Below are 55025 nucleotides of genomic sequence, written 5' to 3'. Positions count from 1 at the left end.
TTCCGCGCCGAGATGCAGGCCCGCATCGCCAATTTCCGCAAGCACCAGGAGCGCTTCGAGCGCGAACGTGAGGAATATTGTGTGGCAACCCTGACCAAATTGCGTGCCGCCATCCTCGACGCCTCCAGTCCACCGGCCGAAAAATAGGGCCCGGCCAGGGGTCTACAGCCAGGCCCCTACAACCACGACCAGACCAGCCAGAGATTGGCCGCGCAGGCGCCGAGCAGCGCCAGCGTGAGCGGCAGGAGCATGTGCCCGCAGGATGTGTTCAGGTCGCTCGTCATGGCGGAAAACATCCGCTGATTCCGGCCGACGAGTCCCAGGGATTCTTTTTTCCGGGATTCAGGACTCGTTAAGGGACTCAAGGGCCGTCCGCGACGATCACGGGCGCGTGATCGGGCGGTGGCCGGAACCCCTCCCCCGTAAGCTCGTTAACGGGCATTCCTGGAGTCGGGATGCATGCCCTACGCCCTCTTCTGCAATGACGCCCAAATCAGCAAGGCCTATCCGAGCGAGGCCGACGTCTGGAAGCTCGCTGAGCGGAGTGGTCTCGTCGTGGACGTGACGGCGGACGACGAGCGGCCGGGACCGCGCCGGGTGCTCGACAATGATTACAAGATCGAGCCGTGCCAGGCGGCTCAAGGCGAGGACCCCGCCAAGAACAAGGCGGAGGCCGATCGGCAGTCCAGAATGGAGCTCGAGCTGAATTCCTGAGTTCCGGCACGGAGCCGGAGCGAAAGCTCAGGGGGTGGCCGCCACAAGCGAGGCTTGCTCGCCCGGCATAGTCACGCAGGCCTTGCGGCGGTGCAGCCCGCGGATGGCGCCGGTGACCTTCATGACCTTGCCCGACGGACATGAAGCGTCCTTGACGAAGGCAACTTCGTACGGTGCCAACATCAGAGGCTCGGATCTGAGGATTGTCTGTGCAGAGCACGGCAGGCAGCCGAAGAACGAGAGCACCACTGCCGACACCAAGATACGCATGTCCGTCGTCCCACCTGCCCGGTAATTGTCATATAACGCGTTCCGGAGCGCGAGTTCCGTAAACCGCAAAAATTATTTTTGCTTTACGCCAGCCCCATGACGCGCGGGAGAAGGCGCGCCAGCATCGTTTGCAAGCAAATGACGCGCCAAATGGTTCACGGAATGCAAAGAAAGCAGGCGCCGGAGGCGGCAGGCCGGCAAACGAAAGGCCGGCGGAGCCGGCCTTTGTCAGGTCTTGGATCTTCAGGTCTTCGATCTTCAGATCTTGGGTCGGCGCTGACCGTCAGTACCGCGAGGCGGCCGGGCCGCCCCAGCCGAAGCGATAGTTCACCCCGGCCTTGACGGTATGCTCGTCCTCCCGGCCACGAACGCCGACGATGTCAGCCGGGCCGGAGGTGAAGGTCGTGCTGCCGAAATTGTAATATTGATACTCGGCCTTGGCCGACCAGTTCGGCGCGAACATGTATTCGAGGCCGGCGCCGACCGTATAGCCGTCCTTGTTGTTGCCGGTGGTGGTGAAGGCCTGCGGCACCCCGGCGATGTTCACGCCAAGGCCGTTATTCCGCCAGGCATAACCGCCCTTGGCGTAAAGCAGCGTCGGTCCCCAGGTGTAACCGATGCGACCGGTCACCGACCCGATCTGGTCGGTGTTGGATGTCACCTGCGTGCCCAGCGGGAAGATGGCGCCATTGTTGTTGGTCGGCAGCCAGGAATACTGGGCCTCGATACCCACCACCCAGTTGGGCGCGAACTGGTAGTCGAAGCCGCCCTGCACGCCGCCCAGGAAACGCGCGTCGCTCGACTGGAAGCTGTTGTCGCCGGCAAACGCGCCGCCGAGATGGCCACCGATATAGAAACCGGTCCAGTTATAGATCACCTGCGGCGGCGTGACCGGAGCCTTGGTATAGGCGCGCGGCTGCATGTCGGCCGCTACGGCCGGCGCAACCAGCGCCAGCAGAGCTGCTGCACCCAGCAAGATCGACTTCATGATCATCCCCGTTCTTTCATTACGACACTCGGGAAACAACGTGGCGTGAATTGGGTTGCTTCGCGGCAATGCCGGAACGTTGATCGTTCGTGACTGTGACGGCGTGGCAACAACACGAATTTGTTCCGTCAATTCGGCTGCGCAAGGCCGCCGCCACGATTTGTCGCAAGACGAAACCACCCCGTTCAAAGCTCGCCGAAATGTGATCCAGCGGCTCCGGCTCCTTCTGTCTAACACCGGGCGAATAAACGCTGCCTTTGCGCTACCGCGTCATCTTTTCCAGTTCCGGAAACGGTGCGTAAACCGCACCGGCGCAGAGATCGCTGGTCTGGTCGACCACGCGGTCCGCCCGGCCGTTGACGAAGATCACGGCCCGCTCGCGCATGCCCTTGTAGCTCCCATCCGTCTCGCGCGGGGTGAAGTGCAGGCAGCTCACATAGAACTGCCGACCGCCGACCTCGCGCTGCACCGGCTCGGCCATGGCGGCATTGCGCACGCCGACCGGATTGTTGAGGTAGGCCCGCATCAACGCCACCGTGTCGTTCCGGAAATTGTCGGGAAACGGCTGCGGCCCGCCGGCCTGGGTCCCGCCCAAGAAAGTCGGACGGTCACTGTCGCTGCCGAAACATGCCGCAAGCGCCAGCGGCAACGCCAGGATCACCGCACATCTCGCCAATCGCCCCACAGGCCCCGCTCTCCGCTCGAACAGATCAGGAGACGTTCTAGCCCCAAGCCGGGATGAAGGGAATTCGCTTGCAGCGGCGCAAACAGCGCACCGGCCAGCCGCCGACATCTCGGGCTTCCGCCCGAGGCGTGGCAACGGGCCAGGCCTGACGTCCGCGCGCGGCGGCGGGCAATGCCAGGATGCCGCCGCGCGCGATCAGTCGTCAGTTGCGCTTGTCAGACGTCGCGGGCTTGGTCACATCCGGCTGCGCCTTCTGCGACTCCTTGGCCGTGACCTGCTTGTCGTGATGGCGATGCTTGCTCACGCTCTTGTGCTGGTCGGTGGTGACCGCGGCATTGGCGTCCATTGCCTTCTTGCCATCCACCTTGGCGTCCGTCTTGACATCGGAAGCCTTCGCGTCCGTCGTCTTCACGTCCGTCTTGGCGTCGGCCTTGACGCCGGCTTCCGGTTTTGCGGCAGTGGTCGCCGCCTTGGTCTGGCTCTGGTCGGCCTTGATCACCGGCGCGGCTGTGGTGGTCTTGCCGGCCTCGGCGGCGAACGCCGGGGCTGCGATCACGGAGGTTGCGAGCAAGGCTGCAGAAATGGTCTTCAACATGGTGGTCTCCTCTTGGAAGGATCATCAGGCGGCGCCCTCTCGCCCCCATCGATCGTGGGAAGGAACATAAGCGGGGTGCACTGAACCCAATCTGAAGCCCCTTGCAGGCTTCCGTTCATCTCGATGACACGTTTGTCATCCACGGCCGGGCGAATAGATCGTGCGACGCGGGAATGTTTTTGCCCGAGAGGTGTTCCGGTCTTCGGGCAATCGTGTAGGATCGCCACGTTCCATACCGGAGAACTTAGATGCGCAAACTCTCAATGCTCGTTGTGCCGGGACTCGTCGCTATGACACTGGCGGCCGCGCCGGTGCTGTCCAGCGCGTATGCCGCCGCCGGCGACGACCCTTCGTCGCCGCCGAAATCGGACACCTCGACCAAGAAGGGCAAGAAGAAGAGCTCTTCCGTCAGCGACCCCAAATTCCTCGCGGCCTACCGCACCGCCTACGCCGCGATCTACGACAAGCACGATTACAGGGGCGCGATCGACCAGCTGAAGTCGCTCAAGCGCAACGACGTCGCGGACGTCGCCAACCTGATCGGCTACTCCTATCGCAAGCTCGGCGACTACCAGTCGTCGAAGGCCTATTATGAGCTGGCGCTGAAGGACGATCCGAACCACGTCCGCACCTGGCAATATTACGGCCTCTGGCAGCTCGAGCAGGGCAACCGCGAGCAGGCGCAATACCACCTCGACAAGATCGCCTCGCTCGCCGGCACCGGCAGCTCGGAATATCGCTCGCTGGCCGAAGCGCTCGACAAGCCGACCGGCGCGACGCTCGTCTACTGAAGGCATAGACTGGAGACATCGCATCTCCGAACGACGCAAACGGGCACAACCTTTCAGGTTGTGCCCGTTCTGCTTTCTCGGCTAGCCTTTCGCACCGACCTCCCTCGCAAACCGGTAGCGCAATGGACACGTGGCTGCGATCCGCGATCGACTACATCGGCTCCTGGATCGAATACCAGCTGACGACGATCCAGCAGCCGGGCGTCATCGTGGCTTTCGCCCATCGCGGCGAGGTCGTCGCCGAGCATGCGTTCGGCCTCGCCAATCTCGACACCGGCGAGAAGCTCACCCCGCGCCATCGCTTCCGCATCGCCTCGCACTCCAAGAGCTTCACCTCGGCCGGCATCATGAAGCTGCGCGAGCGGGGCAAGCTCCGGCTCGACGACCATGTCGGCCGATATGTCGGCGGCCTCGATCCGCGCGTCGCCGAGACCACGATCGCGCAAGTGCTATCGCACAGCGCGGGGCTGACGCGCGACGGCGCCGATTCCGGCCAGTTCATCGACAGCCGCCCCTATCTCGATGCCAAGGAGCTGCTTGCAGAATTGAAGCTGCCGACCGCGATCGACCCCGGCACACGCTTCAAATATTCTAATCACGGCTTTGGCCTGCTCGGCCTCGTGATCGAGGCTGTTGCGAAGGAGCCCTACTCCGTCTGGATCAAGCGCGAGATCATTGCGCCGGCCGGCCTGCGCGAGACCGAACCGGACGCACCGCTTCCCAAGGGCGCAGCCTTCGCGCGCGGCCACACGCGAAGAGTGCCGTTTGGCGAGCGCTGCGTGATCCCCGGCGACAATCCCGCACATGCAATGGCATCTGCCGCAGGCTTCGTCGCCACCTCCGCCGACACCGCACGCTTCTTCGCGCAGCTGGCGCCCAACGCGAAGAAGAGCGTGCTGTCGATCGCGAGCCGCCGTGAGATGACGCGAAATCATTGGCGCATCCCGCAGAGCGTCGAGGCCTATTACGGCTTGGGAGTCAATGCCGGCAAGACCGACGGCTGGGACTGGTTCGGCCATGGCGGCGGTTTCCAGGGCTATATCTCGCGGACCTGCTCCATTCCCGCTTGCGAGCTTGCAATCAGCATCCTCAGCAACTCGATCGACGGCGCGGCGCCGTTCTGGATGGACGGCGCGATGCAGATCCTGCGCGTCTTCCAGACCCGCGGCGCCCCCGACCGGCGCGTGCGCGACTGGACCGGGCGCTGGTGGACGATCTGGGGCGCGACCGATCTCGTCCCCGCCGGCAACCGCGTGCTCGTCGCCAACCCGCAGTTCAACAACCCGTTTATGGATGCCGCCGAAATCGAAGTGACCGGCCGCGACACCGGCAAGCTCGCCTGGGCTGCCGGCTATTCCAGCCACGGCGAGCCGGTGCGCCGGGTCCGTGACAAGCGCGGCAAGATCAGCGACATCTGGATTGCCGGCGCGAACGTGAAGCCAAAAAAAGTCGTCGCACGCGAGATCGCGCGCCGGTATCCGCCGCGCAAGCGCCGGCCTACTCCCGAATGAGCGCCTCGACCTCGCTTCGGAACGCCTGCCGCGATCCGTCGCGCGAATAGAACATGTGGCCGCCGGGATAGACCACGAACTTCACGCGCTGCGTCACGAAGGCCGGCAACTGGTCGAGCACCCGCCTCGTTGCGAAATAGGGCGTGGCGAGATCGAACAGGCCGTGCGTGACCAGCACGTTCAGCTTCGCATCGGTGGCGAGGATCTGGCGCAGCTCGGAGACCGATTGCGGCGGGTTGATGCCGCGGCCGAAATCCCATTGCCCTTCGACAGCACCGTTCAGGACTTCATATGAGCCGCCGGGCCGCCAGTTGAGCTTGCGCGAGAGCACGTCGACCGCGGCGCTCGTCAGCGGTGCCTGGAGCGCATCGCCGGAGGGATCGCCGAAGCGCGAGCTGCTCGAGTCCGGATAGGGATCGAAGCCGCGCACCGAGGCATCGTAGCGTCCGGTCACCTTGCCGTTCTTGCGGTCGAATTCGCGGCGGAATTCACCGACGTCGAAGCGGCCGGCGAGGCGGCGGCTCACCGCCTGGTCGATGCCGGTGAGTTCGGCGACCTTGTCGGCCAGACGCGTGGTTGCCTCCTTGTCCGCCTCGCCTTTGACGAGGTCGGTCAGGAATTCGCCGCGCGCGTAAGCTTCGACGTCGGCGAGGTCGGCGCGCTTGACCGGACGTTTGGCTTCGCGCGCCACTGCCACGTAGCTCGGCAGCGTCGCGACATATTGCAGGAGGCTCGTGCCGGTGAACTCGCGGAAATCCAAGAGCGGCGAGACCAGGATCAAGCCCCTGACGCCGACGCCGTGCTGGAGCTGCAACTGGCGCAAGACCTTGGGGCCGCGAATGCCGCCATAGCTTTCGCCGGCGACGTATTTCGGCGAAGTCAGCCGCTCGTGCTTTTCGAGCCAGCGTCGGATCACAAGCGCGATCGAGTTGGCGTCGCCGTCGACGGAGTAGAACGATTTGCGGGCATCCTCGCCGCTCGCCACGAAGCGGCTGTAGCCGGTGCTGACGGGGTCGATGAAGACGAGATCGGTGAAATCAAGCCAGGTCTCCGCGTTCGGCTTCACCTCGGGCGAGGCCGACGGCGACAAGGCCTCGCCATCGAGCGGCAAGCGCCACGGCCCGGCCGCGCCGAACTGAAGCCAGGCCGAGGACGCACCGGGCCCGCCGTTGAACAGGAACGTCACCGGACGCGTGGCGCGCTCGGCACCGTCGAGCTGGTAGGACGTATAGGCGATGTCGGCCAACGGCTCGCCTTTGCCATCGAACACGCGGATCGACCCGGCGGTGGCCGTGAAGTTGAGGGTCCGGCCGGGCAGATCGAGCGTCTGCTTCGTGGTCGAATCCGGCGGCAGACGGTGCGGCTCGGCCGCGGACGACGACGTCTGCGGCGCGCCTTGCGCGGCACCGCCGCGCCCACCCTTCTGTCCGGCCGGCGCGGCCGCCTCGGAGCGCGGCTGCGGCGCATCATCTGCGTGTGCAAGGCCGGCGAACGCGAAAGCCGACACCGCCAACACCAGGCCCGCGCGGCGGAGCGCCGGCAAAGTCGTGACCATGATCATCCTCCGTGTCCGGCCGTGACCGCCGGGGAGTCAGAAAGGTAGCGCCAAATTACGACGGTTTGGGGAAACATTGGCGGTGCGGGCCCTGAAGCGGCCGGCCGGGTTCAAATTGCCCGGTTCTGTGCTTAAGTCCGGTTGGACCGTCCCCATTAGCTTTGGTGGGCGGTCATCCTCGACAATACGGGCCTACCTCGTATAGACGAGCCCGGCGGAACCTTCCTCGACCCAGCGGCCCTGCCGAGAAGCCATGACCAAGCCTGCGCGATACGACCGGATCGCCTTCGTCGCCAGCCCGAGCAACGAGGCGCAAGCCGCCTTTGGCCAGCTGACCAGGGACTATGGCAATTGCGATCCCGATGAGGCCGACGTGGTCGTCGCACTCGGCGGCGATGGGCTGATGCTGCAGACGCTGCACCACCATATGCGTACGGGAAAGCCGATCTACGGCATGCACCGCGGCACGGTCGGCTTCCTGATGAACGAGTACTCGACGCATGATCTGCGCCAACGGCTCGAGACGGCGCATGAATCCGAGATCAATCCGCTCTTGATGCGCGCGACCGACGTCAACGACCGCGTTCACCTGCACCACGCCATCAACGAGGTCTACTTATTCCGCCAGACCTCCCAGGCGGCGCGCTTGCGGATACTTATCGACGAGCGCGAACGCATGCCGGAGCTGATCGCCGATGGCATTATCGTCGCGACGCCGGCAGGCTCAACGGCCTATAACCTCTCCGCCCAGGGACCCATCCTCCCAATCAACGCCGCCCTGCTGGCGCTGACGCCAATCAGCGCCTTCCGGCCGCGGCGCTGGCGCGGCGCCCTCCTGCCCAATACCGCCTATGTCGTGATCGAGGTGCTGGAAGACGACAAGCGCCCCGTCGCAGCGGTCGCCGACCACGAGGAGGTGCGCAGGGTCCGGCGCGTCGAAGTGCTTTCGGACAAGAGCATCTCGATGCGGATGCTGTTCGACCCTGGCCACAGCCTGGAAGAGCGCATCCTGCGGGAGCAGTTCGGCTACTGAGTGTCCTGCCGCCCCAACCCTGGCCGCAACCCTTCGTTAACTCCCGGCACGATATGGTTAACGAAGGTTGACCCGCTTTTGGCCCGGGCGTCATGTTCCGTATCGACTTCAACAAGCTGCGCTTCCTCGTCTGCGACGACAATCCGCACATGCGCCGCATCCTGCGGACGCTGCTGCATTCGTTCGGCGCGCGCGAGGTCTATGAGGCCGAGGACGGCGCCACGGCGCTCGAAATGTACAGCCATTACGTGCCCGACATCGTCATCACCGACTGGGCCATGCCGATCTTCGACGGGCTCGAGCTCGCGCAGATGATCCGGCAGCCGGAATCCAAGGGCAATCCCTACGCACCGATCATCATGCTGACCGGACATTCGGAGAAACGTCGCGTCACGGTCGCGCGCGATGCCGGCGTCACCGAATTTCTGGCCAAGCCGATCTCGGCCAAGGGGCTCTATCAGCGTATCCTCAACGTCGTCGCCAATCCCCGCCCCTTCATCAAGACCAAGACCTATTTCGGCCCCGACCGGCGCCGCAACACCAACTCCGCCTATATGGGCCCGGAGCGCCGCGTCGGCGAAAAGCACGAGGTGCTGCAGCAGCCCTCGCTGCTCGACAAGGCCCGCTCCACCATCTAGCGCAACCGCTTCAGACGAGGCAGGCATCATGGCGAAGAACAGCGCAAAGGACATCGAGGTCAAGGCCTTCGCCACGCACCAGGTCATCACGCAGCCCAATCCGCTGCGCAAGGTCCTGCGCCGCGTCGAAGAAAAAGACCTCGACGACCCGGTCGCCCGCGCCGAGCAGGCGCTCGCGAGCCTCTCCGGCGAGTTCAAGGACTGGATGGCGATCGAGGCCCAGCGACTGTCCGCCGCCTGGACGGCCGTGCAGAACGACGGCTTCACGAAGAAACTGCGCGACGAGCTGTTTCACGCCGCGCATGACATCAAGGGGGATGCGGCGACATTCGGCTTTCCTTCAGCCGCAGGCATCGCCGAAAGCCTGTGCCGCGTCATCGAGCACGCGCCTGACCTGGAAAAGGTGCCGGCCGAGCTGTTCACGCACCACATCAACGCCATTCTCGCCATCGTGCACGAGAACACCAGGCTGGACAGGATCAGCGTCTCGGCCGAGCTCAGCCGCCGCCTGCGCAAGGTCGCCGATGATTATCTTGCCTACGTCAACCGCGACCGCCCCGAGCATCTCGAGGTGATCCTGGCGCCGAGCATCGCGCCGGCGGAATAAGGCCGAACTCTCTCCTCTCGTCATTGCGAGCGCAGCGAAGCAATCCAGACTGTCCCCGCGGAGGGATTCTCGATTGCTTCGCTGCGCTCGCAATGACGGAGCCTGTCTCTCTTCCGGCCCGCCTTGTCGCGAGCTTCGAACTACGCCGCAATCAGATCGTCATAGAGCGGATCGACCACATCATCCGCGACAATCTCGTCGCAGAACAGCCGTGCCTCTTCGCGCGCGGATTCAGTGGCGAAGCGGCGCAGCAGGACCATCAGCGGCTCGGTGGCGCCGCGATCGGACTCGCAATGGGTGAGCACGCGCTCGACCATGCGCCGGCGCAGCCGCGCCGCGCCGTCGTCGCTATCGACGAAGCCCTGCTCGTGGCAGGCATCGAGCGCGACCTGGAACGCCGCAAACGTCGCCTCCGGAAGCCCGGCGCGACGGAGCAGCGCGTGCACGCTGTTGCCGCCGCGCTCGTGCAGCAGCGCCGAGACGCGCGCCAGCGGCAGATCGGCGAGCTCGGCGAGTGCCGCATCGAACAAGCCCAGATTGCCGGACAGTAGTGCGCGCAGGATCAGGCCCGCGGTCAGCTGGCCGGTGACGCGCAAATGCCGGACCAGGCCCTGCATGTCATCGCCGCGCGAGCGCGCCGCGATGTTCATGGTGGAGCGATCGCGCGCCTCGATGGTGATGCGGTCCGCGCGCTCGGCGCTCAGCCAGTTCCGCGCCACGACGAATTGCGCCAGCGTCTCGGAGAGCTTTGCCACCAGCGCAGCACGCGTTGCGGCCGGCAGATCCTCCAGCACCAGCATCGCCTCGCGGATCGCGGCGAGATGACCGTGACGCTCGACGATCCGGTCCCAGGAGAACGGGGCGAGCTCGGCATGGGGATTCTCGATCAGCTCCAGCGCGGCAGCCGCGCAGCCGACTTCGGCGATCGCGGCGCACACCGACACCGGCAATGCGATGCGGCGGGCGACTGCGCATTGCACCTCCTCGCCGCCGGTCGCGACGATGTCGACGAGATCGGCGTCGATCAAGAGCGGGGAATGTTCGAGCACCGGCAGTGCGACTGTCGGCTGATCGGCCGACAGCGCCCGCACAATTGAGGCCGGCGCGTCGAGGCTGCGGGCAAAGGCTTCGGCCATCGCCTGCCGGACCAGCGGCGAGGCATCGTCGAGCAGCATCAGAAGCGCGCCTTCGGCGGCGATGCGATCGTCTGCAGAAAGGTCCGAGATCAGCCAGGCCCGGGCCAGCGCCCGTGTTGCCTCGGCCCGCTCGCCTGCGGGCGCCGTCCTGATCCAATGAATGAACTGCCGAACAATCATGCTGCTTCCGGCTTACACAACAAACGAAAAACGATGACGCTCGTCACCTGCAACACAAAATAAACCACGACGCTTAACAAAGCGTTCACCATAACTGGCTGGTTTTGTTGATGATTTGTTAAGGGAACAAAGCCGCCACGTGCGGCACACGCGACGAGCTCTCGCTGATCCTCCGTCATTGCGAGCGCAGCGAAGCAATCCAGGACTGTATCCGCGGAGAGATTCTGGATTGCTTCGCTGCGCTCGCAATGACGGTGTTGACGCAGCTGCGCACACAGTCTCGATCTTGTGCACGGACGTAACGCGGCGTCCGGAGCAAGAGCGAAGCTAGCTCGAGAACGTGCCGCTGCGATCACTGAAGAGATCGAGCGGTTGCGGCGGCCGCACGTCCGGCGTCGCCGCTGCGACCGAGGTGAGCGAGGCATTGTTGCCCCATAGTTTCTGCACCGTGGTCGAGACCGGCTGCGTGGCATCGCCGGGTTGATAGATCGAACGAAACACCGGCGTGCCCGTCGGATTGTCCGCGACATGTGTCGACGACGTCGCGCTGACGGGCGTCACTGTGCGGGCATTCGGGAAGGTCTGGAGATAGGCGGCGTTGTCCACGACAGGCGCAGTGGGCACCACTGCATTGGCACTCGCGACCTGCGTGGTCGAAGGCGTGGCGCCATACATCGCCATCGCGCTGCGGGTTACCTTTGAATTGGCCGCGCTGGCATAGCGGCTGTCCAGGACCGAATAGACCTCGGAGACGCTGCGGGCGCGGCCGTCCTTGGCGTAGAAGATCGGGCGGTTGGCGGCCGCCGCGTTGGGAAACAGCCGCGCGCCGACGGCTTGCGGATTGTCCTCGGCATTGGCGATCAATTTCGCCGCGCCGCGGACGCCCATGAAATGGGCCATGTAGAGTTCGCTGTCGCTCGGCCTGCGCCCGAGCAGGCCCGTGAGCTTGAAGCTGTTCGACTGCGTCAGCGCCGCGGCCATGGCGGAAGCGGCTTCGGGATCGTCGCGCAGCTTCATGATCGACCGCTTCTTGACGGGATCGTCGACGGTGTAGGTCCCCGATGACGTCCTGGTGATGGCGTCGGCGTAGCTGCCATAGCCGAGCTGGGCACCCGCTTCCTTCACCGTGCCGAGCCAGGTCTGGTCGATGAACTGGTAGAGCCCCTGCGCGGACGAGGTGGTGGCGGTGGCCGTCGGATTGAAGTCCGATTCCATCTTGGCCGTGGTCAGCATGTACTGGAAGCTGACGCCTGTGACGTTCGAGGCCTGCTTGATCGCACCGGCGACACGCGCGCGCGACGGATCAAGGCCGGCCGTCTGCGTGGCACTGAAACTGTCGATCGACATGGTGGAGGGCCCGCCCCGCGCGGCGCTGAGCGACGCCGGCAATTCGGCGCCCATCGTCTCACCGTGGGGCAGGTATGGTTAAGGCGGGGTTAACTGACGCTCCGCGTCATTCCGGGGCATGCGACAGCGCGAACCCGGAATGACAGGCTGCTACTTCCTGTAAACGTCGTTCGGATCGAACAGCCGGTCCGCCTCAGTGAAGACCAATCTCGCTCCCCCGCCCTCGGCCTCGACCTTGCGGTAGAAGCACGACCGCCGGCCGGTATGGCAGGCCGCGCCGATCTGCTCGATGCGGATCCAGACCGCATCCTGATCGCAATCGGTGCGCATCTCGACCACGCGCTGGATCTGACCCGACGTCTCACCTTTTCGCCACAACGCATTGCGCGAGCGGCTGAAATACCAGGCTTCGCCGGTCGCAATGGTCTTGCGCAGCGCCTCGTCGTTCATGTGCGCGACCATCAGCACGTCGCCGGTGGCGACGTCGGTGGCGACGACCGTCACGAGGCCAGCGGCATCAAATCTGGGCAGGAAGGCGAGGCCCTCCTCGATCTCATGGGAATGAGCGGACACAGCAACTCTCGCCGGTTTGTCGCGAGGTCAGCGCGTCGTGCCTCGCACCAGGGACAGGAAACGGGCCTGCTCCGCCGGATTGTCGCGGAACATGCCGGTGAAGCGGCTGGTGAAAGTAGAGGCGCCATGCTTGGCGACGCCGCGCACCGACATGCAGGTATGCTCGGCCTCGATCAGCACGGCAACGCCGCGAGGCTTGAGGACCTCGTCGATCGCGGCGGCGATCTGCGCGGTCAGGTGCTCCTGGGTCTGGAGCCGGCGGGCGAAGATGTCGGTCAAGCGGGCCAGCTTGGACAGGCCGACGACGCGCTCCACCGGCGTATAGGCGATGTGCGCCTTGCCGTAGAACGGCATCATGTGGTGCTCGCATTGCGAGGTGAACTCGATGTCGCGCACCAGGACGAAATCGTCATAGCCCGCCGTCTCGCCGAAGGTGCGGTCGAGCACCTCGGCCGGGCACTGGTGGTAGCCCTGATAGAGCTCGTCGAAAGCCTCGACGACGCGGCGCGGCGTGTCGAGCAGGCCCTCGCGCTCGGTGTTCTCGCCGATATAGGCGAGCAGCGTCTTCACCGCCGCTTCCGCCTCGGCGCGCGCGGGACGCGGCTGGTCGGCGCGGACGGCGGCCGCGAGGAATTCGGCAGGATCAAGCTCGGCCGGGCGGTTCTCGGGCTGCCGGTCGGAGGGCTTACCCGGGCGGATGGATTTGATTGCAGCGTCCATATCTTCTCCGTTCGACGGCCTAACGGCCGGAGTGTCACCGGCAGACGGGGCGGCCAAGCCGCCGGACGCCTGAACAGAACAGTTTCGGTGCAAAAGTCCCAAGGTCACAAAGCCGGCAGCGCAGATCTGGATCACCGCCACCGCTCCGCTGGACTGTTTTTCCACCAGTTCCGCCCCTATATAGGACCGTGGGCGGCGCCCGCCAAGGCCGATCCGGCTTGGAAGCGGGTGTGGACGCGTTGGACTCCATCACATGCTGAACGACATTTACAACAAGCGGATCATCGAGCTGGCCGGGAATATTCCGCGGCTCGGACGGTTGGCGGACCCCGATGCCTCCGCCACCGCCCATTCCAAGCTGTGCGGCTCGACCGTGAAGGTCGATCTTAAGATGAACGGGGATACCGTCACCGACTTCGCCCATGACGTGAAGGCCTGCGCTTTGGGCCAGGCCTCTTCATCCATCATGGCAAGTCACGTGGTCGGCTCGACTGCGAGCGAACTCCGTGAGTTACGCGAAACCGTTCGCAAGATGCTGAAGGACAATGGTGCGCCTCCTCAAGGAAAATGGGAGGAGATCAAGTTCCTCGAGCCGGTCCGCGACTACAAGGCGCGCCATGCCTCGACGCTTCTCACCTTCGATGCCGTGGTTGATGCCATCGGCCAGATCGAGGCCAGAACCAAGCAGCCGGCCGCAGCGCAAGGCTGACCCCCTCTCCGTCATTCCGGGCGAACTTGCGCACCCCAGGTACGCACTTGCTCACCAAGGTTCGCGCTGACGCGCGCCCCGGGATGACTACCGAGATTTAAGAGCTTACTTCGGCGCCGCCGCAGCAGCCGGTGTGGCAACACTACCGGTCGGCACCAGGGCTTCCGCCGTCTTGGTCGACTTGGAAGCCTGCTCCGGTTCCGCGCCGAACCTCGCCTGCGTCTTCGGTGCAAGCTCCGCCATTGCCGGCGCCGAGATATCCACGTGCGGGAGCACGTCAGCCACGAGATCGGTCGTAACCAGATTGGTGAGCTTGAGCTCGCCGGCATCGAGCTCGTGCAGGTCCTCCCAAGGCGGGACGCTGAGCGCAAGCGACAACAGATCCCCGGCGCCACCCATATCGAAGGTGTATTTGGCGAGGCGCCCGATGTCGCGCTCCACGATCATCAGGTCCTGCGCGCTATAGCTCGCCGCCTTGGCATCATCGGCGCGGTCGCCCATCCAGATCTGGTGAACCCGAACATGAGCGGCTTCCGGCACGTAACGCTTCTTGCCGGCCAGCAGCAGGAAGGCGCACATGGATTCGCAATACGCTTCCGGCGCGACGGCCGGCCGTGTCGACGGCCCGCCGCGGAGGCTCACGCCGACCGTGGTCAAAAGCCCGAGATTGCGGAAGCGCCGGCCGAGCGTGATCGCGTCATTGACGGAGCCGCCGCTGGAATCGAGCACTACGGTGGCGCCGCCGAGCTGGCGGCCGCGCGAAAACTCTTCGAATTCTTTGGGCGTATCGGCGGTGATGATGCCGACCGCGCTGATCCAGCCGCGGCAGTTCGGCTCGCAGGCGACCCAGCTGAACTTCATCGGCAGCTTGCGCTCTTCGAGGGCAGCGCCGGCGCGGGCCGACGATCCGAATGTTGCGACAGCGCCAGCCAGCGCGACTCCGCAGACGGCGGTTCCCACCAGCAACCAGCCGCGAAGTTTAAGGGAGTTCAGAAGTCTCAATCTGGTTCCTTCCCCAAGCCCCAAAGCCCCAAGGTCCCCAAACAATCCCCGGTGGCGCTACCTGAGTCCATCATACAGGCGTATGTTTCTACACACGACCGTCATAAAAATGGTATCCGGGCGAATACAGATCGTCCACAGATACTTGCTGCACTGCTCCCAAAAAACACGCAAAATATGGCGTGGAAACAACAACTTATGGTTCCCTGCACCGGAACCGGGCAAAGCTTCGCTCAACATCGCAGCACAACGCACATGAAGCATTCAGCTTGCGAGCATTGTTCCAGTTCCGTCGATGGTGTGCTCCGGCTGCCGCGCAGATTCGGCCGTGCACTGATCTGGCTGTATCGCCACACGCTGTCACCTCTGGTCGGTTACAATTGCCGGCACCTGCCGACCTGCTCCGTCTATGGCGATGAGGCAATCGAACGGTTCGGGCTGTGGGCCGGCGGCTGGATGACGCTCGCGCGCCTGCTCCGTTGCCATCCCTTCGGCACGTCCGGCATCGACAACGTGCCTCTCACGGCGCCCAAAGGCGCACGCTGGTATCTCCCCTGGCGCTATGGCCGCTGGCGCGGAGTTAACGCGTCCTGACCTGCGGTGCTCTGAACAGCGCCGCCCTGACCGGAACCTTAGACTTTCCGCCCGCGTTGTCTTGATGCTCCCCACGGGAGGAAACAACAATGCGCTGGAAAATCAGCCCGCATTTTCACGCTAAGCCCCGTCCGAATCTCGATCACAGGGCGCACGATCCAAGAACCATCGACCTGCTCGCCATCATCGCTTTGCTTGCGCTCGTCCTCGGCTCAGGCTGGTATCTTGAGAGGAGCCTTGCGACACAGCCGAGCACGACGACGTTCATCGTGCCGAGCCAGAGCGTGCATTGGTAGTCACCGGAACCAGTAGAACCGTCCCTGTGATGGAGGGATCGACTCCGGCGGTCGTAGCCGCTTCGGGCGCGGCGGCTTTGGCGCCGGCTCGGCGGCCGAAGTGGTCTCTGCAGCCGGTGCGGTCTCGCTGCCCGGCACCTTCACCGCCAGCAGCAAATTCGATTCACGCATGCGCCAGCGATAGCCGACGCCGAAATCGATCGGCTGGGCGCGCGTGAACAGCTCGGCGTAGCGCTCCTGGTAGCGGCCGGGGAATTCGTCGATGGGACCAAGATAGCGGCCGAACGGGAAGAACCGCCATTGCCGTGCATTGTAGTTCGCAAGCGGAATGCCGGAATCGTCCTGGATGATGGTGGCGCTGTTGGCGAGCAACCAGTCGCGTGCGACGGTGAAATTGCCGGAGTGCAACAGGTAGGACGCACTCTTGAGCAGGCTGTTGCCGGGCCCGAGCGTCTCGCAGAATTTCAGGAAGCCCGTGGCACGTGCGCCGGAATTTGAGAGGTCGGTCGCGAAATAATACAGCGTACGCGCTTCCCCGTCGCTGCCGGCAAAGCTGATGCGGACGCCGCGCGTCGCGTTCCGTCCGGGATTGTCGCCGCCGACATGTAGCCCGCCCTTGTCGTCGAGCGCGACCATCTCGACGTTGCGGATGGTCTTGCCGGAGCGGGCGAGGAAGACATAGAGGATCGGCAGGGTGCCGTTGACCTGGTTGGCGCTCAGGTCGACCTTCATCTGCTTGGTGATGAAGAACGAGAAGCTCAGGATCGAGCCAAGCGAGCGTTCGACGTTATAGAGCGCAGCGCCGACCGAACCGCGCGGCAGCCGCGTCAAATCGGGGACCGCGCCGACCGGCTCCAGCGCGCCGAGCACGTAGGTGCTGGCTTTGGGATAGAAGGTGTTGGCGTAGAGGAAATCGGGGCCGCTGAACAAATAGAACATGGTCGGTCGGGGCGCGGCCAGATTGAGGTCGGCCCAGCTGCGGATCTTCGAGAGCTGACGCTGCTCGAGCTGAGCGAAGGCGCCGTCGAAGAATTTGGCGTGACGCTGCCAGGCCGGGTCCCTGGTGAGCGGCACCAGCGGCGAGTCCGCCGAAGGCTGCATGCCCGCAAGGAAGCGCGCCGTGTCATCGAAGGTGACGTCTGCGGCACGCGCGGACGAGACGGCCGCAGCCAGGAGGACGAAAGCAACGGCCGCAATTCTCAGGGGGCGGAGCATGTCTATTCGCGATGCGGTGATGCGGCAGCGACGACGGGCCGCCTGCGGAAAACAGCGTAAATCAAAAGGCCGGAGAGCATGACGAGCATTCCCGACAGCGACTGAAGCGGCCGCTCCGTCAGAAGGTAGTACATCATGAACGCGGTCACGAGCAGAAACACGAGCGGCGTGAACGGGTATCCCCAGGTGCGATAGGGCCGCGGCAGATCGGGATCGGTGATCCGCAGCTTGATGACGCCGGCGACCGTGAAGAACGAGCAGAACAACAGCGCGAACTGGATGAAATCGAGCACCGCCTCGAAGCTGCGCGTGAACAACAGAAGATTGGCGATGGCCAGTTGGAACAGGATGGCATAGGCCGGCGCGCCGCTCACGGACCGCTTGGAGAAAACGCGCAAGGCGGGAATGTCCTCCCCCATCGTCATCATCACGCGCGGGCCGATCCACATCATCGCGCTGATCGAAGAGATCAGACCGAAGCAAATCATGGCGCCGACGATCCGACCGCCGAGGGTGCCGAAGATCGCCGTGCCGGCGACACTGGCGACGTCGAGCTGGCCGGCGAGCGCGCTGACCGGCGCCGAATGGAGAAATACCGCGTTCAGCGCGACATACAGCACGAGCACGATCAGCGTGCCCGCGAGCAGCGCGCGCGGCAGGTTCCGTTGCGGCGTCTTCATCTCGCCGATGATGTAGGTGGCGGCATTCCAGCCCGAGAACGAATACATCACGAAGACGAGCCCGATGGCGAACGGCGCGCTGACGATGTGAGCGATATCGCCGGGCTGCGGCGTGAAGCTGATCGGCTGCGGCACGGCGATGACGAAGCCGGCGACCAGGAAGCCGACGATCAGCACGACCTTGAGGACGGTCGAGATCAACTGGAACGTGGATGAGTGCCTGACGCCGGTCAGTTGCACCAGCGAAACCAGCCACACCACGCCGATGGCGAGCGGAATCGCCGGCAGATCGGGTACGACCGACTTGGCATATTCCCCGAACGCCATCGCGGCGAGCGCGACCGGCGCCGCGAAGCCGACCGTGGCCGACACCCAGCCGGCGAGGAAGCCGAAGGCCGGGTGATAGGCACGGCCGAGGAAATTGTACTCGCCGCTCGAGCGCGGAAACATCGCGCCCAACTCGCTGTACGCGAACACACCGCACAGCGCGACGACGCCGCCGACCGTCCAGAGCAGCAGGATCGAGAAGCCGGACGGGATGTCCTTGACCTGGAAGCCGAGGCTGGTGAAGACGCCGACCCCGATCATGTCGGCGACGACGATGGCGGTGGCGACCGGAACGGAGACCCCGGCCCCCCTCCCGGTCAGCCGGTCCGTCCAGGGCGGGGTACCCGCATCTGATGCCGTCATCGGGGTCCTTAACCTCAGGCGCTTCGCCTAATGGCCGATCGTGCACTTTGGCCCAGTCAATTCAAGCAGGGTTAACAAGGGTTAAATGAGGCAACGGAGGTAGGTACCTGACCACCGCCTAGGCGCTTCTTTGGACGATGTCTCTGGATGCACCCGGGATTGTCCGTTCCGCTCCCCCACAATCAGGACACGATTGCATGGTCCTTTCGAGCGTTCCGGATGTGGGGAAGTTTCTCCGGACGCTTAACGTCGCCTAAACGCCAGTCGGCTCAATTGTTTCAAGTTTGCCGATGGACGTGTGACTTGGACGTGTGACCTGGGACGTAAGACTTGGGTCGTGACTTTGGGGTCATGGGTGGATGGCCGGGGCCGCTCCTAAACTGAGAGCTGATGATCGTGCCGATCGGACAATGTCCGGTCGGCATGATCGTGCGCTCCGGGCCGGTCTAATCTCAGTCATGGTGCCGTTGTCGCTGACGCTGGTTCAATGCGGCAAGGCGCCGGATCCGGCGGCGCTGGCGGCGAACTCCCAGGCGAATGTCCAGGTGGTCGCCAAGACCAATTCGCAGAGCTCGAACGCGCGCGTGGCAAGCGGCGACGGGTTCGAGGATCGCTTCCCTGCCCCGCAGTTTAAGGAGCGCTTTCCCTCGGCGAGTGAGAGCTTCCTGCAGCGGCAGATGTCGGACTTCTCGCCCAAGCGCGCCGTGCAGTCTCAGCCGGAGCAGGCGTCCTACAAGGTGGCCTCGCTCGAGCCGCAAGTGCCGTACAAGCGCCCCGCCCGCGAGGATCTGACGACACTCGTCAGCATGAAGTCGTCGGCCTTTCCCTACTTCGGCAACAACCCCGCCTCCGACGCGCCCTTCCTCAACATCTCCAAGGGCGACCGCCGCGGCCACCGCAGCTATTCCGGCCGCGTCTACTGGCAGGACGAGACCTACAGCGACAGCCGCGTGCTGGTGCACGTGCCCGAGCATTTCGACCTGCGCAAGCCGGGCGTGATCGTGGTGTTCTTCCACGGCAATGGCGCAACGCTCGAGCGCGACGTCCGCGACCGGCAGATGGTGCCGAAACAGGTCACCGATTCCGGCGCCAATGCGATCCTGCTCGCGCCGCAGATGGCGGTCGACGCCGCCGATTCCAGCGCCGGAAAATTCTGGCAGCCGGGCGGCTTCAAGCGCTTCATGGCGGAATCGGCCGACCATCTTGCGCGCCTCACCGGCGATCCCAACAGCGCGCGCGCCTTCGCCAACATGCCGATCGTGATCGTCGGCTATAGCGGCGGCTTCCTGCCGACGGCGTGGAGCCTCGAGGTCGGCGGCATCAGCGACCGCGTGCGCGGCGTGGTGCTGCTCGATGCGGTCTATGGCGAGATGGACAAATTCGCGTCCTGGATCGAGAACCACCGTTCCGGCTTCTTCGTCAGCGCCTACACCCGCCACACCGCGCGGCGCGACCGCGAGCTGATGAGCATGCTCCGCCAGAAGGGCATCAGCGTCGCCGAGGACATGGACGGGCCGCTACGACCCGGCAGCGTGGTGTTCGTGGAGACCGGCGAGGGCATCACCCATCGCGACTACGTCACGCGCGCTTGGACGCGCGATCCGCTCAAGGACGTGCTGGTGAAGATGGCGGCGACGCCGTCGCTCGCGCTGACGCGCGTCGCCTCCACAAATCCCTAACCGGGATATCAGTTCCCAATATCAGTTCCTGGGCAGCTTCGGAATGCTCTCGGCAAAGCCGTTGAAGCAGGCCAGCCGCTCGTCCTCTTCCTTGACGAAGCGGCAGTCGGCATAGCCCTTGGCCTTGGCCGGCTTCGGCTTCGGCGCCGGCGGGATCACGGCGTCGTAGCAGTTGAGGCGATCCTTGGTGCCGTCGTCGATTTCGAGGCAGGTCTGGAGGCGGACCGCGATCGATTGCGGCTTGCCCTTTGGAGCGGCGACAGCCTCCTTGGCGCCTTTCGGCTTGACCTGCACCAGCGGCTTGTCCCCCACCATGGGTGGCTTCTCGGTCTGCGCAAATGCGGAGGCTGAATAGAGCACCGCGGCAACCGCCAGAATCATCCTCATCTCAGTCAACTCTCTTTGATCCCCACGCCGGCCTTCTACCGCTCCCGCGCGAGGTTTGCCAAGCGCCTTGCGCGCACGACCTGCTGCGTTCAGGCGGTGGCGGCAGCCGCCCGCCTGGGCCGGGTCACGACCACCAGGATCAGTGCCAGCACGACGAAACCGACCGCGACGAAGCCGAGCGTGTGCAGGAGCTCGCGGGCGAACAGCAAGCCGCCGACCGCGGAGCCGACCGCCTGGCCGATATAGAGGACGGATGTGTTGAGGGCGACGGTGGCCGACGCCAGCGGCGGCGCAGCCGCGACCAGCCGCACCTGCTGCATCGAATTGGTCGAGGCGAAGCCAAGGCCCCAGATCGTCACCGCGCCCGCCATCATGACGAGCGAGCCGGCGCCGAGGGCCCACCCGCTCATCCCGGCAAGCAGCAGGCAGGTGAACAGCAACGAGGTGCGATAGGGCCCCGCAGTGTCGACGATGCGGGTGGCGACGACGACGCCGAGGAAGCCGCAGATCCCGTACAGCGCGAAGACCAAGCCGATCGCATCGGGGCCGGCGCCAGTGAGCTTGTTGAGCAGCGGGCCCATATAGGTGAACACGACGAACTGCCCCGACATTTGCAGCATCGTGATCGCGAGCAGCAGCAGGATCGTCCTGCTTCGGCCGACGGCGGCCCATGTCTTCAGATCGACCGGTGCGCCCTGCAGGCCCGCCGGCAGACGCAGCAGCAACAGCAGCAAGCTGACGCAGCTGAGCGCGCCGACCCCGCCATAGGCCGCGCGCCAGCCGTAGCGGCTGGCGATAAAGGTGATGAGCGGCAGGCCGACGGCGGCTGCGAGCGACCAGCCGAGGAAGAGGTACGCAATGGTGCTGCCGCGCCGTTCCGCCGGCACGATCAGCGCAGCCGTGCCGGCCGCCTGCGGCGTATAGAGCGAGCCGACTGCGAGCATGGCGAGCCGAATGATCAGCAGGCTGGTGTAATCGGGCGCAAGCGCGGAGGCGAGATTGCCGAGTGCGAGCACCGCCAGCGTCGTGGCGAGCAGGATCCGCCGTTCGATGCGGCTGGTCAGCCACGCCGTCAGCGGCGAGCCGACGCACAGCGTCACCGCGCCGAAGGTGATCAGGAGCCCGGCCGCGTGGATGCTGATCCCGAGCCCCGCCGACAATTCCGGCAGCATGCCCGCCGGTGCCAAGACCGAGCAGCCGGTCACGAGATTGCCGAGCATCAGGGCGGTTGGCGCGAAACGGCCGGCGGCTGGGGCGCTTTTCATGCAAACGCATGTAGCGGCGGCCTGCGACCGGTTAAAGGGTACAACGTCAAATAGTTGCGGGCTCCGCCCCCGGATTTGCGCGCCACTTTCTTGGAAATGCCGGATTGCGCAGGCCGAATCGCCTGATATATCGCTCGTTCCCGCTTACCTGCGCTCGTTCGCAGGAGTGAGCCCCAGGAGAAAAGCAATGTCCGACCAGCCCAAATCCGAGTCCGGCTTCCAGTACAGCCTCTCCAATTTGAAGCCCGTGACCCCCGCCGCCAAAGTCACCCTCACCTTCCCCGACGGCGCCAAGCGCCAGTTCGACAAGGGCATCACCGGCCTCGATATCGCCAAGGGCATCTCGCCGTCGCTGGCCAAGCGCACGGTCGCCATGGCGCTCGACGGCGCGCTTGCCGATCTCAACGATCCGATCGAGGCCGACGCTAGAATCGAATTCGTCAATCGCGACGACCCGCGCGCGCTCGAATTGATCCGGCACGACTGCGCACACGTGCTGGCCGAAGCGGTGCAGACGCTGTGGCCGGGAACCCAGGTCACGATCGGCCCTGTGATCGAGAACGGCTTCTATTACGACTTCTTCCGCAACGAGCCGTTCACGCCGGAAGACTTTGCCGCGATCGAGAAGAAGATGCGCGAGATCATCGCGCGCGACAAGCCTTTCACCAAGGAAGTCTGGGACCGCGAAAAGACCAAGCAGGTGTTCCGCGACAAGGGCGAGGCCTTCAAGGTCGAGCTGGTCGACGCGATTCCCGGCACCGAGCCGATCAAGATCTACTACCAGGGCGACTGGTTCGACCTCTGCCGCGGCCCGCACATGACCTCGACCGGCAAGGTCGGAGGCGCCTTCAAGCTGATGAAGGTGGCCGGCGCTTATTGGCGCGGCGATTCCAACAACCCGATGCTGACGCGCATTTACGGCACAGCCTTCGCCAAGCAGGAGGACCTCGACGCTTACCTGAAGCAGATCGAGGAAGCCGAGAAGCGCGACCATCGCAAGCTCGGGCGCGAGCTCGACCTCTTCCACTTCCAGGAGGAAGGTCCGGGCGTCGTGTTCTGGCATCCGAAGGGCTGGACCATCTTCCAGCAGCTGATCGCCTATATGCGCCGTCGCCTGACCGGCGATTACAGCGAAGTCAACGCGCCGCAGATCCTCGACAAGGTGTTGTGGGAGACCTCGGGCCATTGGGGCTGGTATCGCGAGAACATGTTCGCGGCGCAATCGGCCGGCGACGAGGCCGAGGACAAGCGCTGGTTTGCGCTCAAGCCGATGAACTGCCCCGGTCACGTCCAGATCTTCAAGCACGGCCTGAAGAGCTATCGGGACCTGCCCTTGCGCCTCGCCGAGTTCGGCGTGGTGCATCGCTACGAGCCCTCCGGCGCCATGCACGGCCTGATGCGCGTGCGCGGCTTCACCCAGGACGACGCGCACATCTTCTGCACCGAGGATCAGCTCGCCGAGGAGTGCCTGAAGATCAACGATCTGATCCTGTCGACCTATGCCGATTTCGGCTTCACCGGCGACCTCACGGTGAAGCTCTCGACCCGGCCGGAGAAACGCGTCGGCACCGATGCGATGTGGGATCACGCCGAGCGCGTAATGGCGACGGTGCTGCGCGAGATCCAGTCGCAGAACAATCACATCAAGACCGAGATCAATCCGGGCGAAGGCGCGTTCTATGGGCCGAAGTTCGAATACGTTCTGCGCGATGCCATCGGCCGCGACTGGCAGTGCGGCACCACGCAGGTCGACTTCAACCTGCCGGAGCGGTTCGGCGCCTTCTACATCGACCATGACGGCGGCAAGAAACCGCCGGTGATGGTGCACCGCGCGATCTGCGGCTCGATGGAGCGCTATATCGGCATCCTGATCGAGCACTATGCCGGCAACTTCCCGCTCTGGCTCTCGCCGGTGCAGGCGGTTGTCACCACCATCACCTCGGAAGGCGACGAATACGCCAAGGTGGTGCTGGAGCAGGCGCGGCGCGCCGGGCTTCGGGCCGAGATCGACCTGCGCAACGAAAAGATCAACTACAAGGTCCGTGAGCACTCGCTGGCCAAGATCCCGGCCCTGCTCGTGGTCGGCAAGAAAGAGGCTGAGACGCATTCGGTCTCGGTCCGCCGGCTCGGCAGCGACGGCCAGAAGGTGATGACCACGGCCGAGGCGATCGCCGCCCTGGTCGACGAGGCGACGCCGCCGGATGTGAAGCGAATGCGCGGCGCCGCTTGATCCTGAAATCGATCTAAATTCGCTTCCGGTTGCGGGCGTGCATGCTTATCTCGGCATGGCACGCCCGCCGACCATTTGAAGAGGATATCGCAGTGCCCGATGCCATCGAACTCCTGAAGACCCGCCGCTCGGTCAAGCCGCGCGAGATGACGGGGCCCGGCCCGTCGGCGGCCGAGCTCGAGACCATCCTCACCATCGGGGCGCGCGTGCCCGATCACGGCAAGCTCGCGCCCTGGCGCTTCATCATCTTCGAGGGCGAGGCCCGGCTACGTGCCGGCGAGGTGATCGCGCGGGTCTTCGCCAGGAAGAATCCGGGGGCGCCGGCGGCCGACGTCGAGACCGAGCGCAAGCGCCTAATGGACGCACCGCTGGTGATCGGCATCGTCAGCTTCACCAAGCCGCATCCGAAGGTGCCGGCGTTCGAGCAGGAATTGTCGGCGGGCGCCAGCGCCATGAACATCGTCACCGCCGCCACCGCACTCGGCTACGGCGCCTGCTGGCTGACCGGCTGGTTCTCTTTCGACCGCGACGTGCTCGACGGCCTCGGCCTCAAGCCGGATGAGAAGCTCGCCGGCTTCATTCATATCGGCACGCCGACCAAGCCGAACGAGGACCGTCCGCGCCCGTCACTTTCGGACATCGTGACGCGATTTTAATCGATGTTGTGTTGACGCATCGAGCCTCTTGCGGCTTTGATCCCGCCGAGGGAGGAAGGTGCGGATGAGACGCCGTGAATTTCTGGTCGGGGCCGCGATGCTCGCCGGCACGATGGCGCGAAGCCGGGCCGCGGACATCCCCGCCCCCTCGCCCGACGGGCTCGACCGCATCACCGCGTACTTCGACAATGAGGTGGCAAGCGGCCGGCTGCCGGGCGCGGTGATCCTCGTTCAGCAGCACGGCAAGCCGGTCTACCTGAAGTGCTTCGGCGTGCGCGACACCAGGAGCGGCGTCGCGATGACGCCGGACACGATCTTTGCCATCCACTCCATGACCAAGCCGATCACGTGCCTTGGCGCGATGATGCTGATCGACGACGGCAAGCTTGCGCTGACCGACCCCGTATCGAAATACGTCCCGCTGTTCGCCGGGACCAAGGTGGGCCGCGAGGTGACCCTGCCCGGCGGCACGGTCGAGCTGGACCTCGACCCACCGGACCGCCCCGTCAACATCGAGGATCTGCTGCGGCATACTTCGGGCATCAGCTACGATTACATCGGCAGCGAATGGGTCGAGCACGCCTACAAGATGGCCAACATTTTCGCGGGCCATTTCGACAACAGGGAATTCGCCGATCGCATCGCCAAGCTGCCGCTGGCGCGGCAGCCCGGAACGCTGTGGCGCTACGGCCATTCCACCGACGTGCTCGGCAGCGTCATCGAGATCATCTCGGGCCAGACGCTGTACGACTTCCTGAAAGCCCGCATCTTCGATCCGCTCGGCATGAACAGCACCAAATTTACGCTCGCGACCGAGGACGAGCTGGCGCGGATGGCGCGGCCGCTGCCGAGCGACTCAATCCTGCTCGCCGGCGAGCGCGACCGCCTGGACCATCCAGAATGGCAGTCGGGCGGCGGCGGCCTCCTCTCGACCATCACCGACTATCAGCGCTTCTCGCAGATGCTGCTCAACGGCGGCGAGCTCGAGGGCAGGCGCTATCTCAGCCCCGCCGCGTTCAAGGCCATGACGACCGATCAGATCGGGCCGGGCTCCGGCGTCGGACGCGACTATTTCTATTTTCCAGGCGACGGCTTCGGCTACGGCTACGGCCTTGCGGTGCGCACCGATCCCGGCAATGCAAAACCGCCGCCGCCGGGCTCGCTCGGCGAATTGAAATGGGACTCGGGGAGCGGCACCTATTTCGGCGTCGATCCCAAGCTCGACATGGTCTACGTCATGATGCAGCAGACCCAGAACGAGCGCGGCCGCATCACCCCCGCGTTCAAGGCGCTGGTCTACGATTGCTATCCGCCCGCGTTACGCCGCCCGTGAGGTGCGCTGGCCGAAATCGGCGAGGAGCTTTCCGAGCTCGGCCGCCGGCCGCGCGGCGCTGAACAGAAATCCCTGCACCTCGTTGCAGCCTTCGGCGCGCAGCCAGTCGAGCTGATCCTCGGTCTCCACGCCCTCCGCGGTCGTGGTGATGTTGAGGCTGCGCCCCAAACCCGAGATCGCGCGCACGATCGCACCGCAGTCGGGCCGCTCAGCCAGATCCTTGACGAAGGAGCGGTCGATCTTGATCTTGTCGAACGGAAAGCTGCGGAGATAGCTCAGGCTGGAATAGCCGGTGCCGAAATCGTCCATGGAAATGCCGACGCCGAGCTCGCGCAACTGGTGCAAGGTGGCGACATTGGCGTCGGTCTCGGCCAGGAAAATCGACTCAGTGATCTCGAGCTCGAGCCGCTTCGGCGACAGGCCGGACTGCGCTAGGGCCGAGATCACGACCTGGACCAGGTTGCGGCTGCGGAATTGTGCCGGCGACAGGTTGACGGCGACCTTGACGTCGACGGGCCATTTTACCGCCTCGGTGCAGGCTTCGCGCAGCACCCATTCGCCGAGCTGGGTGATCAGGCCGATGTCTTCGGCGACGGGGATGAACTCCGCAGGCGAGATCATGCCCTTGTCCGGATGACGCCAGCGCAGCAGCGACTCGAAGCCGGAGATGCGGTCAGAGGCGATCGACACCAGCGGCTGATAGTGCAGCTCGAACTCGCCGTTGGCGAACGCCCGGCGCAGATCCAGCTCCATGTCGCGGCGCCTCTGCGCCTGGAGGTCCATCTCACGCTCGAAGAAGTGGTGCACGCCGCCGCCGTCGGCCTTGGCCCGGTACAGCGCCATGTCGGCATTGCGCATCAACTCTTCCGGCGTGGTGCCATCGCCCGGCGACAGCGCGATGCCAACGCTGGCGCCGATCACCATCTCCTGTCCGTCGACGTCGTAAGGCGCCTTGAGCATGTCGATCAGCAGGGAGGCACAGGCGCTGGCCTCGTTCGGCGAGACGTCGGCAGCCAAGATGACGGCGAACTCATCGCCGCCGAGCCGCGCGGCGAGATTGGTGCCGCGGACCGCTATGGTCAGGCGCTCGGCGACCTGCTTCAACAGGCGATCGCCCACCGGATGACCGAAGGAATCGTTGATGTTCTTGAACAGGTCAAGATCGATGTAGAGCACGCCGACCCGTTTTCCCGCGGCCTGGTCCAGCGCCTGCTTCAGGCGCTCCTGGAAGTGCTCGCGGTTCGGCAGGTCGGTGAGCCCGTCATGATGGGCCATATAGGCGATGCGCGCTTCGGCCTTGCGTCGTTCGGTGATGTCGACCACCGCCACCAGATAGCCGTCGCGCTCGTCGAAGGCGACGCGACGGCCGAAGGTGAGCACCTCGATCTCGCTGCCGTCGGCGCGCAGGTGTCGCCAATTGCGCGAGGAGTGGTAGGCGTCGCCGAGGCGCTCCAGCGCCGCGGCGTGGCTGTCCCACTCGTCCTCCGGCCATATCTCGTGCAGCTTCATGCGCAGGAAGGTCGCGCGGCTGTAGCCGTAATGCTGGACCGCGGCGTCGTTGACGCTGAGGAACTCCTTGGTCTCTGCGTCGAACACCCACATCGGCATTGGATTGTTGTCGAACAGGAGGCGGAACGAGGCATCGCGCCGCTTCAGGACGGTGACATCGGAGATGGTCAGCGAGACCACGTCGGCAAAGGCCGTGGCGCTGAGCCTGAGGTAGCGTCCCTCGCTCTCCAGCTCGAGCTGCTCGCAGCGGCTGCCCGAAACGGCCTTGAGCAGGAATTCCATCACCTCGGGGAAAGCCAGCAGCGTGCCGCCTTCGCCGATCCGCCGCCACAACAGGCTTGCGCCTGCAACCTTCAGCAGCTCACCCGCGCTCTTGTTGTGGTGCACGACCTGAAGGTCGAACGGCTTGCCGGCGGCATCGCGCAGCGTCGCCAGGAAGACCACCGCGTCGTCGGTCGCGGAAAAGATGGCGTCGAGGAGATTGTATTGCGCGCCGCGCTCGTTGACATAGGCGCCGATCAGCGTCGCGCCCCAGCGCGAGGACGTCGGCAGCGCCAGCACGTCGTAGGTCCTGACCATGCCGTCGCGCACGCAATGCGCGCTCGCCCGGTGCGGCCGTCCGGCCGCCAGCGCGCTCGCCGCCGCTTCCGACAGCGCCGTGGCGCAATCGGGCGACAGCTCGGCTAGGGGAATGTCCCAGCGCTCCTCGCCGAGCCATTTCTGCACGTAGCGTCCGCTGCGCGACAGTTCGAGCACGCCATCGTTCTTCAAGAGCGCGATGTGGTCGGCGAGCCGTCCGAGACTGCCGAGCATGACGTCCTCGTAACGCGGCAACCGCTCACCCGGCTTCAACGCCGCACGCCATTTGCGCTGAAGCACCGGGATGTCGTCGAACATTTCGGCGGCCGGTTTGCCCGGCATCTTCTTCGCGGCAGTCATTGCAGTCCCCAACGCACTTTCCCGCCGCATCCAATGCAGGCGCGCTTAACGACGTGTAAAAAGCGCGCAGGCGTGGGTTCCATTCGGTGATTATGACAGTTTTAAGTCAGGTGTTGGTTAGTGGGCGTTAGAGACTGTGACGGTTGCGCGAAGGCGATGCTCTCGTGTCCCGGACGCGACGCGTAAGCGGTGCGGCGCAGAGCCGGGGCACGAGAGCGGAGCTTTGGCGCGCACCTGCCTCAACACCTTCATTGCGAGCGCAGCGAAGCAATCCAGAATCCCTCCGCGGATACATTTCTGGATTGCTTCGCTGCGCTCGCAATGACGGAGTGTGTGGTGGGCAGCGCCGTTCTTCAATTCGCATTTCGCTCGCGGACACGCTTCCGCATCCTCGCGGCTCATTTCGCCCGAGCTTTGCCTGTCGTCCGACCCTCAATTGAAAGAGGGCGCAGGGAAGACCGGGTGCCGGCCGGGCACCCACGGTCCACTGTGCGAAAGGTGGCAACGAAGAATTTGCACAGCGGCATACAGGTGAAGCCAAACATCCGGCCTTCCCTGCGCAGTGGCTTTACGGCTTATGTCGTGCTCTCCCCGGGGAGCGATGCACTATTGCCCCCGTCGCCTTGCGGATGGCTGACGCGTGGGCCCGGTTGGGCCGCTCACATCATCACAAGACTTGGCGCACAGACCCCGGGCGCCAGGACCACACGATTTTGCCGTACGCCGATGACACCGGTCGTATGCGCGAGGTCTTTGCTCACGGCTCTCCGCCCTGCAAAGCCTTTCGCGCCAACGCCATCAGCGTCCACCGCCCCTCGGCCCGCGTTCGTGACGATCGCGATACGCCCCTCTTCCTTGGGCCGGGTTGCGCGAGACATACGCGATTTCCGAATTTCGGTAAAGCGGAATATTTTGGGCCGTGTGCGTTGACCTAGCGCTCGCGTGTTTTGCCCGTCGGGCAACGCAAGGGATGGTGGCCTACCCCGCTAATCCTCGCTGGAGGCCGCCGAGCGGTTGCGCAAATAGGCCTGGGACAGCAGGAAGAACAACGCGCGTTCGCCCTGATATTTGGCGGACGGGCGCGTGCGCGCGAAGCCGTCGGCAAATATCTTGCCGGACTGGTCGCACACCTGCCACCGCCAGCCGAACCGCTTGCGCCTGGTGAGGATCACTTCGAACATGTCGACAAGCCTGGTCCCCTGCTCCATGCCGGTCCTGCAAGGCATGAGCCTGCTCCGGCTTCCCCCGTTGGACGGACGCCAGACATATAGCGCAGCAGGATGGAAAGAGAATAAAATTGATTATCGGAAATACGTACCGTCCACGATCGTAAGCAAGACGCGCTGCTGCTGGAATAAGCCGATGCCGCCGGTGTTTGCTGGCCCCTGCACGTAATGATGACGCTACCAGTGTTCACAACAGAACACAGAGAGGGGTCCGAGGTTACCTGGCAGAAACCCACTGACGGTGACGGTAACAGAAGATGCACATCCGTGCGCGCGATGAGAATCGTCGTGCCGGAGCCTCTCGCCGCCGGCTGCCCTTAGCGCGCGATGACCTCGACTTCGCCGTCGACGCCGTTGACGACGTTGAATCCGCGCTCGTAGACCTTGCCCTCGTTCTTGGCGATGGCGCGGTACTCGCCTTCGGACAGCACGACGCGCGGGAACGCGCCGATCGATTCCTTGATGACGTCGCCGCCGGGGGTCAGCACCGACCAGGCGGTGTTGGCGAGCGCCTCGCCGCCCCTGTCGCTGACCAGCTTGAGCGTGATGACGGCGGCGCGGTGGGTGATGGTGACGTCGGTGAGCTTGCCGGCCTGGACGCGGATGTCCGAGCGCACCACCGAATTGGCATCGCCGTAGTTGGAGACGATGTAATAGGTGCCCTCCGGGATCAGCACGACGTCGCCGGCGGCGACGTTCGGCACCAGGGAAGCGCGCTCGCCGGATTCGAACTGGCTGCCCTTGTAGATCGCGAATGAGATCTGGTTCTGCGGAATGCGGCTGGTGCCGACGCGGCCCTCGATGCGCAGGCCGCCGGCCGGCAGCACGAAGGATTCGCGATTGGTCTCGGACTTCAGGCTGACGGTGCGCACCGCGCTGACGAGGCCGAAGGCGACGTGGACGACATAATTGCCGGGCGGCAGCACGATGTTCGGCGTCCCGCTGCGGTCCTCGCGGATCAGCTTGAAGGTGCCGTTCTCGTCGGGCCGGTCGGCAAACACGCGCCAGACCAGGCCGCTGGTGATCGGGGCCGAGTCCTTGCCGTACTTCGCCGTCAGCGACAGCACGCCCTGTCCGGGCACGGCCGCATTCAGCGGGGCGGCGGGCGGCACGGTCGAGACAGCGGGCGGTGGCATGCTCGGGGTCGCCGGCTGCATCAGGGTCGGCGGCAGGCTTGGCGGTCCCGCGCCCAGCCCGGAGGGCGGCGCCAGGCTGACAGCGTTGCCTGGGTCGGGCACCGAGGCCGGCGGTACCGGCGGCGGACGATCCGAGAAAAGCTGCGCCTGGGCGGCATTTCGGCCGGAAGTAAAGAGGCATGCGGCAAGGACGAGCGCCGGCAGCAGCCTGCTGCTGCGCCGCCATCCGCTGATGCCGTCACCCCCGCGTGTCATGGTCCCTGCTTTTCACCGAAAACGCGGCAAATTCAAGCCTCTGAAACCCCAGGGAATACGGCCCTGGACCTTCGGTGGAACCGGCTTGACGGTTGCGTGATTAGCCCCGTGGCAACCGGCCCTCGCCATATTCCTGCCCCGTGCCCTTTCCAAAGCGGCATAAACCATGCTTCGCGCCTGATATGGCGGAGCGCAAGTGCGATGCCTAGTCTGACGATGCGGGCTGGCCCGGCGTAGGAGAGTTTCGGTGCTGGACAGATTGAAAGGCCGGGGCGCGAACGGCTCGAACGGCGAGAAAGTGGGCGAAAAAGTCGGCGAAAAAGTTGGCCTGGGCAGCATCCGCCGGCCGGTGATCGGCCTTGCCCTCGGCGGCGGCGCGGCGCGCGGCTTTGCCCATATCGGAATCCTGAGGACCCTGATTGCCAATGGAATCGTGCCCGATGTCGTGGTCGGCACGTCAATCGGCGCCGTGGTCGGCGGCCTCCACGCGGCCGGCCGGCTCGATACGTTCGAGGAATGGGGGCGCAGCCTGCAAGGGATGCGCAACATTCTCGGCTATCTCGATATCCGTCTCAACGGCTCCGGCCTGCTCGGTGGCGAGAAGCTCGCGACCCGGCTCGAGGAGGCGATCGGGCAGATCCTGATCGAGGACCTGCCCATCAAGTTCGCGAGCGTCGCGACCGAGGTTCGCACCGGCCACGAGATCTGGCTGACGCGCGGCCGCGTGGTCGATGCCATGCGCGCCTCATACGCCCTGCCCGGCATCTTCGCGCCCGTGCTGATCGGCGACCGCTGGCTGGTCGACGGCGCGCTGGTGAACCCGGTGCCGGTCTCGGCCGCCCGCGCGCTCGGCGCCGAAATCGTCATCGCCGCAAATCTTTCCAGCGACATCTTCACCCATTCCACCACGATCTATTCGCACGGCGCAGTGCCCGCCCCGGTCGTACCGGTGGCCGAGGAGCCGACGGCGAAGCGGCGCTTCCCGCGCCTGTTCTCGCCCGAGAAGACGATGAAGCGCGAGTTCTTCGGCGGTAACGGCCGGCCCGGCATCTCCTCGGTGATGGTGGACGCCTTCAACATCATGCAGGACCGCATCACCCGCGCCCGTCTCGCCGGCGATCCGCCCGACATGCTGATCACGCCGCGGGTCGGTCAGTTCGGCTGGTTCGACTTCCACCGCTCCGAAGACCTGATCGCACATGGCACGCGCGCTGCGGAGCGTGCACTGGAGTCCATCCAGGAGGCGATCCACGTGCTGGCGCCGGCGCCCGCGGGCATCGCGCCGAAAGCGGACGAGCCGAAAGCGGGAGACTTGGCCTGATCAGGCAGTCTTGATGTAGTCGCGCAGGGCTTCCTGCTCGCTCTCGTATTCCTGGACGCGGCGCTTGACGATGTCGCCGATCGAGATCAGGCCGACCACCTTGCCGTTGTCGATCACGGGCAGATGACGGAACTTGCCGGTCGTCATCATCTCCATGAGCTCGGCGACGGTGTCGGTCTCCTTGCAGGTCACGACCTTGCGGGTCATCACCTCCGAGACCGGCGCCTCCAGCACGCCGGCGCCGCGCTCGCCGAGCACGCGCACAATGTCGCGCTCCGACAGGATGCCCTCGAGCCGGCTCTGGCTCATCACCAGCACCGCGCCGATCTTCTTCTCGCCGAGCAGCTTGATCGCGTCCGCCAGCTTGGCGTCGGGCTCGACGCTCATGATCTGGTGGCCCTTGGTGTTCAGAATGGAACGTACCGTCATCGTCGCCTCCCTGAATCCGAGCCGTCCGCCTTTGGCGGTTCGGACTTGTTCGCGAGTCTTCAACTAACAGTTACAGCGCCGGTTTCACGCTCGTGCGCTTTGCGAAGCATCGCCGCTAAGGACGTGTCGCTTCGGAACATTCTTCGCGGGAATGATGGATGAATTCGGGCCGCGTCGCAAGCGCCGCTTCAGATACGGTCTGAAACGTCCCGTGATGACGCATCCGCAGCATCGCTTCGCACGCGCGGCACGGGATCGAACAGCGCGAACAACAGCAGGCCGGCGAAGAAGCCGCCGATATGCGCCTGCCAGGCCACGCTCGTGGTTTCCGCATCGACCCCGATCGCGCCCACGCCGAATATGATGTTGATGCCGAACCAGACGGCGAGGAAGCCGACCACCCGCCCGTCGCGGAGCGCGCGGGACAGCGGCAGCGCCGGAACTTTCGCGGCGGTATCGGCATCCGATCGGCTGAACGACAGGAAGCTGCCGCGGACGAAGGCAAAGCGGATTGCGGCCGCCATCGCGCCCGACACCGAGGCCGAGGCGCCGATCATCGGCGCCACCGCATGCTCATGGGTGATGAGATGGGCGAGCGCGCCGGCCGCCGCCGTCACGGCCAGGAAGACGAAGAACCTGACGGTGCCGAAACGCCGCGCCAACGCGCTGCCGAACGGCAAGAGCCACAGCACGTTGAAGCCGAGATGGGTGAGATTGGCGTGCAGCAGCGAATAGGTGACGAAGGTCCAGACCTTCGCCCCCGCCCCGCCCGGGATCTGCAGATTGAGCAGCGAGGAATCGTAGCGCTTCGGGATGAAGCCGAAGACGTCGATGGTCCAGTTCTCGAGCTCGGGCGGTAGCAGCACGTGCAGATGGATCACCGCCAGCAGCAGGATATAGGCGGTCAGCGCCGGAGGCAGCGTCAGGATCGGCTCGCGCGGAGCCTCCACGACGGCCGGCGGGCCCGGCTCAGGACCTTGCGGCGACGAATCTTGCGGGGAATCCAAGGCAGCTTCGCTTTCGGGCGACATCGGGGCGACAGACTTGGAGATAGGCGCCTTTGCCGTCCCTGCGCAAGTGCACAAAAGGAAAAGGCAGGGCCGAAGCCCTGCCTGTCCGTGTCGGTCTTCCGGTGGCCGGAGAGATAAGGCGTATCCCCACCCCTCCCCGTGGCCCGTGACCAAACTGTTTGACGCCCTGTACAGGCCCCGCCGAGAACCTGGAGAAAAGCGGCGAGGCTTGCGACCGCGGTCACCATAGCAGGCGCGCGGCCGGCACGAAGCTCATAGTTAATTTAACGTTAACGGCGTAAAGGCCGGCCCAAGAAGCCTGAAAACGCGCCGGCGGCATGGACGCTGCAAATCCCCTCCTGCACAACAACAGAAGGGATCGCGGGTGCACTGAAGCGGGACAAGTCTGTCCCTTCGAGGTTGCACCCCGGGGCGAGCGTTCAGTCATGAAACATCCGTCGAGCCGCGCATTCTTCGCGTATTGGGACAAGAAGCGCGGCACTGCACGGGCTCCTGACCGGGCCGACATCGACCCGGCCGCGGTCCGCGGCCTGCTCGGCGACATCTTCGTGCTGTCCTGCGAGCCGAACCTCGGCTTCCCGTTCCGCGTCGCCGGCACGCGCGTCTGCGCGCTCGCAGGAACCGACCTCAAGGACCGCAGCTTTGCGGCGCTGTTCACAGAAGCAAGCCGCAGCGAGATCGAGGAGATCACGACGATCGTCGCCGACGAGACGCTGGGCGCGATCGCCGGCGTCACCGCCGCGCGCGAGGACGGCAGCAAGGCGCATCTGGAGCTCCTGCTGCTGCCCTTCAACGCCCGCCCGCATACGCCGGTCAGCGTCACCGGCGTGCTCGCGCCGTTCGACGACGAATGCGGCACGTTGTCCGCCTTCACCCTCACTTCCTGGCGCTACCTGCACCAGCCGGAGAAACTCCTGCCGCGCGCCATCCGCAAATTGCAGATCGCGCGCGGGCTGATGGTGTATGAGGGGCTGCGATAGAGCCCCTGCAGACGTGCGGCGATCCTGCGATGGATCGTCGCGCAGCGTGACCGTTTTTGCCGGATTTGCGTCATTCCTGACGTCGATGCGACCGGATAGCTTCCGCGCCGCGTGAGACGAGCGGCTGACATCATGATGAGCTGGCGCAATCTGGCGTGGACTGCCCTCGGCGGCATGACATTGCTGGCAGGGATCGGCGCGACCTGGCTGCTCCTGCTGCCAGCCGCACCAGCCTCGGGAACCGCGCCTGCGATTTCCAGAGACGAAACCGAATCGACCCTGGCGGCGCTGAAACCGCCGAAACGCAAGCGACCCTTGATCGCCATCGTCGGCATCAACGACATGAGCGAGACCACCGATTACCTGATGCCCTACGGCATTCTCGCCCGCGCCGACATTGCCGACGTCCTCACCTTGTCGACGCAGCCAGGGCCCGTCACGCTCTATCCCGCCCTCAAGGTGCAGCCGCATGCGACAATCGCCGAGTTCGATGCCGCGCACCCCGATGGCGCCGACTACGTCATCGTGCCGGCGATGAGCCGCGACGACGACGCAACGGTCTTGCACTGGATCAGGAGCCAAGCCGGCAAGGGCGCGATTGTGATCGGCGTGTGCGTCGGTGCCACGGTTGTTGCCAACACCGGGCTGCTCGACGGCAAGCGGGCCACGACGCATTGGTATTCCGTGGGCGATCTGAAGAAGCATTCGACGATCCGCTACGCGGCGGACCGCAGGCTGGTCGTCGACCAGGGCGTCGCGACGACCACTGGCATCACCGCATCCATGCCGATGGCCCTCACCTTGATCGAGGCGATCGCCGGCCGCGCCAAGGCCGAGGCGGTCGCCGGCGACATCGGCCTTGCGCGATGGGACGCACGCCACCGCAGCGACGCGTTCAGCTTCACACGCCCCTTTGCGCTGACGGCGATCGCAAACACGCTCGCATTCTGGAAGCGCGAGCAACTCGGCATCGCGTTGACGCCCGATGTCGACGAGGTTTCGCTCGCCCTGATCGCCGATGCGTGGTCGCGCACCTACCGCTCGCGCGCCCTCACCTTCGCCGCCACGGCAGAGGCGCGGACCAGCCGCAGCGGTCTTCGCATCCTGCCGGACCGCATTGCCGGGAGCTGGCCAGCGGAGCAGGCCGTGCCGGATTCCGGCGCCTCGCCGCCGGCGCGGGCGCTGGACGAAACGCTGCGCGCGATCGAGACGCGCTATGGAGCACGCACGGCCGACTTCGTGGCGATGCAGCTGGAATATCCGCGATAACGACCGCCAGGATCTTTCCCGCTGCGCGCATCGCCGCGGCGGAATAGATTGGAAGGACACCACGGAACGACGGATCGACATGAGCAAGCCGCATTGGCGTCCCGCGCGCGCCTCCGACCTTCCTGCGATAAGCGCGATTGCGGCACGCATCCATCCGGCGTTGCCCGAACGCGAAGAGGTGCTGGCGGAGAAGATCAGGCTTTGCCCGGAGGGCTGCGGCGTGCTCGATACGGACCAGGGCATCATCGGCTACGGACTGGCACATCCCTGGATGCGGTACCGAATTCCGCCGCTCGACGGCTTTCTGCAAGCATTGCCCGCTCGCGCCGACTGTCTCTACATCCACGACGTCGCCGTATTGCCGGAGTTCCGCGGCGGCGGCGTGCGCGCTTATGTCGGTGATATCGAGAAGCTGGCGCGTGCATCACGCATCAGAACGCTCGCGCTGGTCTCGGTCTACGGCACGCCGCCGCTATGGGAATGCGTCGGCTTTCGGACCGTGACGGCGGACGCCGAGTTGCACGCAAAGCTCGCATGCTACGGCGACGGCGCGACCTACATGCTGCGCGACCTCGCCGCGACGTAATGCCCGTCGCTAGCAGAAGCTCAACCGCGACGCTTCTTCTTTGCCTTCTTTCCCGATGCACCCTTCGCCGGCCATGGTGTGACCGACGGCTCTGCGTGGCCGGGCCTGTTCTTGTGCTTCTTCTTTCCGAAGGAAGGCGCATCGCCGAGTTTCGGCGCGCGCTCGCCGTGAGGCTTGCTGCGCGGCTTGAATCCGGCTGCCTCGCGCGGGCGATCCTCGCGCCGTTCATGATGAGCGCCGGCCTCGCGCTGCGGCGCGCGGGGGCGCTCCTGAGGAGCTTCTTGCCGGTGAGGCGCATCCGTCATCGGCTCGATCCGGATGCTGTCTTCCTTGTCGGGACGCTTGATCTTTGCCGCAAAGGATTCGGCGACCCGCCGAGAGATCTCGAACTCGGTGGTGGTGTCCATGATCCTGATGGCACCGATGTCGCGCTTGTCGATGCCGCCGCGGCGACAGATCATCGGCAGCAGCCAGCGCGCTTCGGCGTTCTTGCGGCGCCCGATGGCGGCGCGGAACCAGACGCTGCCCTCCGCCATGGCGTGCTTCGAGGATTTCCCAGCCTTCGATCGCGGCTTGGCGCGGTCATCGCCCTCTCCGGATCTATCACGCCCGCGCTCCGGCTTGCCGCTTCGCTCGCCGGGGTCGATGATGTCCTCTGGCGACGGCAGCCGCGCGCGATAAAGCCGCGCCAGCGCGGCGGCGATGTCCTCCGCCGAGCGCTCCGCCAAGAGCGCCTGCGCCAGGGCCAGATCGTCGGGAGTGGTCTCCTCCGTGAATAGCACGTCCTTCATGCGTGCGTGATCGAGCTTGCGGATGTCTTCCGCCTGCGGCGCCGTGCCCCAGACCGCGTCGACCCCTGCGAGATCGAGCAGCAGCTCGGCGCGCCGCCGCCGCGCGGGCGGCACCAGCAGGACGCTCGTCCCCTTCCGGCCCGCGCGCCCGGTGCGGCCCGAGCGATGCTGCAGGACCTCGGCGTCGTTGGGCAAATCGGCATGAATGACGAGGTCGAGGCTCGGCAGGTCGATGCCGCGGGCGGCAACGTCGGTCGCAACGCAGACGCGGGCGCGCCCGTCGCGTAGCGACTGCAGCGCCAGGGTGCGTTCGTTCTGCGTCAATTCACCCGACAGCGCGACCACCGAAAAGCCGCGCTCCAGGAGCGCGGCTTGCAAATGCCTGACAGCATCGCGCGTGCTGCAGAACACCAGCGCGCTCGGCGCCTCGTAGAAGCGCAGCACGTTGACGACGGCATGCTCGACGTCGGCGGGCGCGATGCGGATCGCGCGGTATTCGATATCGGCGTGGCCGCCCTCGTCGCCGGCGACCTCGATCCGGAAGGCGTCGCGCTGATATTGCCGCGCCAGCGCGACGATGCCGCGGGGAAACGTCGCCGAGAACAGCAAGGTGCGGCGCGTCTGCGGCGTGGTCTCGAGGATGAATTCCATGTCCTCGCGAAAGCCGAGATTGAGCATCTCGTCGGCTTCGTCGAGCACAACCGCGGCGAGCTCGGAAATGTCGAGACGGCCGCGCCGCAGATGATCGCACAGACGCCCGGGGGTGCCGACGACGATATGCGCGCCGGCGGCGAGCTCGCGCTGCTCGCGCCGCGGATCCATGCCGCCAACGCAAGAGACGACACGCCCGCCGGCATGCCCATAGAGCCAGGCCAGCTCGCGCTGAACCTGGAGCGCGAGTTCGCGGGTCGGCGCCACGATCAAGGCGAGCGGCGCGGCCGCTGGTGCGAACTGCTCGGCGTCATCGAGGATGTTCTTTGCGATGGCCAAGCCGTAAGCGACGGTCTTGCCGGAACCGGTCTGGGCCGAGACCAGGAGGTCGCGGCTGGTGGCTTCGTGGGCGAGCACCGCGAGCTGGACGGGCGTCAGTGAATCATAGTTCCGCTCGGCCAAAGCGCGGGCGAGCGGCGGGGTCAGGGCCGGAAGAGACACGAGATGGGAAACCTTGTTTGATTCAGGCGCGCAAACGGTGAACCGGCGCCCCGAGCTGCGTGCGCGGCAAACGGCCCGACCGCACGCTGATTTGATCTGGGCGCTCTTTACGCCAAGCGCCCGGAAATCACCATAGCCGTGATGCATGGCTTGACGGCGAGCCGCGCCTGAAGCTTGCAGCGGATTTTTGCGGCCAGCTCGATTAACCTTGGCGCGGCGGGATCGGCCTATAGCCGAGCCACGCTCACGTCTGGCGATATGGGGAATAAAGATGCGATTGGCGGTCATTTCCGACATCCACGGCAATCTCGCCGCGCTGGAGGCGGTGCTGGCGGATATCAAGACGCGGGGCGTCGATCGGATAGTCAACCTCGGCGACTGCGTCACCAGCCCGTTGTGGCCGAGGGAAACGTTCGAATTCCTCCAATCGCTGGCGTTGCCGACCGTGCGCGGAAATCATGATCGCTGGATCGAGGAGTTTCCGGACGACAAGCTCTCGCCGGCAGGTCTGTTTGCGCGCAACGCATTGACTGCGGAGCAGCGCCGCGCGCTTCACCACCTGCCCTCCCAGCTGCGGCTGGACGACGGCATCCTGGCCTGCCATGGCACGCCCGAGAGCGATACGGCGTGCCTGCTGGAGGACGCACTCGACGACGGCCGCTTCGTGCCGGCACGCCGCGACGTGCTGGAAGCACGCCTTGCGAGCGAGGCAGCGGCGCGCGTGGTGCTGTGTGGCCATAGCCACCGCCCGGCCGTCGTTCACGGGCCGCGCGAATGTCTGGTCCTCAATCCCGGCAGCGTCGGATGCCCTGTTTTCGCTGACATTCCCTTTGCCGCGAAACTGGAACACCGCTCGCCTCACGCCCGCTACGCGATCCTCACCAAGGGCAAAAGGGGCTGGCAGGTCGATCTGCTGGCCCTCGAATACGACTGGGAGGCCGCATCAGTGCGCGCGCTCGCCAACAACCGTCCGGACTGGGCGCACGCCATGTTGTCGGGATACGTCAAATAGAATTTCTCAGATCTCGGCGTACACCTCCAGCAGATTCCCGTCGGGATCGCGGAAGAACAGCGTGCGATGGCCGAAGGGCTGGTTGGTCGGCGGTGACAGCAGCGCCACGCCTTGCCGCACGAGTTCATCGGCGCACGCGTCGACCTCTGCAGCAGAGACCTTGAAGGCCAGCTGCAGCGAGGCGCTGCCCGCTGGCGTCGGTGCATCGCTGGCGGTGCGGCTCGGCCTTGCCAGCGCCAACGTGTTGCTGCCGATGCTGTACTCGATCCAATTCGGCGACAGCTCGCGCGAGAGTGGAAAGGCGAGGACGTCCTCGTAGAAGCGCCGCATCGCCGCCATGTCGCGCACGAAGACGACGGTGTAGTCGATCGCGCGGATGGCGTTGAAGGGGGATTGTCGGGCTGGTTCGGGTGTCTTTTCGTCGGTCATTTCGTCGCTCGTTCCAGGCTCCGACTTTTAGCCCGCATGGAGCAAAGCGGAATGCGGGACGGACGTCCCCGGATTACGCTCGGCTCCACCCGGGCTACGGATTTTGTCTATCGCAGCAGGCCGCCATCATAGCGCAGCTCATAAAGCGGTGTACCATCCTGCCGGGCAATCGTCTCCACACCGTGGAAGCGATCGATACCGCCTTCGATCTCGTTGCGGTCCGCCATGCCGTCCTGCTCGAACAGGCGAGGTCCCCGGTAAGGCTCTTCGACGCCGACGCGCAGCAACGCCTGGCGCAGGAATTTGTAGATGGCGAGGAAGATCTCCCGCTCCGTGATCTCCGCACGAACGCCGCCGCTGTAGCTCATCGACCAGATGACGCGTTCATCCCGCGACACGGTCTCCTGCCCGACGAAGAAGCCCATCCCGAAATAGATATCGCGATAGGCATAAGGCGGCGCGTGATGCTCGAGCTGCTTGGAGCCGGTAAGCAGCGGCGCAGCAACGGTCGCATCGTCATCGAGACCCGCATAGGTGCGGCGTTTGGCTTCGACCAGGAACGCCGCGAGATCGTGAGGCGCGGACGGCATCGTCTACTCCACCAGCTCCGGCCACGGCACGATCGTCGACTTCACCGTCTTCATCGCCATTGCGTCCTGCACGGCCTGCGCGACGCCCGCTTCCGTGAACGGGTAGATCGTCTGCATTTTCAGCCACGGGTATTTGTCACGGGTGCGGTAGAGCATGTCGACGCCGAGCGGGAGGTCATTGCCGGTGAAGCCCCAGGATCCCAGCACGTTGAGGTCCTTGGTGCAGATGCGGTGCCAGGAGGTGTCGATCGAGCCGGCGTCGGTGAACTGGCCCATCTCGACATAGGTGCCGCCGTCGCGCAGCATCTCGATGCCTTCGGGGCCGGCTGAGGGGTGGCCCGAGCAGTCCATCACGAGATCGGCGCCGAAGCCGCCGACGATCTCGCGCACACGCGCGATGCGATCCTGTGGTGACTTCAGCTCCTCGATGTTGACGGTCGCCTCCGCGCCGAACTCGCGCGCCAGCTTGAGCCGCGGCTCCTCCGGCGCGCCGACGCAGATGACGCGCCCCGCCCCCATCTCCCTGGCGGCCGCGACCGCCAAGATGCCGATCGGGCCGGAGCCCTGGATCACCACGGTGTCGCCCCAGCTGAATCCGCCGGCGCGCGTCGCGCGATTGAAGGCACGGATGCAGGAGGTCAGGGGTTCCGACAGCGCACCCAGGCGCAGCGACATGTCGTCCGGCAGCTTGTAGATCTTGGTGCCCGGCAGCATCTCGAGATCGACATAGACATATTCGGCCCAGCCGCCCCACAAATGCGGCGCCTTGTCGAAGCCGAGATAGCGGCCGTAATAGACCGGCGTCAGGCATTTGTTCGCGGTTTGCGGATAGTGGATGCAATAGTAGCAGCGGCCGCAGGGCATTAGCGGCGGGATCATTACTTTCGAACCGACGCTGAGCGGCTTGCTCATGAAATCTTCGGTGAGCTCGTCGCCGCATTCGACGATGACGCCGCCGAGCTCGTGTCCCAGCGTGAACGGCCAGGGCAGCGGCTTCGGCCAGTGCCCCTTGAGGATATGGAGATCGGTGCCGCAAACCCCGCAGGCGCCGACCTGGATCAGTGCGGCCTTGCGGCCGATCTTCGGCCATGGCACGGTGCGGATGACGGGCTCCGAGCCGGGACCTGCGTGGGTACAGACGCGGATCTGTTGCATGGCTGTTTCCTCGCTGCCCGCTTGTTATGATTTGTGTGCGGGCTGAGGCGAAGCGTATGTGAGATGCGCGCTCGTGCCAAGGTGCGGCCTTGTAGCCCGTATGGAGCGTAGCGGAATACGGGGAAGCGGGCCCGGATTTCGCTACGCTCCATCCGGGCTACCGGGCTAGAGACCGCAGACGCATATCTGCCGCATGCTTTCCGCCGTTAACGTGCTGCGATCGAAATCACCGAAGCGCTCGATGAGGCGGAGGCCGCCCGAGGTCACGAGCAACGGCATCTCCTGCGGGAAGATGTTGCGCATCGGCAAGGCGGCTTGCCAAAATCCTTCTCCGTCTTGCTCGACCAGCACCAATCCACGTGCCTGATCTGGGTGAGCGGGTCGTATCTCGCAGTCTCCTCGACAGTGATGGCGCCAAGGCGATCGTGGACCACCGTGCCGATCAACTCGCGCTTGTTGGGATCAGCGTTGAGCATGGCGATATTGGGCAGGAAGGCGTCGAACACCAGCCGACCCTGCGGCGACAGATGTCTGCCGACCGATCCGAAGAAGTCTCTGAAGTCGTCGAGACTATGCAGATGCAGGATCGAGTTCACGGCGACGACGATGGTGTCGAAAGTCCGCCCGCCGAGATCGAAATCGCGCATGTCCAACTCGACGAAGCCGGGCTCAACCGCGTTCGCCCTGGCGTAATCTCGCGCCCGCTCCAGCATCGCGCAAGACAGATCGCCTCCAATGACATCAAGGCCCGCCCGCGCCAATGGAACGGTGAGGCGACCGCTCCCACAGGCAAGATCGAGCACGCGGCCACCGCGTTCGCGCGCGATGTCGACATAGAAGCCTTCGAGGATCGGATCTGGCGGCGCCATCAGGTCATAGAGATCCGGCCGATCGTAGAGACTGTTCTGTTCCATGGAGACGATCGTAGCGAATAATTCCGTGCCCTGCATGCGGCGACTGCTGCGGCTCGACGAGCGCAGGCCGGAAGCCGCAAGGCTCGCACCTCAGATAACGCAGGCCTCGTGGCAGGAGTGCATGGCTGCTGTTCCAGCACGCCCAATTGTCTTGAGCGCCGACTGGCGAACGTGTAAGGCGCCAGGAGTCTCACCTCAGGTCCTCCAGTGAACCCCCTCCCCCAAAATCCCGTGGCCGCGTCCGGATCGTTCGCGGCGATGAGGTCCGTGCCCTACCGTCTCCAGTTCGCCTCTTACGTGCTGGCGATGATGGCGGACAACATCGAGCATGTGATCAGCTATTGGGTGGTGTTCCAGAAATTCCATTCGCCCACGCTGGGCGGGTTTGCCGTGCTGTCGCACTGGCTGCCGTTCCTGCTGTTCTCCGTCGCGGTCGGCGGCCTCGCCGATCGGTTCGATCCGCGCCGCATCATCCAGTGCGGCATGCTGCTGTTCATCGTCGCCTCCGCCGGTTGGGGCTACTTCTTCCTCACCGATACGATCCAGATGTGGCACGCGATGCTGCTTCTGGTGATCCATGGCTGCGCCGGCGTGCTCTGGCAGACCCCGAACCAGCTGTTGCTCTATGACCTGGTCGGCCCGGCCGACCTGCCGAGCGCGGTGCGACTGAACGCGATGGCGCGCTATCTCGGCATCCTGGTCGGACCTGCGGTCGGCGGCATCATTATGCTGACGCTCGGTCCCTCGCACGGCATCATCTTCAACACGCTGTTCTATCTGCCGATGCTGCTCTGGCTGTTCTGGGCCCCGATCAGGGACAAGAGCGTGGCGGTGCGCCGCTTTGCGGTGCGCGGCCTTGCCGACATCATGCTCACCATCCGCGCGATCGGCACCCAGCCCGTGCTGTCGGCGATGACGTGGCTCGCCGGCCTCACCTCCTTCATGATCGGCAACGCCTATCACGCCCAGATGCCGGGCTATGCCGGCGATCTCGGCCATGGCGATCCCGGCGTCTCCTACAGCGTGCTGCTCGCCGCGGACGCGGCCGGCGCAGTGCTTGCCGCAATCGCGCTGGAATCCTGGGGACGGCTGAAGGGCACCCCGCGCACCGCGATCACGCTGGCGATGCTGTGGAGCGTGGCACTGCTCGGCTTCGCGCTCGTGCCGGTCTATCCGGTCGCGATCGCGCTATTGTTCTTCGCGGGCTTCTTCGAGCTGTCGTTCAACACCATGGCGCAGGCGCTGGTGCAGATCAACGCGCCGCACGACATCCGCGGCCGCGTCGTCGGCCTCTACAACATGGCCGGGCTCGGGATGCGGGCCTTCAGCGGCATCACGATCGGGGTAGCAGGTGCGGCGATCGGCATCCACTGGTCGCTCGGCCTGTCGGCCGCCGTGCTGCTGGCGCTGCTGTGCCTGCTTTATGGGCGCGCCGCAAGGAAGCCGGCCTGAGCCAAGCCTGAAGGTGTGGCTTTTCGAGCGCATCGTGTCTGTCCGCAACCGGCGCGCCCGATCCTAACGCGGCATTAACCCTGTGCACCTTAGGGTCGCAAGGACTCCGCCCGGGCGGGGGGTCGGGTGTTGGAAATGGCGTTGGCGAACAAAAAATTTCTTCCGGCCGCCGAGGAGCGCAGGCGCTTCCAGCGGGTGAAGGTGCACCTGCTCGGCCGCTACATGCTGCCGGACCGCCGGGAATTCCCCTGCCAGGTGATCAACATGTCGCCGGGCGGCCTCGCTTTGCTCGCCCCCGGCATCGGCAATGTCGGCGACCGCGTGGTCGCCTATCTCGACCATATCGGCCGGGTCGAGGGCAAGATCACGCGGATCATCGACAACGGCTTCGCCATGACCATCGGCGCGACGCCGCGCAAGCGCGACAAGCTCGCCGCGCAGCTGACCTGGCTCGCCAACCGCGACATCCTCAATCTGCCGGAGGACCGACGCCACGACCGCATCGTGCCGCGCAACCCGATCGCGGTGCTGACGCTCGAGGACGGCACCAAGATGACCTGCCGCATCATCGACCTCTCGCTGTCGGGCGCGGCGATCGCTGCCGAGAACCGGCCGCCGCTGAAATCGACGGTTCTGCTCGGCCGGGTCCAGGGCCGCGTGGTCCGAAACCTCGAGGACGGCTTCGCGCTGGAGTTCATGCACGAGCAGCCGGCGGAGACACTCGAAGAGAGCGTTACCGCGCGGTAAAGCGCAAGGACGCGAAAACCTCCATATTTCCAGGCTCGAAGGCGGCTTCCGCGATGCGGACGCCGCCTTTTTCATGTCCCGCGGCGAATGGCCAGCGGTTAACGGAGGGGCTGCAGATGAGCGCAAACAACGCTCCTCCCAGCGCTTCCGCGTTAATAGATAAAATTTGAATCAATTGCAGTCATATCCAATTTTACGCGAATTCTATTCAAGTATAGATCGAATTCGCCGCGCCTTTTACTTGCATTCGTCTCGACTTGACTTGGTCGACTTAGCGGCAACTCAAAAGCTCCGTGCGAAATGTGGTCCCAACAAGAAACGGGGGCCGCAATGTTTGACTTCAGGGGACGGGGGAAGGGACTGGCGCTGGCCGCCATGCTCTTCGGGATCAGCGCGGCAGCGCAGGCCGGCGAAGGCCGTCTGCTCTACGCGAGCCTCGGCGACACCACGCGTGCGCCGATCGGCTGGGTCGAGTTCTGCGCGGACAATGCTGCCCAGTGCCAGGGCGCACCGCTGCAGCCCCGCGACATCGTGATGTCGCAGGCCGCATGGCGCGACCTCGTCAAGGTCAATCGCTGGGTCAACGAGACCGTCAAGCCTCTGACCGACCAGGAGCACTGGGGCGTGATCGAGAAGTGGTCGCTGCCGTCAGACGGTTACGGCGACTGTGAAGACTACGTGCTGTTGAAGCGCAAGATGCTGATGGACGCCGGCTGGCCGCGCCAGGCCCTGCTCATCACCGTGGTGCGCGACAAGAAGGGCGAAGGCCACGCGGTGCTGACGGTGAAGACCGACAAGGGCGAGTTCATTCTCGACAATCAGAACGAGAACGTCCTCGCCTGGACGGAGACCGGCTACCGCTTCGTCAAGCGCCAGTCGCAGAGCGATCCCAACGTCTGGGTCTCGCTGGGCGATACCAAGCCGGCGGTCTCCACCGCCAGCGCGAAAGATTAGTAGGAACGAGACAACAGGTTACGCGACCCGGTCACATCCCCACCCCTCCCCGTCCCAGACCGGTTCGCGCGCGGCCAGCCATCCCCCAATGGCTGGCCGCAACTTTTTGGGAAAGCGCGATCAGCTCTGCTGGCCTTGGCGCGACCAGGGTACGCGTGCGGCGGCAAAATCCCGCCAGCTATCCTGCAAGCCCTGCTGCACGCCGATCGATGCACGCGCCTGCCAGCCGGCGATCGCGGCCGCCGCAATGGCGCTGTCGCGATCGTCAGCGCCGAGCCCGTCGAGCAACGAGGCCGTCACCGCCATGTCGTTGAAGACGCCGAGCTCCTCCTGCAAGCCGGCGAGCCGGCGCGCGAATTTTCGCGCGGACTTGCGATCCTCGTACAGCGGCAGCAGGAACTCGCTGAGATAGCGCAGCCGCTTGGTGGCGAGCCGCACGCGGTGCAGCTCGTCGACCGTCAGCGACTTGAAGTGGCGGCCGCGCTTGAGCACCTTCGCGTGCTGTTCCGACAGGACGCGCTGCGCGAAATTGACGGCGGGCTCGGCGAGCCGGCCGAGATCCTCGGGCGCGACGCCGTTGCGCCAGCCGCGCGCCTCAATCCAGCCGCCGAGGCCGATCAGGAAGAGCGCGCAGCGGCGATCATCGAGCGCGTGGCGGGCGCTGCGATAGGCTTCCGCCTGACGCTGAGCCGCGGCCCGCCCAAGCGCATCGAAGCCCGCGACCGAAGGACAGGCTCTTGCGATCGCCGGCAAGGTGTCGAGCTGGAACACGTCCCAGTCGCGCGCGGCGGACAGGCCTTGCGCCAGCCATTTGGCCTCCGAACGCAGCGCCTCCAGATTGCTGAGCGCGCCGACCGAACGCATCAGGTCGAGCGCGGATCGCAGCCGGCGCAGCGAGACGCGCAGCTGATGCACGCCTTCCGGATTGCGGCCGTCCTCGGCCGCCGGCAGCGATTGCAGCAGGTGAAGGAAGCAGGTGCGCAAGATGGTCGCGAAGGCTTCGTCGAGCGTCACGGAGGGATCGAGGCGAAGCTTGCGCGGCCGGCGTGCCGACGGCGGCAGGTCCGCGGCAAGGTCGAAGCCGCGCGCAGACTTGCTGCGGATGGACGGCTTCACCGTTCCGTGCTCCGCAAGGCGCAGAGCGATCTCGTAGATCGCGCTCGTGCTGCCGCTCTTCAGCTCCAGCTCGATCTCGCTGACAGGAACCGACCGGTCGCCGGCCGTCAGCTCGCCCTGGTCGCAGGCGACCTCGACCGTGCCGGATGGCAGGTCTATGATGCGCGTGTGACGATGCACATCGGCCGTGAACACCGCTTCGAGCGGCTGCGCTTTGAGTCGCTCGCGAATCTGCTCGGGAATGAACGGCATCGCCAAAGCGAGATCGGGCGCAAGCGAAGGCACGCTTGCTTCCCATTCGCCGCGACGCAACGGATCGTCCGCAACCTCGGTCTTCACGGTCTGCACGAAACGCGTGCCGCTCTGGCGGACGCGCAAGCTCAGGCCGGCACGACGAAGCGCCCGCTCGGGCGTGTCGTAGTAGACGGACTTGAGACGTTTGCGCGTGCCCTTGTTGCGTGCGTTCGCCGCGATCACGGGCGCTGCGCCGAAATGCGCCATGCGATCGGCACCGACGAGCAGCTTGAGCTCGATTTCGCCAACGGGAGATGCGGGCTGGGTTGGGCTCGGCGCGGGCGTCACGTCCTGCGATGGCGTCTGCTCAATGGCAGTGCGCTCCTCGACCGTCGCGGGTTCCACGCTGACGTCCTCGCGTTGCCCCGGGAAGCCGGTGAGGAGCTGCGTTCTCTTGGTGTTCACAGCAGGATTGGCTTCCGGCGCGCCCGGAGTCTTGCGAGCCGGCGCAGCATCTGACTTTAGCATTTGCGGTAACATGACAGTTCGATGACAAGGCGACAGGATATAGCCTGTACAGCCTGCGAGGACTAGTCACATCAGATCGCCGTGCGATCATGATTCACACGTAACGCGTCACATAAAAGCTGCAGCCGTCAGCGCATACCCCTTCAAAGCCTGACCACAACACGCCGAGGGATGCCGGTCATTCTGCCGCTTCAAGATTGGCCGGCTTATCAGCCTCGCCGAGCGGGGAAACCGCCGGGCCGTTGAGCGCGGTGCCATCGGGTGCAAACTGCGATCCGTGACATGGGCAGTCCCAGCACTGTTCGAGTGAGTTCCAGTGCACGACGCAGCCCAAATGGGTGCAGCTCGCCGAATGCAAATGCAAATGTCCGCTTCGGTCCCGGCACGCCGCGATCTTCTTCAGGCCGCTTCGGAAGAGGCGCCCCTCGCCGGGCCGCAGTTGTTCAGCGCTCGCGATTTCACTTGCGGTGAGATACTCCGCGAAATTCTTGATAGGGGTGATGTTCTCGCTGATGAACTCGCCGATGTTCCTTTGAATCTTCCGCGACGGAGCGTAGACGTCCTCCCAGGCACTTGCGCCGCTGGTGATGAGATCCGCGATCAGCATGCCGGCCACGAGCCCGTTGGTGATCCCCTGCCCGGAGTCGCCGCTGACAACGAATACATGCTCCTCGCCGGGGCTGCGGCCGATGAAGCCGGCGAAATCGACCGGCTCCAACACCTGACCCGACCACCGATGGGTGACCTCGCGCAAATCCGGCAATCGCTCGCGCGCCCAGCGCTCAAGCGCGTCAAGGCGCTGTGCGCCATCATTCGCCTCACCCGACTTGTGATCTTCGCCGCCGATGATCACGATGTCCTCGTCGGCAGATAACGGGTGGAGGCGGACATAATGATAAGGATCGAGCGTGTCCCAATAGAGCGCATCCTCCACGGCGCCGGCCGCAATCTTCGCGGCGAGTGCATAAGTGCGGTAAGGCGCCTGCTTGGTGTGGATCGCCACCTGAACATTGACGGGCGAGTTGGTCGCAACCACCACGTCGGCGGCGTGAACCTCGTAGCCTGAGGCGGTGGTGACGACCATGCTACCCTGGCGTTGCTGGATGCTCTCGACGCAGGTGTCAGCATAGAGCTGGGCGCCCCGGCGCTGCAGTGCGCTCGCCAGACCGGCGAGATATTTAGTCGGATGCAGGCGCGCCTGGCGCGGAAAGCGCAGCGAACGCGTCTGACCCCTGTCATGGAATGGTGTCGGATTAATGCAATTTTCGACAGGAATCTGCAGCTTGCGACAGCAATCCAATTCACTATCCAGCTCGGATGCGGACGTTCCGGATGCCAGTACCCAGTAGCCATCGACGCGCTTAAAACCGCAATCGATGTGCTCGGCGCCTTGGATGGCCTCGACGCGATCGATCGCGGCAGCGACGCTCTGATAGTAACGCCGCGCACAGTCAGGGCCGCGGACTCGCGCGAGCGCATCGTAACCATCATCAAGTGCGGTCGCCAGATGCGCCGTGGTGCGCGCCGTCATCCCGCTGCCGATGCGGCCGCGATCGATGACTGCAACCGAACGTCCATGGCAAGCAAGTTCATATGCGACCGAAAGCCCGGCTATTCCGGAGCCGACCACGGCAACGTCCACGCCGACCGTGCGCGACAGCACCGGAGCTTCGGCGACAGATACGTCCATCCAGAGGGACCACGTGTGCTCATCCCGTACATTCATGGCGCTACTCCTCGGAAGAACAAACGATGCAGCAGAATGACGGTTCCTATGTGCGCTATCGAACGAAACGCCGATGAGATGGCCGCATTCATTAGGAACCTTCATCGTGCTCGCGCTTGAACCGGCATGAAAAGTCCATCACCGGGGATGCGCAGGGCGCTGCGCCAGGCGCGATTGTACGGGCACCTGCTCGTCCGCAACGACAGGCTGTATCACCCGGGCGGCAATCATCCGATCTGCTCGATACAGCTTGCACGAGAAATGGTCAGGTCAGGATGGATGACCAAGCACGACGGCGAATACGAGATCACGGCAGAGGGGCAGCTTGCCGCCGAAAGCGAAATCGGTCGCTGAGGTCGATGCGGCACCGTCCAATTCCCGGCCGGGAGTCGGGCCTGTTGACTGATCCGGCGATTACATCATTGACTAGCGGCACGGTCCTCACAAAGAGCTGCCATGCCCTCGTTCCGTCCCGTTATCGCGTTGTCGAGAGGCCTCGAGGTCCTGCGCGTCATCAACCAGGAACGGCAATCGACCGTAGGCTCGCTGCATAAGGCGACGGGCCTCAACAAGGCTACAATCGTCCGCATGCTCGAAACGCTGGAGCATGAAGGATATGTGGTGCGGCGCGCCGAGCCGCCCAGCTATGCCCCGACCGGGCGGGCGCTCCTGCTCAGCGCCGGCTACGACGAACCCAATTGGATCGGCGGTATCGCCGAACCGATGCTCAACAAGTTTCGCCAACAGATTCAGTGGCCCTCGGACGTGGCCGTGCTCGACGAGGAATCCATGGTGATCGCGCATACGACCCGGATCGGCGGTTCGCTGCTCTTCTACCGTCCGCCGGGTTTTCGCTTTCCCGTGCTGGGCACCTCGATGGGGCGCGCCTATTTGGCGTTTTGCGAACCGGCCGAGCAGGAGCGCATCGCGGCGCGCCTTGCCCTCAGCCCGGAGCCCTGGAACGACCTCGCCCGCAATCCCGCCAAACTCACCAAGGTGCTGCGCGCGATCCGGAAAGCCGGATTCGCAGTGATGGACGAGAGCTACAGCCGCCGCATCTTCGGCGGCGCCGTCTGGGCGATCGGCGTTCCCGTCGCTGTTCCGAACCGCCTGTTCGCAAGCATGAACGTGATGATGCTGCGCGAGGCCGTCAGCACCGAGGAAGGTCTCAGGCGCTTCGTGCCTCAGATGAAGAAAGTCGCCTCCGCACTGGCCGAGACGCTCAGCGCCAGGCTTGCTGCGGCCGGCCCGTCCGCGGCCGCCAAGAGCTAGCCATTTCACACAATGAAATGTTGTTTCTATTTGACTCTGCTCGTGTGACATCTCTGCCCGGCGGCCAAAGGGCGCCCAAAGACGCAACAAAACCGGAGGGGCAAGTGAGGACATTCGTCGCAATGCTGGGCGCTGCAATTGCAGGCCTGGTGCTGGCCACGGCTGACGGGGCTGCGGCCGAAGCCTGGCCGACCAAAGCAATCAAGATCGTCGTGTCGACGCCCGCCGGCGGCATCACCGATGCGTTCGCCCGCGCCTATGGCGATTACATCTCTCAGAAGCTCGGACAGCCGGTCGTCGTCGAAAACAAGACGGGAGCGAGCGGCGCGCTGGCAGCCCAATCGGTCAAGGATTCGCCGGCGGACGGCCATACGCTGATGTACACGATCTCGTCCACGCTGCTCGGAAACCGGCTGCTGCTGAAGTCGCTCGCCTACGATCCGGACAAGGATTTCACGATCGTCGCGATGACGCCATCGGGTCATCTGCCGCTGGTCGTCCATTCCGCTACCGGTGCAAAGTCCATCGAAGATTTCGTCGCCTATGCGCGCCGCAACAAGGTCACGGCCGGGTCGTATGGGATCGGTTCGTTCGCGCACATCGCGATCGCCGAGCTCAATCGCCAATACGGCCTCGACATCTCCATCGTGCATTACCGCGGCGAAGCGCCGATGTGGCAGGACCTGGCGGCCGGCGTCATCCAGGCCGCGACCGGCAGCTACCAAGCCGCGCTTCCGGTCCTTGATACCGGCGTCGGCCGCGCGATCGCTGTTCCGTCACTGGTTCGCATGAAGAAGCTGCCGGACACCAAGACGTTCACCGAGCAGGGGGTCACCGGCAAGGTCTTCCAGCTGACCAGCTTCACGACCCTGGTGGCGCCCGCTGCGACGCCGACCGACCGGATCGAGCTGCTCGCCAAGCTGATGGTCGAAGGCGGCAAGACCGAGCGTGTCCAGAAGCTGCTGGAGGCCTTCGGGGTCGATGCGCCGGCAATGGACCGCGCATCCTCGGTCGCCCTCTACGAAAAAGAAGGGCCGGTCTGGCTGGAATCGATCAAGAATCTCGGATTGGAGCCACAATAGCGTCCGGACCCGCCGATCCCGTGCGCTGGCGACGCCCTTCTCACGCCCCCAGCACGTCCGCCAGCCGCAATTCATCGGCGGCGGGATCCTTCAGGAACAGCTCCGCCTCGATCTCGTTCAGGTGCGACAGCATCAAGGCGCCGGCGCGCGCCTTGTCGCGCTTGCGGATCGCGGCGGCGATCCCGGCGTGATGATCGGTGCCGCACGCGGGCGTGTCGTGACGGCGGTACAGCAGGATGATGAGCGAGGAGCGCGCGATCAGCTCCTTCAGGAAGCCGAGATAGATGCTGTGGCCGCTCATCTCGGCGACGAGACGATGAAACTCGCCGGAGAGCCGCACCGAGGCGCGGGCATCGCCGCGCAACTCGGCCTCGCGTTCTTCCGTGAGATGGTGCTGCAGGCGATCGAGCCAGGCCGGCGAGACCGCGTCAATGGCGCGGTCCACGATGCTGGGCTCGATCAGGCGCCGCGCCTCGAACACCTCGCGGGCATCAGCCGGCGTCGGGCGCGCAACGAAAGCGCCGCGATTCTTCTCGATATTGACGATGCCCTCATGCGCAAGCTGCTGCAGCGCTGAGCGCACCAGCGTCCGGCTTGCGCCGTAGATGTCGCCGATCTCGTCCTCCCCGAGCTTGGTGCCGGGCAGCAGGCGATGCTCGAGGATCGCGGCAGTCACACCCTCCCGGATACGGCTGACGCGATCGCTCGCGTCTGGCGCATCGGGTTTCTGGCGGGTCTTGGCGGCCATGATTGTGAGGCTCGATCGACGAACGTTCGGCCTGCAATGTTAGTCGACGAGCTGTATCCAATCACAGGCGAAACTTCATACAATCTTCGCCCGTTTTGTGTGCAGCTGGCTGCACGGGTGACGGCCCGACATTGGGCCGGAATCGATCTAACGATCTGACTCCGCTGCACAGTTTCTGAAATTCGCATCGTCGCGGGCTGTTGGCACGGACCTTGCGGAGAGAGGCGGGACGCAACGCCCCTCCTCGGACACGCCATGGCCATTCCCGCCGCTCTCGAACTGGTCGCCGTCACCAAGCGCTACGACGCCACGCTGGCCGTTGACAACGTCAACCTGAAGATCCCGGCCGGCACCTATTGCTGCCTGCTCGGCCCCTCCGGCTGCGGCAAGACCTCGACGCTGCGCATGATCGCAGGTCACGAGGCGGTCAGCGAAGGCGACATCATCCTCGGCGCGCAGAACGTCACCGACCTCGAGCCCGCCAAGCGCGGCACCGCGATGATGTTCCAGTCCTACGCTCTGTTTCCGCACCTGACCGTGCTCGACAACGTCGCCTTCGCCCTGAAGATGCGCGGCATCGACAAGCCGACGCGGCACAAGCGCGCCGGCGAATTGCTCGAGCTGGTCGCGATGAGCCAATATGCAGGCCGTCTTCCGGCGCAGCTCTCGGGCGGCCAGCAGCAGCGCGTAGCGCTCGCGCGCGCGCTGATCACCGAGCCGCAGATCCTCCTGCTCGACGAGCCGCTCTCGGCGCTCGATCCGTTCCTGCGCGTCAAGATGCGCGGCGAGCTGAAGCGGCTGCAGCGCGAGCTCGGCATCAGCTTCATCCAGGTTACCCACGGCCAGGAAGAGGCGATGGCCCTCGCCGACCACATCGTGGTGATGAACCACGGCAGGATCGAGCAGCAGGGCACGGCGCGCGACATCTTCCATCGTCCCCGCACCGAATTCGTGGCCCGATTCATCGGCGGACACAACGTGCTCAGCGACGCCGGCAATCTCATCGCCGTTCGCGCCGATCAGCTCGGCATCGTGCCGTTCGCCGACGGCGCCTTCGGCGCGCCGGCGCTGCTGACCCAGACCGAATACCAGGGCTCCTACATCGCCGTCTCGCTCACGCTCGACGACGGCACCGCCCTGTTCTCCCACGTTCCCGAGGCCGCCTTCGACGTGCATCCGTTCCGCCCGGGCGATCGCGTGCTGGCGACCTGGGATCCCGCCAAGGCACAACGCCTGCAATAGCACCCTTCACCACGGAAAATGCGCAACACAGAGGAGTGAGCGAAATGACCGAGACGACCAGGAAGACCGGCGTCAGCCGCCGCACGCTATTGAAGGGCACCGCGGGTCTCGCCGGCCTCGCCGCCGGCTCCGGCGCGATCACCGGCTTTCCTTACGTGAAGTCGGCCGATGCGAAGGTACTGCGCTATCTCGGCACGGCCGTGAACGAGGGCGACGACATCGCCAAGCAATGTCTGAAGGACACTGGTATCAAGATCGAATACATCACCGCAACCACGGACGACGTCACCAAGCGCGTGATGACCCAGCCGAATTCCTTCGACGTGCTGGATACCGAATATTTCTCGCTGAAGAAGCTGGTGCCGTCGGGCAACATCCTTGCGCTCGACGCCAAGAAGATCAAGGAGTTCGGCAACATCACGCCCGTCTTCACCAAGGGCGAGACGCCCGGCGGCAAGAAGATCGGCGGCCAGGGCACCGCGCCCTGGAAGGTGCTCTATCTCGAAGGCAAGGACTCCAAGAAGTTCGCGACGTCGGCGACCGAATTCGTCACGCTGATCCCGACCGTCTACAACGCCGACACGCTCGGCATCCGCCCCGACCTGATCAAGCGTCCGATCACCACCTGGGCCGAGCTGCTCAACCCCGAGTTCAAGGGCAAGGCCTCGATCCTCAACATCCCCTCGATCGGCATCATGGATGCCGCGATGGTCGTGGAAGCCTCCGGCAAGTACAAATATGCCGACAAGGGCAACATGACCAAGGAAGAGATCGATCTCACCATGAAGGTGATGACCGAGGCCAAGAAGGCCGGCCAGTTCCGCGCCTTCTGGAAGGACTTCAACGAGAGCGTCAACCTGATGGCCTCGGGCGAGACCGTGATTCAGTCGATGTGGTCACCGGCGGTCACCAAGGTGCGCTCGATGGGCATCCCCTGCACCTTCCAGCCGCTGAAGGAAGGCTACCGGTCCTGGGCTTCCGGCTTCTGCGTGTCCAAGGGTGTCTCGGGTGCCAAGCTCGAATGGGCCTATGAATTCGTGAACTGGTTCCTGTCGGGCTTTGCCGGCGCCTATCTCAACCGCCAGGGCTATTACTCCGCCGTGCTCTCCACTGCGAAGGCG

At 65.0% G+C, this 55025-nt stretch carries 54 protein-coding genes (2 of these 54 running past the window's edge); 27 read left to right on the top strand and 27 right to left on the bottom strand.

Annotated elements, in window-relative coordinates:
* Nucleotides 1–147, top strand: partial view of a hypothetical protein gene (locus GA0061099_RS27945; protein ID WP_036027725.1) — the final stretch only. The gene continues 225 nt to the left of window position 1, outside the view; only the last 147 of its 372 coding nucleotides appear in the window; its start codon lies off the left edge, out of view; its stop codon occupies nt 145–147.
* A 312-nt stretch (nt 148–459) separates the two neighbouring features.
* A complete protein-coding gene (locus GA0061099_RS27940; RefSeq protein WP_036027710.1) occupies nt 460–714 on the top strand; it encodes a hypothetical protein in 255 nt (84 codons plus the stop codon).
* A gap of 27 nt (nt 715–741) precedes the next feature.
* Here GA0061099_RS27940 and GA0061099_RS27935 read toward each other — a convergent pair whose 3' ends face one another.
* The 4 genes from GA0061099_RS27935 to GA0061099_RS27920 all read right to left on the bottom strand — a co-directional run bounded on the left by GA0061099_RS27935 (nt 742) and on the right by GA0061099_RS27920 (nt 3252).
* Nucleotides 742–984 (bottom strand): DUF6719 family protein, encoded by a 243-nt coding sequence (locus GA0061099_RS27935; protein ID WP_036010549.1) that lies wholly within the window; start codon nt 982–984, stop codon nt 742–744.
* 283 nt (nt 985–1267) lie between these two features.
* Nucleotides 1268–1972, bottom strand: a complete 705-nt coding sequence (locus tag GA0061099_RS27930) for an outer membrane protein (RefSeq protein WP_036027726.1) — start codon at nt 1970–1972, stop codon at nt 1268–1270.
* A gap of 262 nt (nt 1973–2234) precedes the next feature.
* The gene (locus GA0061099_RS27925) at nt 2235–2630 is read right to left on the bottom strand and encodes a hypothetical protein (protein WP_036027727.1); all 396 of its coding nucleotides are present in this window, start codon (nt 2628–2630) and stop codon (nt 2235–2237) included.
* A gap of 229 nt (nt 2631–2859) precedes the next feature.
* Nucleotides 2860–3252 (bottom strand): His-rich protein BRANT, encoded by a 393-nt coding sequence (locus GA0061099_RS27920; RefSeq protein WP_036027712.1) that lies wholly within the window; start codon nt 3250–3252, stop codon nt 2860–2862.
* A gap of 248 nt (nt 3253–3500) precedes the next feature.
* On the opposite strand from GA0061099_RS27920, the gene GA0061099_RS27915 reads away from it, so the two are divergent.
* Nucleotides 3501–4043 (top strand): tetratricopeptide repeat protein, encoded by a 543-nt coding sequence (locus tag GA0061099_RS27915; RefSeq protein WP_036010542.1) that lies wholly within the window; start codon nt 3501–3503, stop codon nt 4041–4043.
* Nucleotides 4044–4165: 122 nt separating this feature from the next.
* Nucleotides 4166–5554, top strand: a complete 1389-nt coding sequence (locus GA0061099_RS27910; RefSeq protein ID WP_036027714.1) for a serine hydrolase domain-containing protein — start codon at nt 4166–4168, stop codon at nt 5552–5554.
* Here GA0061099_RS27910 and GA0061099_RS27905 read toward each other — a convergent pair.
* Nucleotides 5541–7109, bottom strand: a complete 1569-nt coding sequence (locus tag GA0061099_RS27905; protein WP_036027728.1) for a S10 family peptidase — start codon at nt 7107–7109, stop codon at nt 5541–5543. The genes GA0061099_RS27910 and GA0061099_RS27905 overlap by 14 nt on opposite strands.
* Nucleotides 7110–7362: 253 nt before the next feature.
* Here GA0061099_RS27905 and GA0061099_RS27900 point away from each other — a divergent pair, with 253 nt between their 5' ends.
* The 3 genes from GA0061099_RS27900 (at nt 7363) to GA0061099_RS27890 (ending at nt 9387) form a co-directional block, all read left to right on the top strand.
* Nucleotides 7363–8142, top strand: coding sequence for an NAD kinase (locus GA0061099_RS27900; RefSeq protein WP_036010536.1), 780 nt, complete (start codon nt 7363–7365; stop codon nt 8140–8142).
* Between the two features lie 92 nt (nt 8143–8234).
* Nucleotides 8235–8780, top strand: coding sequence for a response regulator (locus GA0061099_RS27895; protein WP_011088265.1), 546 nt, complete (start codon nt 8235–8237; stop codon nt 8778–8780).
* A gap of 28 nt (nt 8781–8808) precedes the next feature.
* Nucleotides 8809–9387 (top strand): Hpt domain-containing protein, encoded by a 579-nt coding sequence (locus GA0061099_RS27890; protein ID WP_036027715.1) that lies wholly within the window; start codon nt 8809–8811, stop codon nt 9385–9387.
* Nucleotides 9388–9527: 140 nt separating this feature from the next.
* On the opposite strand, the gene GA0061099_RS27885 is transcribed toward GA0061099_RS27890, so the two are convergent.
* The 4 genes from GA0061099_RS27885 to folE form a co-directional block, all read right to left on the bottom strand.
* Entirely contained in the window at nt 9528–10703 is a 1176-nt protein-coding gene (locus GA0061099_RS27885; protein ID WP_036027716.1) for a DUF2336 domain-containing protein, read from the bottom strand.
* 327 nt (nt 10704–11030) lie between these two features.
* Nucleotides 11031–12104 (bottom strand): transglycosylase SLT domain-containing protein, encoded by a 1074-nt coding sequence (locus GA0061099_RS27880; protein WP_085972297.1) that lies wholly within the window; start codon nt 12102–12104, stop codon nt 11031–11033.
* Nucleotides 12105–12200: 96 nt separating this feature from the next.
* Entirely contained in the window at nt 12201–12623 is a 423-nt protein-coding gene (hisI, locus tag GA0061099_RS27875) for a phosphoribosyl-AMP cyclohydrolase (protein ID WP_036027717.1), read from the bottom strand.
* 27 nt (nt 12624–12650) lie between these two features.
* Complete coding sequence (gene folE / locus GA0061099_RS27870) at nt 12651–13343, bottom strand: GTP cyclohydrolase I FolE (RefSeq protein WP_036027718.1); 693 nt, start codon at nt 13341–13343, stop codon at nt 12651–12653.
* 253 nt (nt 13344–13596) lie between these two features.
* On the opposite strand from folE, the gene GA0061099_RS27865 reads away from it, so the two are divergent.
* The gene (locus GA0061099_RS27865; protein WP_036027719.1) at nt 13597–14052 is read left to right on the top strand and encodes an iron-sulfur cluster assembly scaffold protein; all 456 of its coding nucleotides are present in this window, start codon (nt 13597–13599) and stop codon (nt 14050–14052) included.
* 105 nt (nt 14053–14157) lie between these two features.
* Here GA0061099_RS27865 and GA0061099_RS27860 read toward each other — a convergent pair whose 3' ends face one another.
* The gene (locus tag GA0061099_RS27860) at nt 14158–15054 is read right to left on the bottom strand and encodes a COG3904 family protein (protein ID WP_036027720.1); all 897 of its coding nucleotides are present in this window, start codon (nt 15052–15054) and stop codon (nt 14158–14160) included.
* 255 nt (nt 15055–15309) lie between these two features.
* Here GA0061099_RS27860 and yidD point away from each other — a divergent pair, with 255 nt between their 5' ends.
* Both yidD and GA0061099_RS27850 read left to right on the top strand, forming a co-directional pair.
* Nucleotides 15310–15648, top strand: coding sequence for a membrane protein insertion efficiency factor YidD (yidD, locus tag GA0061099_RS27855; protein ID WP_036027721.1), 339 nt, complete (start codon nt 15310–15312; stop codon nt 15646–15648).
* An 89-nt stretch (nt 15649–15737) separates the two neighbouring features.
* Nucleotides 15738–15944 carry a hypothetical protein gene (locus GA0061099_RS27850; protein ID WP_036027722.1) on the top strand — a complete coding sequence of 69 codons (207 nt, stop codon included), beginning with the start codon at nt 15738–15740 and terminating at the stop codon, nt 15942–15944.
* On the opposite strand, the gene GA0061099_RS27845 is transcribed toward GA0061099_RS27850, so the two are convergent.
* Together GA0061099_RS27845 and GA0061099_RS27840 are read right to left on the bottom strand one after the other, a co-directional pair.
* Nucleotides 15945–17159 (bottom strand): hypothetical protein, encoded by a 1215-nt coding sequence (locus GA0061099_RS27845; RefSeq protein WP_085972298.1) that lies wholly within the window; start codon nt 17157–17159, stop codon nt 15945–15947.
* A 2-nt stretch (nt 17160–17161) separates the two neighbouring features.
* The gene (locus GA0061099_RS27840; protein WP_036027723.1) at nt 17162–18529 is read right to left on the bottom strand and encodes an APC family permease; all 1368 of its coding nucleotides are present in this window, start codon (nt 18527–18529) and stop codon (nt 17162–17164) included.
* A gap of 359 nt (nt 18530–18888) precedes the next feature.
* On the opposite strand from GA0061099_RS27840, the gene GA0061099_RS27835 reads away from it, so the two are divergent.
* On the top strand, nt 18889–20208 hold the full coding sequence (locus tag GA0061099_RS27835) for an alpha/beta hydrolase (RefSeq protein ID WP_074448152.1): 1320 nt from the start codon (nt 18889–18891) through the stop codon (nt 20206–20208).
* Nucleotides 20209–20229: 21 nt separating this feature from the next.
* Here GA0061099_RS27835 and GA0061099_RS27830 read toward each other — a convergent pair whose 3' ends face one another.
* Complete coding sequence (locus tag GA0061099_RS27830; RefSeq protein WP_036027737.1) at nt 20230–20595, bottom strand: hypothetical protein; 366 nt, start codon at nt 20593–20595, stop codon at nt 20230–20232.
* 89 nt (nt 20596–20684) lie between these two features.
* On the bottom strand, nt 20685–21860 hold the full coding sequence (locus GA0061099_RS27825; RefSeq protein ID WP_074448151.1) for an MFS transporter: 1176 nt from the start codon (nt 21858–21860) through the stop codon (nt 20685–20687).
* A 187-nt stretch (nt 21861–22047) separates the two neighbouring features.
* Between GA0061099_RS27825 and thrS the strand changes: the two genes are divergently transcribed.
* The 3 genes from thrS to GA0061099_RS27810 all read left to right on the top strand — a co-directional run bounded on the left by thrS (nt 22048) and on the right by GA0061099_RS27810 (nt 26079).
* Nucleotides 22048–24090, top strand: coding sequence for a threonine--tRNA ligase (gene thrS, locus GA0061099_RS27820; RefSeq protein WP_050996028.1), 2043 nt, complete (start codon nt 22048–22050; stop codon nt 24088–24090).
* A 92-nt stretch (nt 24091–24182) separates the two neighbouring features.
* On the top strand, nt 24183–24746 hold the full coding sequence (locus GA0061099_RS27815; protein WP_036010490.1) for a nitroreductase family protein: 564 nt from the start codon (nt 24183–24185) through the stop codon (nt 24744–24746).
* A gap of 64 nt (nt 24747–24810) precedes the next feature.
* The gene (locus GA0061099_RS27810) at nt 24811–26079 is read left to right on the top strand and encodes a serine hydrolase domain-containing protein (RefSeq protein ID WP_036027746.1); all 1269 of its coding nucleotides are present in this window, start codon (nt 24811–24813) and stop codon (nt 26077–26079) included.
* Here the strand turns inward: GA0061099_RS27810 and GA0061099_RS27805 are convergent.
* From GA0061099_RS27805 to GA0061099_RS27790, 3 genes are all read right to left on the bottom strand, one after another.
* On the bottom strand, nt 26065–28527 hold the full coding sequence (locus tag GA0061099_RS27805; RefSeq protein WP_036027750.1) for a putative bifunctional diguanylate cyclase/phosphodiesterase: 2463 nt from the start codon (nt 28525–28527) through the stop codon (nt 26065–26067). The two genes, GA0061099_RS27810 and GA0061099_RS27805, sit on opposite strands and share 15 nt — an antisense overlap.
* Nucleotides 28528–29513: 986 nt before the next feature.
* Nucleotides 29514–29753: a hypothetical protein gene (locus GA0061099_RS27795; protein ID WP_225185566.1), complete on the bottom strand. Its 240-nt coding sequence runs from the start codon at nt 29751–29753 to the stop codon at nt 29514–29516.
* A gap of 317 nt (nt 29754–30070) precedes the next feature.
* Nucleotides 30071–31144 carry a hypothetical protein gene (locus tag GA0061099_RS27790; protein ID WP_036029640.1) on the bottom strand — a complete coding sequence of 358 codons (1074 nt, stop codon included), beginning with the start codon at nt 31142–31144 and terminating at the stop codon, nt 30071–30073.
* Between the two features lie 247 nt (nt 31145–31391).
* Between GA0061099_RS27790 and GA0061099_RS27785 the strand changes: the two genes are divergently transcribed.
* Nucleotides 31392–32465 (top strand): patatin-like phospholipase family protein, encoded by a 1074-nt coding sequence (locus GA0061099_RS27785; protein WP_036015237.1) that lies wholly within the window; start codon nt 31392–31394, stop codon nt 32463–32465.
* Here GA0061099_RS27785 and GA0061099_RS27780 read toward each other — a convergent pair whose 3' ends face one another.
* Together GA0061099_RS27780 and GA0061099_RS27775 are read right to left on the bottom strand one after the other, a co-directional pair.
* On the bottom strand, nt 32466–32894 hold the full coding sequence (locus tag GA0061099_RS27780; RefSeq protein WP_036015240.1) for a CBS domain-containing protein: 429 nt from the start codon (nt 32892–32894) through the stop codon (nt 32466–32468). It lies immediately after the preceding gene.
* A gap of 188 nt (nt 32895–33082) precedes the next feature.
* Nucleotides 33083–33901, bottom strand: coding sequence for a rhomboid family intramembrane serine protease (locus tag GA0061099_RS27775; RefSeq protein WP_036015285.1), 819 nt, complete (start codon nt 33899–33901; stop codon nt 33083–33085).
* Between the two features lie 449 nt (nt 33902–34350).
* Between GA0061099_RS27775 and GA0061099_RS27770 the strand changes: the two genes are divergently transcribed.
* The 3 genes from GA0061099_RS27770 (at nt 34351) to GA0061099_RS27760 (ending at nt 36760) form a co-directional block, all read left to right on the top strand.
* A complete protein-coding gene (locus GA0061099_RS27770; protein ID WP_036029643.1) occupies nt 34351–34905 on the top strand; it encodes a PAS domain-containing protein in 555 nt (184 codons plus the stop codon).
* 135 nt (nt 34906–35040) lie between these two features.
* Nucleotides 35041–36174, top strand: coding sequence for a DJ-1/PfpI family protein (locus GA0061099_RS27765; protein WP_036015286.1), 1134 nt, complete (start codon nt 35041–35043; stop codon nt 36172–36174).
* 79 nt (nt 36175–36253) lie between these two features.
* Entirely contained in the window at nt 36254–36760 is a 507-nt protein-coding gene (locus GA0061099_RS27760; RefSeq protein WP_036029646.1) for a GNAT family N-acetyltransferase, read from the top strand.
* 20 nt (nt 36761–36780) lie between these two features.
* On the opposite strand, the gene GA0061099_RS27755 is transcribed toward GA0061099_RS27760, so the two are convergent.
* A complete protein-coding gene (locus GA0061099_RS27755; RefSeq protein WP_036029649.1) occupies nt 36781–38703 on the bottom strand; it encodes a DEAD/DEAH box helicase in 1923 nt (640 codons plus the stop codon).
* Between the two features lie 271 nt (nt 38704–38974).
* Between GA0061099_RS27755 and GA0061099_RS27750 the strand changes: the two genes are divergently transcribed.
* Nucleotides 38975–39715: a metallophosphoesterase family protein gene (locus GA0061099_RS27750; protein ID WP_074448150.1), complete on the top strand. Its 741-nt coding sequence runs from the start codon at nt 38975–38977 to the stop codon at nt 39713–39715.
* Between the two features lie 6 nt (nt 39716–39721).
* On the opposite strand, the gene GA0061099_RS27745 is transcribed toward GA0061099_RS27750, so the two are convergent.
* The 4 genes from GA0061099_RS27745 to GA0061099_RS27730 all read right to left on the bottom strand — a co-directional run bounded on the left by GA0061099_RS27745 (nt 39722) and on the right by GA0061099_RS27730 (nt 42803).
* The gene (locus GA0061099_RS27745; RefSeq protein ID WP_036029655.1) at nt 39722–40144 is read right to left on the bottom strand and encodes a VOC family protein; all 423 of its coding nucleotides are present in this window, start codon (nt 40142–40144) and stop codon (nt 39722–39724) included.
* A gap of 107 nt (nt 40145–40251) precedes the next feature.
* Nucleotides 40252–40734 carry a DUF5680 domain-containing protein gene (locus GA0061099_RS27740; RefSeq protein ID WP_036029658.1) on the bottom strand — a complete coding sequence of 161 codons (483 nt, stop codon included), beginning with the start codon at nt 40732–40734 and terminating at the stop codon, nt 40252–40254.
* 3 nt (nt 40735–40737) lie between these two features.
* A complete protein-coding gene (locus GA0061099_RS27735; protein ID WP_036029661.1) occupies nt 40738–41889 on the bottom strand; it encodes a zinc-binding dehydrogenase in 1152 nt (383 codons plus the stop codon).
* 263 nt (nt 41890–42152) lie between these two features.
* On the bottom strand, nt 42153–42803 hold the full coding sequence (locus GA0061099_RS27730; RefSeq protein WP_050996144.1) for a class I SAM-dependent methyltransferase: 651 nt from the start codon (nt 42801–42803) through the stop codon (nt 42153–42155).
* 207 nt (nt 42804–43010) lie between these two features.
* Between GA0061099_RS27730 and GA0061099_RS27725 the strand changes: the two genes are divergently transcribed.
* From GA0061099_RS27725 to GA0061099_RS27715, 3 genes are all read left to right on the top strand, one after another.
* Nucleotides 43011–44255, top strand: a complete 1245-nt coding sequence (locus GA0061099_RS27725) for an MFS transporter (protein WP_276325022.1) — start codon at nt 43011–43013, stop codon at nt 44253–44255.
* 135 nt (nt 44256–44390) lie between these two features.
* The gene (locus GA0061099_RS27720; protein WP_026312634.1) at nt 44391–45002 is read left to right on the top strand and encodes a PilZ domain-containing protein; all 612 of its coding nucleotides are present in this window, start codon (nt 44391–44393) and stop codon (nt 45000–45002) included.
* A gap of 330 nt (nt 45003–45332) precedes the next feature.
* Nucleotides 45333–45956, top strand: coding sequence for a transglutaminase-like cysteine peptidase (locus GA0061099_RS27715; protein ID WP_036029667.1), 624 nt, complete (start codon nt 45333–45335; stop codon nt 45954–45956).
* A 120-nt stretch (nt 45957–46076) separates the two neighbouring features.
* On the opposite strand, the gene GA0061099_RS27710 is transcribed toward GA0061099_RS27715, so the two are convergent.
* Nucleotides 46077–47834: a CYTH and CHAD domain-containing protein gene (locus GA0061099_RS27710; RefSeq protein ID WP_074448149.1), complete on the bottom strand. Its 1758-nt coding sequence runs from the start codon at nt 47832–47834 to the stop codon at nt 46077–46079.
* Nucleotides 47835–48012: 178 nt separating this feature from the next.
* Nucleotides 48013–49560 (bottom strand): FAD-dependent oxidoreductase, encoded by a 1548-nt coding sequence (locus tag GA0061099_RS27705; RefSeq protein ID WP_036029674.1) that lies wholly within the window; start codon nt 49558–49560, stop codon nt 48013–48015.
* A 147-nt stretch (nt 49561–49707) separates the two neighbouring features.
* Between GA0061099_RS27705 and GA0061099_RS27700 the strand changes: the two genes are divergently transcribed.
* The 3 genes from GA0061099_RS27700 to GA0061099_RS27690 all read left to right on the top strand — a co-directional run bounded on the left by GA0061099_RS27700 (nt 49708) and on the right by GA0061099_RS27690 (nt 51914).
* A complete protein-coding gene (locus GA0061099_RS27700; RefSeq protein ID WP_225114709.1) occupies nt 49708–49914 on the top strand; it encodes a hypothetical protein in 207 nt (68 codons plus the stop codon).
* 102 nt (nt 49915–50016) lie between these two features.
* Nucleotides 50017–50832 carry a helix-turn-helix domain-containing protein gene (locus GA0061099_RS27695; RefSeq protein ID WP_036015272.1) on the top strand — a complete coding sequence of 272 codons (816 nt, stop codon included), beginning with the start codon at nt 50017–50019 and terminating at the stop codon, nt 50830–50832.
* A gap of 104 nt (nt 50833–50936) precedes the next feature.
* Complete coding sequence (locus tag GA0061099_RS27690) at nt 50937–51914, top strand: Bug family tripartite tricarboxylate transporter substrate binding protein (RefSeq protein ID WP_036029677.1); 978 nt, start codon at nt 50937–50939, stop codon at nt 51912–51914.
* Nucleotides 51915–51954: 40 nt separating this feature from the next.
* Here GA0061099_RS27690 and GA0061099_RS27685 read toward each other — a convergent pair whose 3' ends face one another.
* Nucleotides 51955–52662, bottom strand: a complete 708-nt coding sequence (locus GA0061099_RS27685; RefSeq protein ID WP_036029681.1) for a GntR family transcriptional regulator — start codon at nt 52660–52662, stop codon at nt 51955–51957.
* Between the two features lie 255 nt (nt 52663–52917).
* Here GA0061099_RS27685 and GA0061099_RS27680 point away from each other — a divergent pair, with 255 nt between their 5' ends.
* Both GA0061099_RS27680 and GA0061099_RS27675 read left to right on the top strand, forming a co-directional pair.
* A complete protein-coding gene (locus GA0061099_RS27680) occupies nt 52918–53904 on the top strand; it encodes an ABC transporter ATP-binding protein (protein ID WP_036029684.1) in 987 nt (328 codons plus the stop codon).
* 44 nt (nt 53905–53948) lie between these two features.
* A protein-coding gene (locus GA0061099_RS27675) for an ABC transporter substrate-binding protein (RefSeq protein WP_036029687.1) crosses the window boundary here: on the top strand, nt 53949–55025 show its 5' portion. It continues 213 nt past the right edge of the window; 1077 of the gene's 1290 nt are visible here — the first part of the coding sequence; it begins with the start codon at nt 53949–53951; its stop codon lies beyond the right edge, outside the window.

This window comes from Bradyrhizobium yuanmingense (genome assembly GCF_900094575.1).
Lineage (GTDB): Bacteria > Pseudomonadota > Alphaproteobacteria > Rhizobiales > Xanthobacteraceae > Bradyrhizobium > Bradyrhizobium yuanmingense.
The sequence above is the reverse complement of the archived record's forward strand: the minus strand, read 5'-3'. Positions and strand labels throughout refer to the sequence as shown.

Bases quoted from the DNA above. Each gene is read 5' to 3' on its own strand.
- GA0061099_RS27940 (WP_036027710.1), top strand. From the start codon at position 460: ATGCCCTACGCCCTCTTCTGCAATGACGCCCAAATCAGCAAGGCCTAT.
- GA0061099_RS27935 (WP_036010549.1), bottom strand. From the start codon at position 984: ATGCGTATCTTGGTGTCGGCAGTGGTGCTCTCGTTCTTCGGCTGCCTG.
- GA0061099_RS27930 (WP_036027726.1), bottom strand. From the start codon at position 1,972: ATGAAGTCGATCTTGCTGGGTGCAGCAGCTCTGCTGGCGCTGGTTGCG.
- GA0061099_RS27920 (WP_036027712.1), bottom strand. From the start codon at position 3,252: ATGTTGAAGACCATTTCTGCAGCCTTGCTCGCAACCTCCGTGATCGCA.
- GA0061099_RS27915 (WP_036010542.1), top strand. From the start codon at position 3,501: ATGCGCAAACTCTCAATGCTCGTTGTGCCGGGACTCGTCGCTATGACA.
- GA0061099_RS27910 (WP_036027714.1), top strand. From the start codon at position 4,166: ATGGACACGTGGCTGCGATCCGCGATCGACTACATCGGCTCCTGGATC.
- GA0061099_RS27905 (WP_036027728.1), bottom strand. From the start codon at position 7,109: ATGGTCACGACTTTGCCGGCGCTCCGCCGCGCGGGCCTGGTGTTGGCG.
- GA0061099_RS27900 (WP_036010536.1), top strand. From the start codon at position 7,363: ATGACCAAGCCTGCGCGATACGACCGGATCGCCTTCGTCGCCAGCCCG.
- GA0061099_RS27895 (WP_011088265.1), top strand. From the start codon at position 8,235: ATGTTCCGTATCGACTTCAACAAGCTGCGCTTCCTCGTCTGCGACGAC.
- GA0061099_RS27890 (WP_036027715.1), top strand. From the start codon at position 8,809: ATGGCGAAGAACAGCGCAAAGGACATCGAGGTCAAGGCCTTCGCCACG.
- GA0061099_RS27885 (WP_036027716.1), bottom strand. From the start codon at position 10,703: ATGATTGTTCGGCAGTTCATTCATTGGATCAGGACGGCGCCCGCAGGC.
- GA0061099_RS27880 (WP_085972297.1), bottom strand. From the start codon at position 12,104: ATGGGCGCCGAATTGCCGGCGTCGCTCAGCGCCGCGCGGGGCGGGCCC.
- folE (WP_036027718.1), bottom strand. From the start codon at position 13,343: ATGGACGCTGCAATCAAATCCATCCGCCCGGGTAAGCCCTCCGACCGG.
- GA0061099_RS27865 (WP_036027719.1), top strand. From the start codon at position 13,597: ATGCTGAACGACATTTACAACAAGCGGATCATCGAGCTGGCCGGGAAT.
- yidD (WP_036027721.1), top strand. From the start codon at position 15,310: ATGAAGCATTCAGCTTGCGAGCATTGTTCCAGTTCCGTCGATGGTGTG.
- GA0061099_RS27850 (WP_036027722.1), top strand. From the start codon at position 15,738: ATGCGCTGGAAAATCAGCCCGCATTTTCACGCTAAGCCCCGTCCGAAT.
- GA0061099_RS27845 (WP_085972298.1), bottom strand. From the start codon at position 17,159: ATGCTCCGCCCCCTGAGAATTGCGGCCGTTGCTTTCGTCCTCCTGGCT.
- GA0061099_RS27840 (WP_036027723.1), bottom strand. From the start codon at position 18,529: ATGACGGCATCAGATGCGGGTACCCCGCCCTGGACGGACCGGCTGACC.
- GA0061099_RS27835 (WP_074448152.1), top strand. From the start codon at position 18,889: ATGGCCGGGGCCGCTCCTAAACTGAGAGCTGATGATCGTGCCGATCGG.
- GA0061099_RS27830 (WP_036027737.1), bottom strand. From the start codon at position 20,595: ATGAGGATGATTCTGGCGGTTGCCGCGGTGCTCTATTCAGCCTCCGCA.
- GA0061099_RS27825 (WP_074448151.1), bottom strand. From the start codon at position 21,860: ATGAAAAGCGCCCCAGCCGCCGGCCGTTTCGCGCCAACCGCCCTGATG.
- thrS (WP_050996028.1), top strand. From the start codon at position 22,048: ATGTCCGACCAGCCCAAATCCGAGTCCGGCTTCCAGTACAGCCTCTCC.
- GA0061099_RS27810 (WP_036027746.1), top strand. From the start codon at position 24,811: ATGAGACGCCGTGAATTTCTGGTCGGGGCCGCGATGCTCGCCGGCACG.
- GA0061099_RS27805 (WP_036027750.1), bottom strand. From the start codon at position 28,527: ATGACTGCCGCGAAGAAGATGCCGGGCAAACCGGCCGCCGAAATGTTC.
- GA0061099_RS27795 (WP_225185566.1), bottom strand. From the start codon at position 29,753: ATGCCTTGCAGGACCGGCATGGAGCAGGGGACCAGGCTTGTCGACATG.
- GA0061099_RS27790 (WP_036029640.1), bottom strand. From the start codon at position 31,144: ATGACACGCGGGGGTGACGGCATCAGCGGATGGCGGCGCAGCAGCAGG.
- GA0061099_RS27780 (WP_036015240.1), bottom strand. From the start codon at position 32,894: ATGACGGTACGTTCCATTCTGAACACCAAGGGCCACCAGATCATGAGC.
- GA0061099_RS27770 (WP_036029643.1), top strand. From the start codon at position 34,351: ATGAAACATCCGTCGAGCCGCGCATTCTTCGCGTATTGGGACAAGAAG.
- GA0061099_RS27765 (WP_036015286.1), top strand. From the start codon at position 35,041: ATGAGCTGGCGCAATCTGGCGTGGACTGCCCTCGGCGGCATGACATTG.
- GA0061099_RS27760 (WP_036029646.1), top strand. From the start codon at position 36,254: ATGAGCAAGCCGCATTGGCGTCCCGCGCGCGCCTCCGACCTTCCTGCG.
- GA0061099_RS27750 (WP_074448150.1), top strand. From the start codon at position 38,975: ATGCGATTGGCGGTCATTTCCGACATCCACGGCAATCTCGCCGCGCTG.
- GA0061099_RS27745 (WP_036029655.1), bottom strand. From the start codon at position 40,144: ATGACCGACGAAAAGACACCCGAACCAGCCCGACAATCCCCCTTCAAC.
- GA0061099_RS27740 (WP_036029658.1), bottom strand. From the start codon at position 40,734: ATGCCGTCCGCGCCTCACGATCTCGCGGCGTTCCTGGTCGAAGCCAAA.
- GA0061099_RS27735 (WP_036029661.1), bottom strand. From the start codon at position 41,889: ATGCAACAGATCCGCGTCTGTACCCACGCAGGTCCCGGCTCGGAGCCC.
- GA0061099_RS27730 (WP_050996144.1), bottom strand. From the start codon at position 42,803: ATGGAACAGAACAGTCTCTACGATCGGCCGGATCTCTATGACCTGATG.
- GA0061099_RS27720 (WP_026312634.1), top strand. From the start codon at position 44,391: ATGGCGTTGGCGAACAAAAAATTTCTTCCGGCCGCCGAGGAGCGCAGG.
- GA0061099_RS27715 (WP_036029667.1), top strand. From the start codon at position 45,333: ATGTTTGACTTCAGGGGACGGGGGAAGGGACTGGCGCTGGCCGCCATG.
- GA0061099_RS27710 (WP_074448149.1), bottom strand. From the start codon at position 47,834: ATGCTAAAGTCAGATGCTGCGCCGGCTCGCAAGACTCCGGGCGCGCCG.
- GA0061099_RS27705 (WP_036029674.1), bottom strand. From the start codon at position 49,560: ATGAATGTACGGGATGAGCACACGTGGTCCCTCTGGATGGACGTATCT.
- GA0061099_RS27700 (WP_225114709.1), top strand. From the start codon at position 49,708: ATGCGCAGGGCGCTGCGCCAGGCGCGATTGTACGGGCACCTGCTCGTC.
- GA0061099_RS27695 (WP_036015272.1), top strand. From the start codon at position 50,017: ATGCCCTCGTTCCGTCCCGTTATCGCGTTGTCGAGAGGCCTCGAGGTC.
- GA0061099_RS27685 (WP_036029681.1), bottom strand. From the start codon at position 52,662: ATGGCCGCCAAGACCCGCCAGAAACCCGATGCGCCAGACGCGAGCGAT.
- GA0061099_RS27680 (WP_036029684.1), top strand. From the start codon at position 52,918: ATGGCCATTCCCGCCGCTCTCGAACTGGTCGCCGTCACCAAGCGCTAC.